This window comes from Pseudomonas asturiensis, assembly GCF_900143095.1.
Taxonomy (GTDB): domain Bacteria; phylum Pseudomonadota; class Gammaproteobacteria; order Pseudomonadales; family Pseudomonadaceae; genus Aquipseudomonas; species Aquipseudomonas asturiensis.
Genome location: NZ_FRDA01000009.1, coordinates 55,118 through 112,788 on the forward strand (window position 1 = coordinate 55,118; position 57,671 = coordinate 112,788).

Genomic DNA, 57,671 nt, shown 5'->3' on the forward strand with positions numbered 1-57,671 from the left:
GCTGCGTATTGAGGGTGCAGCGACCCACCGCCGGGATCAACAACGAGTTGCTGCCGGCATTAGCCAGCAGGGGATAGACAAGCAACAGGCAGCCCAATGCAAGGGTGCGGCCGGTGCGGTTCATGGAAATCGACTTACCTCTGAAAAAGGTGCGGGCGTACCCGACCAGCTAAACGTGCTGGCTGCGCATTATGAAATAAGCAGAGCCAACCTTACAAAGTCTTTACGGATTTTCTGCTGCACGGCCTGTAAAAAAGTCCGTTCACAAGGTAAAGACCCTTGAGCAAGACAATCGCTTCCCATGTTCACATCAATTGATCATGTCAATGGCATTGCAGTGTAGAAGCTAATTGGAGCAACAACGTTCCGTTTATTTCAAGAAGTTGACGCGTGCAGGCCAGACGTTACCTGTACGCGTCGACATTCTCGACTTATTTGAGTGCCGCGAAGGCTTTCTCGGCAGCGTCCAGCGTCAGTTGCAACTCGGCGTCGCCATGAGCGATGGAGGTGAAGCCAGCCTCGAACGCACTGGGCGCCAGGTACACGCCGCCTTCGAGCATCAAATGGAAGAACCGCTTGAAACGGTCGGCGTCGCTGGTCATCACGTCCTGGAACGTGACGATTTCCTTGGCGTCGCTGAAGTACAGACCGAACATGCCGCCCGCCTGGGTCGTCACGAATGCAATGCCTGCGGCATCGGCACGTTGTTGCAGACCTTCGAGCAGGCGACGGGTGTAGTCGCTCAGTTCATCGTGGAAGCCCGGTCGGCTGATCAGGCGCAAGGTGGTTAGGCCTGCGGCCATCGCCAGCGGGTTTCCTGACAACGTGCCTGCCTGGTAGACCGGGCCAAGCGGGGCGATGTGCGACATGATTTCGCGCTTGCCACCGAAGCAGCCGACCGGCATGCCGCCGCCGATGATCTTGCCGAAGGTGCTCAGGTCCGGCGTTACACCGTAGTAAGCCTGAGCGCCGCCGAGGGCCACGCGGAAACCGGTCATGACTTCGTCGAAAATCAGCACCACGCCATGTTCGTCACACAGGTCGCGCAGGCCTTGCAGGTAACCCGGCGCTGGCGGAACGCAGTTCATGTTGCCGGCCACCGGCTCGACGATGATGCACGCCACTTCCTGGCCGACTTGCGCAAGCATTTCACGCACCGCTTCCAGGTCGTTGAACGGCACAGTCAAGGTGTGTTTGGCGAACGCTGCCGGTACGCCAGGCGAACTCGGCACGCCCAGGGTCAGCGCGCCGGAACCGGCCTTGACCAGCAGGCTGTCGGAATGACCGTGGTAGCAGCCTTCGAACTTGATGATGCTGTCGCGGCCGGTGTAGCCACGGGCCAGGCGAATGGCGCTCATGGTGGCTTCGGTACCGGAACTGACCATGCGCACCATTTCCATGGACGGGACCAGCGAGCAGACCAGATCGGCCATCTCGGTTTCCATCGCCGTCGGTGCGCCGTAGGACAGACCGTGCTCCAACTGGTTGCGCACGGCATCAAGCACTTCCGGATGGCTGTGGCCGAGAATCATCGGGCCCCAGGAGCCGACATAGTCAACGTAACGTTTGTCGTCTTCATCAGTCACGTAAGCGCCAGCAGCGTGCTTGAAGAATAGCGGCGTACCGCCCACGCTCTTGAAAGCGCGAACCGGCGAATTCACGCCACCGGGAATGTGTTTTTGGGCATTGGCGAACAGTGTTTCGGAACGGGACATGATCGGGTCTCTGCTTTGAAACGGGGAAGTCGTGTCTACGCCGGGGTCAGCCGAGGTGAGCAGTGAATGCTTTATTGGAGTGGCTTGAGCCAGAGAAAGCGCAGGAGGCAGCACTATACCAAATGCCGGGCGACTGCCGGATGCACATGTCCGAATTCAGCCAGACTTTTGTAGGAGGCTGGCATAAAGTCTGCCCATGAACACTCTCGACCCCGACATTTGCTACGCCGCGTTTATCGCCAGGGACCGCCGGTTTGACGGCTGGTTTTTCATGGGTGTGTCGTCGACCGGTATCTACTGTCGGCCGATGTGCCCGGTGCGAGCGCCGCAAGCCAGAAACTGCAGCTTCTATAGAACCGCTGCGGCGGCCGAACAGGCAGGATTTCGTCCGTGCTTGCGCTGCCGCCCGGAACTGGCGCCCGGACAGGGTCTGCTGGACATGTCGAGCCGGTTGGCGCAAGCCGCAGCACGGCTGATCGAAGAAGGCTTTCTGAGCGGTAAAACACTGGACGCGCTGGCCGAGCGCGTGGGCGTTACATCGCGGCATCTGCGGCGGATCTTCGAGGCCGAATTCGGCGTGTCGATGATCGACTTCGCCCAGACGCAACGCCTGCTGGTCGCCAAGCGCCTGTTGACCGATACCGGGCTGTCCATGACGCAAGTCGCTCTGGCGGCAGGCTTTGGCAGCGTACGGCGCTTCAATGATGTCTTTCAGGCACGCTATGGACTGAATCCCACTCGGTTGAGGAAAACAGCGAAGAGAGCCGACGATGCCGGTCTGCGCTTCGAGCTGTCGTACCGGCCACCGTTTTCGTGGAAAGGCGTGTTGGCCTTTCTCGCGCATCGTTGCATCGCCGGCGTCGAGCATGTGGCCGATGACGTTTATGCGCGTGTCATCGAGGTTGAGCATGCCGGGCAGACGCTTTCCGGCTGGATCAGCGTGACCGATGCCCCGCAGCGGCATGCGCTGGTGGTGACGATGTCGGCATCGTTGCAGTCGGCAGTGGCGGTGGTGCTGGGGCGTGTGCGGCGGGTCTTCGATACGGGCTGTCGGCCGGATCTGGTGGACGCGCATCTTGGCCCGCTGATTGGCGATCTGCAGGGCATGCGTGTTCCCGGCGCGTTCGATGGCTTCGAAATCGCAGTACGGGCGGTGGTCGGGCAGCAGATATCGGTGCTCAATGCCCGAGCGATCCTGAGTCGGATTGCCGAGCGATTCGGCACGCCGGTGAGCGATGCTCCTTTCGGACTGCACGCTGCGTTCCCGACGGCGCAGGCCATCGCAGCGCTACATTATGAAGACCTGATCGCCATGGGGCTGATCCGTATTCGGGCCGAGGCGATCCTGGCGGTCGCTCAGGAAGTGGCGTCAGGGCGCATCCTGCTTGAGCCGCTGGTGCCGCTCGATGAAACGCTGGCTGCGCTGCGTCATATTCGCGGCATCGGCGAGTGGACCGTGCAATACATTGCCATGCGCGCTCTGGGCTGGCCCAATGCGTTTCCCGAGGGCGATGCCGTGCTCAAAAAACGCCTGGGTTGCACGACGGCTGCGCAACTCAATGAGCATGCGAGCCAGTGGGCACCGTGGCGGGCTTACGCGACCGTGCATGTCTGGCATCAACGTGAGGAGACACCATCATGATTCCCGGCTACCTGCTTTCCAGCCCCTTGGGCGACATTGCCCTGCGCACCGAGGACGATGCGCTGACCGGCGTTTACTTCATCGGCCAGAAACATTACCCCGGTCTGGTGATGATGCCCGATGACCCGCACGTGCCCAGGGTGGTGCGGCGGGCGCAGGAGCAACTGACGGAATTCTTTCGCGGCGAGCGTCGGGTGTTCGATGTGCCGCTGCGCATGCGCGGCACACCGTTTCAGGAGCAGGTCTGGGCTGAACTGGCGCGCATTCCTTATGGCGAGATGATTTCCTACGGGGCGATGGCAAGAAAGATGGGCCTGAGCCCCGGTCATTCGCGGGCCGTGGGAACGGCCAATGGCAAGAACCCGATCTCCATCATCGTGCCGTGCCATCGGGTCATCGGCGCGGGCGGCGACCTGACGGGCTATGCAGGCGGCGTCGACCGCAAGCGCGCACTGCTGGCGCTGGAGAACGCCACTGGCATGCCGGATTTCGAGTTCAAACTGGTGGGGCAGGCTTGAACGTCGGCCTCATAAAACGACGGATGACTTACTGAAGAAAAGTTGTTTGTGGGAGGCGGCTTGCCGGCGAGATGTTTTAACAGGCGCCAGGTCAGTGACTGAAATGACGCCATCGCCGGCAAGTTGCCTTCCACATTAAGGTGAACAGCGAGACAGTGCTTCGCTCAGCGCTCGCTGGCCAGCAGCGTTGTAAACGCCTTGGCCCGGCGGGTGACTTCCTGAGTGGTTTCGGCGCCGAACAGGCCGTGTACGACGGCCAGCAGGTCGGCACCGTGCTCGACCAGTTGCGGGGCGTTTTCCAGGGTGATGCCGCCGATGACCGCGATAGGCAGGTGCACCTTTGCGCGGACCTGAGCGATCAGGTCCAGCGGCACGGCAGGTGCGTTCGGCTTGGTCTGCGAATTGAAGAACCGGCCGAATGCCACATACGTCGCACCGTCTGCCTTGGCGCGCTCGGCCAGTTCCAGTTTGCCGTGGCAGGTCGCGCCGACAATCGCCTTGTGCCCCAGCAAGGCACGCGCGTCCGGCAGCGAGCCGTCGGTCTGCCCCAGGTGCACGCCGACGCCCAGGCGCGCCGCCAGTTCGGCATCGTCATTGATGATCAGCCGGGTCTTGTAGCGTTCACACAGTTTGAGCAGTTCGGTGGCCTCGCGCAGGCGGCGCGATTCGTCTTCGGTCTTGTCCCGGTATTGCAACAGGGTGACGCCGCCGTCGAGCGCGGCTTCGACGTAAGACAGGAATCTGCCGGTCAACAGTTGGCTGTCGGTAATGGCATACAGGCCACGTAGTTTCATGAATCGAGCCTCATGGCAGAGCGTTACGAGCAAAAATCCAGCGGCAGACGACGCGGGACGAACTGCCCCTTGCCCAACTGCTCGGCGTCGCGCAACGTGCGCCAGGTGTAATCCAGCGCTGAGCGAACGGCGCTGACCGTTTCTTCGCCTTGTGCCAGACGTCCCGCCAATGCGCTGGCCAGCGTGCAGCCGGAGCCATGGTAGCTGCCCGGCAGTCGCTCGCAGATAAAGGTATGGGTCTGGCCGCCGCGAACGTACAAGCGATTATGGATCTGCTGTTCATCGCCGTGGCCACCGGTGATCAGCAGGTGCTTGCAGTAGGGCAACAGCTTTTCAGCGCACTCGTCCGCTGTGCCTTCCGGCAGTTCAGCGAGGATGCGGGCTTCCGGCAGGTTGGGCGTGGCGATCGTCGACAAGGGCAACAATTGTTCGCGCATGGCATAGCCGACTTCATCCTTGCCCAGCCGTCCGCCGCCGCCCGCCCGCAACACTGGGTCGCAGACCATCGGCAGATGCGGGTTGGCCTGTAGCAGTTCGACAACGGTGGCGACCATTTCAAGCGAACCGAGCATGCCCAGCTTCACAGCTGCTACGCTCGAATCATTCAGAACGGCATGGGCCTGGGCCAGCACCCAGTCACGGTCCAGTACACGAAAATCACTGACATTGACGGTGTCTTGCACTGTCAGGGCCGTGATGACCGGAGCGGCATGGCAGCCCTGGGCAAGCAGAGCTTCTATATCGGCCTGCATGCCAGCGCCGCCACTAGGGTCGTGGCCGGAGAGGCAGAGGACAACGGGACGGGAGCTATAGATATTCATGGTGCGCGAGCTTATCACTAAACCTTTCCCGGGCCGCTCGTCGGTGACGGTTTTTCTTGCATGCCCAATACAACTGCCGGTCATGGGGTGCAGGCTCTGTACGAAAAGTCGCTGCACTCGGTGATGCTGCATTAAAAGCAGGCTGACCTTCGATTGCCGACTTTTCGCACCGAGCCTCACATTTAATGAGGAAAATATTCATGTTTGCTCTGCAAAGGCCGAGATAGAGCTATCGCTCTGATTTTTAAAGCCATAGAGCCTTAGCGCTATAAGCGGCTATGCTTCAATGTTCTGACAGAGTGCCGTCAATAGGGTGGCCGCTGTCGGAAAACGGTCATACGTAATTGCCTGTCTGGATTCATCAGCCTGTTTCAAGGATAGATATTGCAGGACGTCGCCATCAACGGATGGAGTGACCGCGACGACCACCTTGGGGCTTCAATGCGCTATTTGCTGATAATGCTGGCTGTCTGGCTACCGTTGCTGGCTCATGCTGTCGAGTTCGACGAGAATACCCGGTTCCTGCCGCTGGGCCGGATGATCCAGGTGTTCGAGGACCCGACCGGCAAAGCGACCATCGAGGACGTGCGCTCCGAGGCGGGCGCTCAGGCGTTTCGTGCCGTTGATACGGGCACGTTCAATGCGGGTTACTCGTCCTCGGTTTTCTGGTTGAAAGTTGACCTGCTGTATCGCCCGCTTGACGCTGGCCAGCACACCGACTGGCTGCTGGAACTGGCCTATCCGCCGATGGATTACATTGATTTTTACGGCCCGGATGCCGCTGGCACCCTGAGGCTGCTGGCACAGACCGGTGACATGCTGCCGTTCGCCAGTCGTCCCTTCAAACAGAACACCTATATCTTTCAGCTGGATCTGGCTCCCGGGCAGACCCATACCGTGTACCTGCGTATCCATAGCGCCGGGTCGGTACAGGCACCGCTCAACCTGTGGTCAACCCACGCTTATCTGGAAGCCCAGCCCGCCCGGATCTACGCGTTCGGTCTGATTTATGGCGTGCTGTTGGGAATGCTGGTCTACAACCTGTTCATTTTCATCAGCGTTCGCGAACCGGACTATCTGTATTACATCCTCTATGTGGCGTCGTTTGGCTTGTACCAGATGTCGATCAATGGGGTTGCCATCGAGTACTTGTGGCCCGACAGCCCTTGGTGGGCCAACGCCTCGACGCCTTTCCTGATGGCGATGGCAACGCTGTTCGCCTGTCAGTTCTCCCGCAGTTTTCTGGTCACCCGCCGCCTTGCACGCTGGGTCGACCGGCTCTTGCTGGGCGTGATCGGCATCGCCGCCGTGGTCATGTGCATGGCGCTGTTCGTGGGCTACGGGCCTGCGTTGCGTGCGGCGACCTACCTGGTGTTGGCGGGCTCCTTGACGATTTATCTGGCGGGTATCGTTGCCGTCGTAAGCGGCGAGCGCGTCGGTCGTTATTTCGTGATCGCCTGGTCGGTCTTTCTGGTGGGCGGGCTGATTTTCAGCCTGATGCTGCTGGGTCAGTTGCCCAATACGTTCCTGACCATGTATGCCTGTCACATCGGCACCGTGCTGGAGATGGCGCTGCTGTCGATGGCCCTGGCCGACCGTATCAATCACACCCGGCGAGAACAGGAAAAAACCTTGCTGGCGGCCGGCAGGGATCTGGAATACCTGAACCTGCAACTGGCCACCAGCAACCGGCTCAAGGACGAGTTTCTGGCTACGCTTACCCATGAACTCCGTACGCCTATGAACGGTGTGATCGGTTCGCTTGAGCTGATGCAGACCATGAATCTGGGCGAGGAGCTGGAGATGTACCAGCAGACCGCCGCCAGTTCTGCCCAGGACATGATGAGCATGATCAATGGCATCCTGACCCTGACCGAGCTGCAGGCAGGTGTGCTGTATGCCCAATGCGAAAGCTTCGATGTGCCCGACCTATTGGAGCAATTGCGTGAGCGTTTCAGTGGCCCTGCCTACGCCAAGGGGCTGCGGCTGAACCTTGAGCTTGATGAAAAGCTGCCTGTCACGGTGCGTGGTGATGTCCACAAGCTTTACCAGTGCGTCGAGTGCCTGGTGGACAACGCACTCAAATTCACCCGGGAGGGTACGATCAAGGTGCGGATCAGCGGCCAGTTGCAAGACGCCGATCGCTTGCGTTTGCGGATCGAGGTGATGGACACCGGCATCGGTTTCAGCCACCTGGACGAAGCCAACCTTTATAAGCATTTCTTTCAGGTCGATGGTTCGATGACCCGACAGTACGGCGGATTGGGCATTGGTCTGGCCATCTGTCGCAAACTGGTCGAGTTGCAGGGCGGCGAGCTGAGCCACCATTCCGAACCAGGCAAGGGCAGTTGCTTCACCTTGAGCCTGCCCATGCTGACGGACATTGCGGGAGCGGTGCGCAAGACCCCAGAGCTTAAAGCCCACTGGGGCATCTGAGCCTGTCAATACAAGGCAAAAGCGCCGGTCATTCGGCGCGTACGGCACTTTTGAAAGACGAAGGCTTGAGCGCATGATTCACCACTGCCTATGAAACGCGCAGGGAGAACATGACTCATGAACCTGAATCAATTCGCCGAAACCCACGAAGTCACCAATCAGCCGCCGCCACTCGACGGGGCCAATCTGTATCGCATCGATCTGCCTTTACAGGAGTGGAGCAAGCGCTATGGGGCTGGCTGGGCCGAGTCGCGTATCGACGCCTACGGTGCGCTGGCCGGCGGGCCGCTGATGGAGGCCGGTTTTCTGGCCAACCAGAACAAGCCGGTGTTCGCCAGCCATGACCGCTACGGGAATCGCATCGACCTGATCGAATTTCACCCGGCCTGGCATCAACTGATGGCCACCGCCATTGAGCATGGCATCCCGTCGCTGCCCTGGACCGATCCGCAGCCCGGCGCGCACGTTGCACGAGCAGCCATGAGCTACCTGCACACCCAGGCCGAGCCCGGCAGCGGCTGCCCGTTGACCATGACCTTCGCCAGCGTTCCGGCCTTGCGCCTGCAGCCGGACCTGGCCGAGGTGTGGCTGCCCAAGGTGCTTTCCACCCGCTACGACTCGCGCAACATCGGCATTGCGCACAAGACCGGCGCCACCCTCGGCATGGCCATGACCGAGAAGCAGGGCGGTACCGATGTGCGCAGCAATACCACGCGCGCCTGGCCGGTCGGCGCAGGCGGACCGGGGCAGGCGTACGAACTGGTCGGGCATAAATGGTTCTGCTCAGCGCCGATGTGCGATGCGTTCCTCACGCTGGCGCAGACCGACAAGGGGCTGAGCTGCTTTCTGCTGCCGCGCCATCGGCCCGACAACACACGCAACGAGTTCTATATCCAGCGCCTGAAAAACAAATTGGGCAACTGGTCCAACGCCTCCAGCGAAGTCGAGTTTCGTGGCGCGCTGGCCTGGATGATCGGTGAAGAAGGGCGCGGTGTGGCGACTATCATCGAAATGGTCGGCATGACCCGCTTCGACTGCATGATCGGTTCCAGCGCGTTGATGCGTCAGGCGCTGACCCAGGCCACGCATCATTGTGCTCACCGCCAGGTCGGTGGCCGAGTGCTGGTCGATCAGCCGTTGATGCAGAACGTGTTGGCCGATCTGGCACTGGAAAGCGAAGCCGCGCTGGCGCTGACGCTGCGCATGGGTCGCGCCCTGGACCATCTGGAGGACGCCCATGAAGCACGCTTCGTCAGGCTGGTGACGGCGGTAGGCAAATACTGGATCTGCAAACGCGCCCCGGCAATGATCAACGAAGCCGCTGAGTGCCTGGGGGGGGCGGGTTATGTCGAGGACAGCATCTTGCCGCGCCTTTACCGCGAAGCGCCGGTCAACTCGACGTGGGAAGGCTCGGGTAACGTGCAATGCCTCGACGTATTGCGAGCGTTGTCCAAAGAGCCGGGCGTGCTCGATGCGCTATTCGATGAACTGGGTGACGGCCATGGCGACCGGCGTCTGGCCGCACACATCGCTACGCTGAAAGACGCCTTCACGGACTTGAGCGACATCCAGTACCGCGCGCGGCAACTGACTGAGGACATCGCCATCGCCCTTCAGGCCAAGCTGTTGCTGGAAGCCGGCAATGCAGTCGTCAGCGACGGCTTCATCGCCGGTCGAATAGCCACTGGCGGGCGGGTATATGGCGCATTGCCGCGAGGTATTGATGTCGAAACATTGGTGGCCAGAGCATCGCCGCAGGTGGCATGAGCACGCGAACCCGTTAGGATGCAGGTCTGCAAGTTCAGACAGGACATGAAACGTGACCCAAGCCTTTGTTGTTGTAGACACTGCCGAGCAAGCGGTTGAGCGGCTCGCTGAACTGCACGATCGTGCAACCAGCGCTCTGAGCCAGGCGCTCAAGCGTTACCTGAAAGACCGCGTCGAACCCAGCGCCGAAGAACGAGCGCAGTTCCGCTACCCCGAATTGCGCTTGAACTATGAGTGCCACGGCGAAGTGCCGCTGACCACTCGTGCCTATGCCAAGGTTCAGCTGCCGGGCGCTTATAGCGTAACCGTCACGCAGCCCAAGGCATTTCGCAAATACCTGCTGGAACAGCTCGGCCCGCTGATGAGCGATTTTACCGTGACGGTCGAAGTCGGCATGAGCGAGCAGAACATCCCTTATCCGTACGTGGTTGAGCAGGGTGACGAACTGGCCGGCTCCGGCGTGACCGCCGCTGCGCTGGCGCGGGTTTTCCCCAGCACCGACCTGTCGGCGGCAACCGATGGCATTGCCGACGGCCTGTACGACTGGGCCAACGTCGACCCGCTGCCACTGGCGCTGTTCGACGCGGCACGTGTGGATTTCTCGCTGCGCCGTCTGGTGCATTACACCGGCAGCGACTGGCGTCATGTGCAGCCCTGGATCCTGCTGACCAACTACCACCGCTATGTCGACCAGTTCATTCTGCATGGCCTGGAAAAACTGCGTGAAGACCCACGCTTCGTGCGCATGGTCCTGCCGGGCAACGTGGTGGTCGACAAGAGCATGAGCCAGGATGAAGCGCAGGCCATCGTCGCCAGCGTGGTCTGGCACCGCTACCAGATGCCGGCCTATCACCTGATCGCCGAAGACGGCCATGGTGTGACCCTGGTCAACATCGGCGTCGGCCCGTCCAACGCCAAGAACATCACGGATCACCTGGCCGTACTGCGCCCGCATTGCTGGCTGATGATCGGTCACTGTGGTGGCCTGCGTCAGTCGCAGACCATCGGCGACTACGTGCTGGCCCACGCCTACATGCGCCGCGACGGGATTCTGGACCGTGTGCTGCCGCCGCACATCCCGATTCCGGCCCTGGCCGAAGTGCAATTGGCCCTGCAGGAATCGGCGGCGCAGATCACCGGCGAGCGTGGCGAAGAACTCAAAAAACGCCTTCGCACCGGCACCGTGCTGACCTACGACGACCGTAACTGGGAATTGCGCTGGGCACAGGAGCGTCCGTTGATCAACCTGTCCCGCGCGGTGGCCGTGGATATGGAAAGCGGCACGATCGCTGCCCAGGGTTATCGCCTGCGCGTGCCTTACGGTACGTTGCTGTGCGTCTCCGACAAGCCGTTGCACAGTGAAATCAAGCTGCCAGGCTCGGCCAACGCGTTCTACGAGCGTGCCGTCAGCCAGCACTTGAAGATCGGCATCGCAGCGCTGGATCTGCTGCGCACCGAACTGAATTCGCTGCACTCGCGCAAGCTGCGCAGCTTCGATGAACCGCCGTTCCGTTGATTGCGTTTGGTATTTGCAGAAAGGGCCACTAAAGTGGCCCTTTCTGTTTTCCGATTACCGAATTCCAATGTCCCGCATCCAGCGTCCCGCCTCCCGCCGTCCTCAAATCAGCCCGACAGGTGCTCCCAGGCGCGTGGCCAAAGCACCGCCCGCCGAGCCGAAGCTGATCCTGTTCAACAAGCCGTTCGACGTGCTGACGCAGTTCAACGATGAGCAGGGGCGGGCGACGCTCAAGGATTTCATCAAGATCCCCGGCATCTACCCCGCAGGTCGACTGGACCGTGACAGCGAAGGCCTGTTGCTGCTGACCAACGACGGGCAGTTGCAGGCGCGTATTGCCGATCCCAAACACAAGCTGGCCAAGACGTATTGGGTACAGGTCGAGGGCGAACCGACGCAAGATCAGTTGCAGCAATTGCGCGATGGCGTGCAGCTCAACGATGGCCCGACCTTGCCTGCTCAGGCGCGGCAAATCGAAGAGCCAGCCCTCTGGCCACGCAACCCGCCGGTGCGCTTTCGCAAAAGCGTGCCAACCCACTGGCTGGAACTGGTCATCAAGGAAGGTCGCAATCGGCAGGTACGGCGCATGACCGCCGCCGTGGGCCTGCCGACACTGAGGCTGGTACGTGTCAGGATCGGCGACTGGACCCTCGACGGGCTCGATCAGGGTGAGTATCGCGAAGTGCCCGCCAGGCTGTAACCGTACCGGACACATCCATTGATCAACTGCGCAGATGAACCAGTGGCATCTCGGTACTGGCCAGCACTTGATTGAGCACAAAGCTCGACCGTACGCTGGTCACGCCTTCAATACGCGTCAAATGCCCCAACAGCAGCTTTTGATAATGGTCCATGTCAGGCACGACGACTTTCAGTTGATAATCGGCCTCCATCCCGGTCACCAGGCTGCATTCCAGCACTTGCGGCAGATTGCGGATCTGCTGCTCGAAGTTCTCGAAACGCTCCGGTGTGTGACGGTCCATGCCGATCAGCACGTAGGCGGTCAGGTTCAGGCCCAGCTTCTTGCGATCCAGCAACGCCACCTGGCGAACGATATAGCCATCGTCTTCCAGTTGCTTGACGCGGCGTGAGCAGGGTGACGGCGACAGACCAATGCGTTCCGCCAGTTCCTGGTTGGAGATGCGCGCGTCCTTTTGCAATTCGGCCAAAATGCTCAAGTCATATCTGTCGAGCTTGCTCACGATCTACCCCTTTATGATTTGGATTGCGCAGGATTATTGATATGAAGTCAAAAATTGCGCAAGTTATGTTTTATTGAGCAACATTAGCAATCGCCTGCCAACGCCACAGGCCTATTCTTTTAAACAGAATCACTGCCCGGACACAGCGTCCAGCGCGACCCGCCGAATCAGGCCAGTCGCGGCCTCCCACCCAACCGGGTGCGCTAGGCCCCCGGGCTACATACTGTCCACAAGACGGCATGAAGTGAGCCGACGTCATAAGCGTCGCGCCAGGACGAAGTATCCCAAGGGGGCCATCTGGCCCCCTTTTCTTTGCGTCCTGATAAAGTGCGCAGAACGGCGCATCGCTATTACAGTCTTAATAACGTCTATCTGCGTTCTAGTGAGGAAAGCATGAAATCTGGCATCTGGCAGGTCGCGGGCTTGAGTCTGTTGTGCCTGAGCATAAGTACCCATGCCCTCGCCGACGAGCGTGACGATTCCCGTGGCAACGCCATGGACGGCGGGTCGCCGCGACAGCAACAACAGAACCAGCAGCGTCAGCAGCAGCAACAGCGCTTCCAGCAGCAGGAAAATCAGCAGCGTCAGATGCAGCAGCAACAGAATCAGCAGCGCAACGTTGAGCGCCAGCAACAGCAGCAGATCTATCAGCAACAGAACAATCAGCAACGTCAGATCCAGGAGCAGCAGAATCAGCAGCGCCAGGTGGAGCGTCAGCAGCAACAGCAGATTCAGCAGCAGGAACAGCAGCAGCGCAATGTCGAGCGCCAGCAGCAACAGCAAATCAACCAGCAGCAGCGTGAGCAACAGCGCCAGATTCAGGAACAGCAGAATCAGCAGCGCCAGCAGCAACAGCAGTTGAGACAGAATCAGGACAACCTGCCGATTCAGAGCGGCCCTCGTGAAGCCTGGCAGACCCAGCAACCGCGCCAGGGTTATTACCAGGACATTCCGCGCGGCAACACGCGCAACTGGTCCGCTGGCAATGGCAGGCCTGATGATCGCTGGAATGGCCGTCCCGACGGGCACGGCAATGGCTGGGGGCCGGGCCCGCGTTATCGCCCTGGCTATGCCATTGATCGCGTACCGGGCGGTTATTCACGGATTCCCTATCGCGGGCAGGATTATTTCTATTCCGAAGGGTACTGGTATCGGCCGCAAGGCCCTCGCTACGTGGTCGTGAACCCGCCCTATGGCGTGCGCGTGCGCAGCCTGCCGTCGTACTCGCAGGAAGTCTGGATTGGCAGCAGCCTGTTGTTTCTGGCAGCGGGCACGTATTACGCGTATCAGCCTGACAGCCAGGAGTATGTGGTGGTCAACCCGCCGCAGAACGAGACGGTGTATTCAGAGCCTGCCCAGCAACAGAGCAACGGCTACGACCCTGTCGCCTATCCGCTGAAAGGCCAGAGCCAGCAGCAAGTCGAGCTGGATCATTACCAATGCTACCGCTGGGGCGTCGACCAGAGCGGGTTTGACCCGGCCAACATCACCTCCCAGCCTCAGCCTGCCGTTGTCGACCTCTATCGGCGTTCGATGGGCGCCTGTCTGGCGGATCGTGGCTACCGAGTCAATTAAAGCCGATCAGGCGTAGGTCTGCTTCACCACTTCCTGCGGGTCGGCGTGCACCAGCACTTCGGCCTTCGGGTATTTGGCGTGGATGGCATCGACAGCCTGATCGCACAGCGCATGAGCGACTGACAACGTCAGCGTGCCCGGCAACTCCAGATGCAGTTGCACGAACCAGTGGTTGCCGGAAATGCGCGTGCGCAGATCATGCGCGCCCAACACCCCCGGTACGCCGCACGCCAGCTCCAGCATGTCTGTGCTGACGTCGCTGGGTAACTCGGCGTCCATCAGCACGGAAACGGTTTCCCGTGCGATCTGGAACGCGCTCCACAGAATGTAAAGCGCAATGCCCAGCCCGAAATACGCATCCAGCTGCTGCCAGCCAAAGTACGCCAGTGTCAGCGCGACCAGAATGCTGCCATTGAGCAGCAGGTCAGACCGGTAGTGCAGCGAGTCGGCCCTGATTGCGGCAGAACCGGTCGCCTTGATCACTCGGTATTGCAAGGTCAGCAGCGCCAGCGTCAGCACAATAGACACCACCATCACCACCATGCCGAGCAGCGGCGCGCCCAACGGCTCGGGATGTTGAATACGCTGAACGGCCTGAAAGGCAATCAATACACCGCTGACGCCGATGAACAGCGCCTGCGCCATCCCCGACAGGGCTTCCGCCTTGCCGTGGCCGTAACGATGGTCGTCATCAGCCGGACGCAAGGCGTAATGCACCGCCAACAGGTTGAGGAAAGACGCCGCCCCATCGAGCAGCGAATCGGTCAGCCCGGCCAGCAGACTGACCGACCCGCTGATCCACCACGCCACGCCCTTGGCCAGAATCAGAGTAACGGCAACTCCAAGCGAAGCCCGCGTTGCGAGACGCAACAGTCTGCTGTGTTCGGCACTGGTGCTCATGAGGCGTCCTTCAACCCTGAAATAATATTACGCTGCCGGAATCAGACCCAGCGACGCCAGTTGCTCGACACTGCCCTTGTGCTGAATCAGGCGCGGGTCGTTCAACGGCAGCGAACGGCCCAACTCGGTTTCGAGAATGGCTTGCAGCTTGATGTTATCGACACTGCCATCGGCCTTGATCGCCGGTTGCAGCTTCTGCGGATCAATCTGCGCATGCTCGCCCGGCCCGTAGTAAATCGCACCGGTCGCGAAGTCCACCGCAAAAGCGATCACCCCGGGGATGATGTAGAACAACAGACCAAAGGCATCCAGCGCCGCAATGGCCGGATCGACCTTGCCATCAATCTGACCACGACGGTCAGGGTAGAAAATACTGCCGCAGGCAGTCAGTTGGGTCAGCAATGTGGCGACCACAACGCCACCGATCAAACGGGAAGGAATGCGCATGGAAAGCTCCTGAGATGAAGAGGGCAACTATACAAGGCAAAGGCTGCAAGGCTAAGACTATTGAGCGGTGGGGTGGTTCTGGTGGGTGATTTATCAGGTGCTCGCCTCAACGCTGATCGTTCCTAAGCCTCAATCGGGCTTACACGCCTCTTTGTTCTTGATACCGCACTGTCTGGCAGCAAACACAGGACTGATCAGACTGTGGGAGCGGACTTGTCCGCGAAAAGGCAGGTCTATCCGCCCCAGATGCAGTGGCTGAAATCCTGCATTCGCGGACAAGCGGAGCGCCGCCCTGTCGGCTCCCACGCCCTCCGGGCAGAAGCAGCGTTCAGCGCTGTCCCGGACGTTGGGTGATGTTTGAAGGATTCGCCTTTTTTCAGTGACACTTGCGAATAAAGATGTGTGCGCTGCGTTGGTACGATCAGCTCCCGATGAGCTTTAGGTTTGCACACACCACACCCGTATAATCAGCCGCCTGTTCTGGAGCTGCCATGATTTCCCTGCCCATCGATGCCGTTCTACCCGCATTGCGCCAAGCGTTGTCCGCCCGCCACGAGGCTGTACTCGAAGCCCCTCCCGGTGCGGGCAAGACCACGCGCGTGCCGCTTGCACTGCTGGAGGAGACCTGGCTGGCCGGGCAGACCATTCTCATGCTGGAGCCACTTCGTCTGGCAGCGCGTGCTGCCGCCGAGCGGCTGGCCAGCGAGTTGGGTGAAAAGGTCGGCGAAACCGTGGGTTATCGCATTCGACTGGAAAGCAAGGTCGGCCCCAAGACCCGCATCGAAGTGGTCACCGAAGGTATTTTGACCCGGCGTCTTCAGGACGATCCGGCGCTGGAAGGCGTCGGGTTGTTGATCTTCGATGAGTTTCACGAGCGCAGTCTGGATGCCGACCTGGCACTGGCCCTGAGTCTGAATGGACGTGAGCTGTTCCGTGAGGATCAGCCGCTGAAAATTCTGCTGATGTCGGCGACGCTGGAAGGCGAGCGCCTGGCGGCGTTGCTGGATGACGCGCCGGTGGTGCGCAGCGACGGGCGCATGTTCCCGGTAACGATGCAGTGGGGACGCCCGTTTCAGCCCGGTGAATTCGTCGAGCCGCGTGTGGTGCAGACGGTGCTCGACGCGCTGGGCAGCGAGTCCGGGAGTCTGCTGGTGTTTCTACCGGGGCAGGCCGAGATTCGTCGGGTCAATCAGCAACTGGCCGATGCGCTGGGCGAGCGAGCTGACATTCTGCTGTGTCCCTTGCACGGCGAGCTTGACCTGAGCGCTCAGCGTGCAGCCATCGAGCCTGCGCCCAAGGGCACGCGCAAGGTGGTGCTGGCGACCAACATTGCCGAGACCAGCCTGACCATCGACGGCGTGCGGGTGGTGATCGATGCCGGGCTGGCGCGGGTGCCGCGATTCGATCCGGGTAGCGGCATGACGCGTCTTGAAACCCAGCGCATCTCCCGCGCCAGTGCTACTCAGCGCGCTGGACGGGCAGGGCGTCTTGAGCCGGGCGTGTGCTATCGCCTGTGGTCCGAGGCGCAGCACGATCTGTTGGCGGCCTACGGTACGGCGGAAATCCTGCAAGCTGACCTTGCCGGGCTCACGCTGCAACTGGCGCGTTGGGGCGTGACGCCGACTCAACTGGTCTGGCTGGATGTGCCGCCTGCTGCCGCTTATGCACAGGCGCAGGACTTGCTGGTGCGACTGGAAGCACTGAGCAATCAGCCAGGCCAGATGCGCAGCCTTACGCCCCACGGCCAGGCCATGGCCGAGTTGCCCGCGCACCCGCGCATTGCGCATTTGCTGTTGCGCGGCCATGCGTTGGGGCTGGGTGATCTGGCCTGTGACGTCGCCGCGCTGTTAGGCGAGCGGGACATTCTGCGGGGCGCAGGGGCCGATCTGCACAGTCGTCTGACCTTGCTGGCCGGCACCGAGCGTGCAGCGCGCGGCGCACAGGGTGGCGTGCAGCGGGCCAAACAAATGGCGCGTCAGTACCGTGGCTATTTGCGTGGCAAGGCTGACAGCCCGGTCAGTGAACCCGATCATCCACGCTGGCTGGGTGCCTTGCTGGCGCTGGCCTACCCGGATCGCGTCGCGCAGCAGCGTCGAGCAGGCGGTGCTGAGTATCGGCTGGCCAACGGCCGCGCTGCTTTGTTTGCCGAGGCCGATGCGCTGATGAAACAGCCCTGGATCGTCGTGGCAGATCTGGGCAGCCGCCAGGGGCAGCGCGAAGAGCGTATCTATCTGGCTGCCGAGTTCGATCCCGCGCTGTTCGATTCCGTGCTGGCCGAGCAGGTCACCTTGCTCGATCAGATCGATTGGGACGAACGCGAAGGCGTGTTCCGTGCTGAACGGCAACGCAAAGTGGGCGAGCTGGTCCTCAGTCGTGAACCCCTCACCGGGCTCGACGAAGCCACACGCAGCCACGCCTTGCTCGCATTGGTCAGGCGCAAGGGGCTGGAGTTGTTGCCATGGACGCAGGAACTGCGCCAATGGCAGGCGCGGGTGGCCTTGTTGCGTCAACTGGATCTGGAAAAACAGCCCTCCAGCGAATGGCCGGATGTGAGCGATGCCAGCCTGCTCGCCACGCTGGAAACCTGGCTGCAGCCGTATCTGGGCAAAGTCACGCGGCTCAGCCATTTCGGCAACCTGGACCTGTCCTCGATCTTGCGCAACCTGTTGCCCTGGCCGCTGCCGCAACGCCTCGACGAACTTGCGCCCCATCACCTAAGCGTGCCATCGGGATCATCGGTGCGCCTGGACTACAGCGAACACCCGCCCATCCTCGCCGTGCGCCTGCAGGAACTGTTCGGCCTGGCCGACACCCCGCGCATCGCCAACGGCAGGCAGGTCGTCAAACTGCACCTGCTCTCACCCGCCCGCCGCCCGGTGCAGGTCACGCAGGACCTGGCCAACTTCTGGCGCAGTACGTATGCAGAGGTGAAGAAGGACCTGAAGGGCCGGTATCCGAAGCATCACTGGCCGGACGATCCGCTGGTGGCCGAGGCGACGGCGCGGGTCAAGCCGAGGGGCACCTGAGGGTTCAGGAAGAGGGGGCTTTTAGTGTTCAATTGATATCGGACACAAAAGTGATTCCGCAGACGGCTGACCGGAGACCAAAAGCTTTTATCACCTGGCAATTACCTGCTACCGAACTGCCGAGATCGTTGGCAGATCTTTTCAGCGCCCTGTATTTGAACCGCGTCGATGTCTTGGGCTTCGTCAAACGTCAAAAGGCCAAGGCGAATCGGGACTGCGAGAGCATCTGGATCAATGACGCTCCGAGGGGTGTGAGCCTGATGGTCATTGATGCACAAGATCATGAGGTCGATGTCCGAGGGGGACGGGGAACATCTAGCAACAGACCTGAACAAATACCACTCACTCTCATTGCAAACCCAGCCAGGTTTTTCAGCGATTTCACACATAGCAGTGACAGCTGCCTCCCGCTTCATTTGCCTGGCCAACGCAAGAAGTCTCGGGACATGAGTGCTTCAATCAGCCTATCAAAAATTGCAAGTCTCGACGCCCTTCGCGTTGGATAGAGGGATCTTGGGATGGACCGCTACCGCTTTCGGCGCAGAAGCGGACCTTCGACTGATCGGATTCAGGTGGTTAAGCTGGCGTCTTTTCCAGCGACAGGGACGAACGTATGACAGAGTTTTACCAGGGAAGCTGCCTTTGCACAGCAATCCGTTACGAGCTTCTGACGACGCCAAAAGCAGTGAGTCATTGTCACTGCGCACAATGCCGTAAAGGTCACGGGGCAGCATTCGCTTCGTATGGAAGCGTGCCCCTTAGCGCACTACGGATACTCAACGGCGCCGGACACATCACCGGGTATTCTTCTTCAGAATCGGTGCTTCGCGAGTTCTGCGCGCGGTGTGGTTCCACTTTGTTCTGGTCACGTTCCCAAGGCGAATTTACCAATTGGGTTTCGATTGCACTGGGCACACTCGACAGCCCCTTCACGCCTCAGAAGCAAAAACACGTTCATATCGGCTCCAGAGTTCACTGGTATACGCCATCCAGCTCATCGCCTCAGATGGAATGACCGCAATGGGTCCAGAGTGTGTAAAAACAGATGTTCAGCCGGCGTCAGGGGAGAGAGGCATCCCGCTGAAGGATTTGGAAAGTACCTCCGCGCGACGCTTGTGTTTCTAGGTGGAACTGGCGAAATGTCAGCTTGGGATCGTTTAGCCGAAATCTACATCTGATGCGAACGCTGGGTACTCAACCTTCATTTCGGTAAGGCATTCATGCATGAGCCTCGCATCCTCAGGTAAGCGCTTGGATAGCATGTTCCACCCTGAAATTTTCAGGTGCTCGGGCATTTCCACTAGACCCGTTATCGCGTCCCAGAAAGCATCCCAATTACAGCCATACCACCCAGGAAAACCGAGCGCATCCTTCAAGACACAATGGAGTTCCTCAGAGCTTGACACCCCACTCAGGTCAATATTTACCATGTGCAATCGGCTCATCGTCATTACCTCAAAAAACTGTTAACCGGCGAACGCATGCCAGCGGCTGAATCAGAATGCTTTTGCTATCATTTTTGGCGTGATCAATTCGGGGATCGGCAATGAAGCGCTTTATTCAAGGTGAGCATCGCGGACAAAGCACTTTGCTTCCCGAAAGCCTTGACGACTACGTCAGCAACACAAATCCGGTGCGAGTAGTCGACGTTTTCGTCGACGAACTCGACCTAGTCAATCTAAGTTTTGAAGGTGTCATTCCAGCCGATACCGGCCGACCTGCTTACCACCCCGCAATCTTGCTGAAAATCTACATCTACGGCTATCTCAACCGCATTCAATCGAGCCGGCGTCTTGAACGAGAAGCTCAACGCAATGTGGAGTTGATGTGGCTGACAGGGCGTTTGATGCCCGATTTCAAGACCATCGCGAATTTTCGAAAAGACAACAGCAAGGCTATCCGAGGCGTCTGTCGCCAGTTCGTAGTGCTATGTCAGCAGTTGGGATTATTCGGTGAAAATCTGGTTGCCATTGATGGCAGCAAGTTTAAAGCCGTCAACAACCGCGACCGAAATTTCACCAGCGCCAAACTGAAGCGGCGCATGGAAGAAATCGAATCGAGCATCAACCGTTACCTAACGGCACTTGATACTGCGGATCGGCAAGAGCCCACATCCTCTGAAGCCAAGAAGGTGCGGCTGGAAGAGAAAATCGCCAAGCTCAAAGTGCAAATGAAGGAGCTTCAGGCGATTGAAATACGGCTCAACGACTCACCGGATAAACAGGTCTCACTGACCGATCCAGATGCGCGCTCAATGATGACGCGTGGTACAGGAATCGTTGGCTACAACGTGCAAACAGCAGTCGATGCTCAGCACCATTTGATCATTGCTCATGAGGTGACCAATGTCGGTTCCGATCGTGATCAGCTCAGCTCAATGGCCAAGCAGGCGCGCGAGGCCATGGCATCAGATTCGCTTTCGGTGGTGGCCGACCGAGGCTATTTCAAAGGTGAGGAAATCCTGGCTTGTCACAACGCTGATATCACCGCGTATGTGCCCAAGCCAATGACCTCTGGAGCCAAAGCTGATGGGCGTTTTAACAACGATGCCTTTATCTATGACGCGGCGAACAATCACTATGTATGTCCAGCTGGAGAAACGCTGATATGGCGTTTCTCCAGCGTCGAGAAAGGCATGAAGCTGCATCGTTATTGGAGTTCAAAGTGTCAAGGCTGCGCCTTGAAAACACAGTGCACACCGAGCAAGCAACGCCGTATTCGGCGCTGGGAGCATGAGGCGATATTGGAAGAGATGCAGGTCCGGCTGAGCAACGCGCCGGACATAATGCGAGTCCGAAAGCGCACAGTTGAGCATCCCTTCGGGACGCTCAAACAGTGGATGGGCGCCACGCATTTTTTGACGCGAAGGCTGGAAGGCGTCAGTGCAGAAATGAGCTTGAACGTGCTCGCCTACAACATGAAGCGCGTTATGAAAATCCTTGGCACCAGCAGCTTAATGAAGGCGTTTTCAGCCTGAAATGGTTGGCTTTGTTGCCCACCTGGCATCGTAGGGGCTTTATTGAAGCCTCCAAGACCCGAGTGACGACCCGTAGGGCTTACCGTGAGCGACTACATAGCAAAAACCGTCGGTGCTACGTGCCAACATTGCACTGGCCCGTTTTTACACACTCTGGGTCGAAAGCTGACACTTGCGTGCCCATAGTCCGCACATCAAGATCCCTTGGCAGTTCAGAAGTGTTTCGTACCCAATCAGGGAGGATTGACCGCAGATGGAGATTCACCAGGTCACGCACCTGCCACCACAAATTCCCGCCCTTGAAAAAGAGGCAGTAGCAGAAGGTTTTAAGTTCATCACCCGGCTGACGTCGGAGTGGCATTCAGGTAGCAATCGCGTCGATGCGCCAGGCGAATGCCTGATGGCCGCGTATCTAAACCGCCAACTGGTGGGCATTGGCGGTCTGTCTGTTGAGCCGTTCACTCTGCCTCGTGCAGGAAGGCTGCGGCGTATTTATGTGACTCCAGCGTCACGTGGGCAACAGGTTGGTTAACGCCTTGCTTGCCTACGCCGCTTTGCATTTTGAAACTGTGCGTCTTACCACCGACACTGCGCAGGGAAGCGCTTTTTACCTGCCCTGCGGCTTCACACTGACTGAAGAAGCTCAGGCGACGCACATCGTGCAGCTCAGAAGCCTCTGACCTTGTCAGTAATCGGCCAATAGCTGCCTCTCACGGGGGACCGCTACAGGGCACAGTCAGCTACGCTGCTGACCATCGCAAGCACTGAACGGAATCATAGTCGCGGCTAGCTGCTTTTGGCAAAATCATTAGCTGAGCACTGTCCAAACTTGCCTAAATAGAATAGGGTTTAATCATGGTCGGAAATAAAAATTCAACTTTCTCTGGTTCGGAGCCTACATGGGCAAATGCCTGCGTAGGAGACAACGGCAGCCCAGGCTATTTTGAGTACTCCAAAGGTTTTTCCACCGCTGCTAACTTACTGATTGATCAAGTTATTTCCAAGAAAATGAATATGGAAATTGATGATCTAGTATATCCCGTTTGTTTTAATATGCGCCATTCGGTGGAGTTAAGGCTGAAAGGAGCAATTCAGGAACTGTCGTTCGTAGCCAAAGCGAAAAAATACGAATTTTCGTTCGATTTATCCGGGTCGCATGATATAGGAAACATTTGGGGCTTTTTCAAGCTTAACTCTGAGATTCTGGATGGCCGTTATGAAGATATTAACAACCTAATTGCCGAAACCATCTCGGATATTGCAGAGGTAGACGCTACCGGGCAGACGTTTCGTTACCCTTTAAGCAATGAAAGCAAAAAACACCTGACTGACGTCGCATCTATTAATTTTTTTCGTTTAAAAGAAAAATTTGGGCAGCTAGAAAGAAACTTGGATAAGCTACATAATTTGAATCTGTGGCTTAAGTATGAATATGCTCAAGGAACTTTTACATCAAGGCTTTCACGCCCAATGATTTATAGATTGGCCAGAGATCTACCTCCGAAATCTGAATGGGCAACACCAGGATTTAAAGATATCAAACAACAGATTATGTGTAAATATGCTATTGGTAGCAGAGATCTGTCGAAAGCTGTTGAAAAAATAAAATCACATTATTTTCTTTCTTCTATGATAGGCGACCCGTTACCACTTAAAGGCATAATCCCAGATCAGCTATTTTTCTTTTTTGATCAGTGGGCACCTCAGAATGCCAAGAGCTTAATCCCAGAAGCACCAAGCCTTGGTCTAGATTACTGGGATCGAAAGGAGTCAATGCTTGACAGTATAAAGGAAAGAGCCAGCACTAGGAGTTTAGTTTGGAGTGAATTTGAAACGAGGCTGACGCCCGAATATCTCGCAGGATTACATGCTTTGTTTTATTTTGCGCGCGATAGGTTATACATAGAGTTTTACGAAGAGCTATATGAAAGTACGCTCCCGGAAATTAATGGAGATTTTAGGCTTGGCATTCAAAGTGTAAAAGAAAGCTTTATGCATATTTTTGATAAAACAAATGCAATGTCTAACGTGGTAACTTCGCTTTTTGCGTTAGGTCATAATGTTTTGGCTGAGGCTATTGTTGATAGATATCAAGTTGATTCATCACTCAAATGGCTTGAAAGATCTAGGAGTGGCGAACTTTTCTCCTATCCAGATTTTGCCAGATACTAAATTTATAGATCAACAGGCGGCAAGGGCAGGAGACTACTATGGTTAAAAGCTGCCAGTCGCTTGTGACCGCTATAAACCCATAGCTGACGGTCGCGATAGGCAAATATCCGCTAACTGCTGCCCGATTGTGACAGGCACCGGGCATAGCAAAGCTGTCGCTCACCATGGACTAAAAGCGGCCAGAAGCGGACGTTCGGCAACCCCAAAGCGCAGTCACTATGAGCAACTACTATCTAAAAACTTTCAAATTCTTAATTTTTTAATAAGCTAAGGTCACAACTATAGAGTCTTAGCGAACCTTTACCTCGGAGAAAACAGTGGGCAGTTTAGATAGTATATCAGCGAAAAGCCCTTGATTTACTTTAAGTATCTTAAAATCAAAAGTATTGTTTGCGCTCATAACTTTTTCCAAATTTTCTGCAATATGCTTCGATACTTCTCTGTCCGAGTATCCTTGGCCATACAGCCACATATGAAATTCGTCTGATAAACCGAACTTCAGCTGATTTTGAAGCGATCTGGCATTGGTTAAAATTACGTCGCTTATAGATTTTCCTTCGACTATATCGGCTAATCCACCAACTAAGAGCATCCCATCATAGGAGAGGGCAGAGCAAAAATCCACAATATGCTCTTGAGTGATGTTGCGAATTTGTGTTTTGGCCTGCACCTTTATGGCTCTTTTTCTTGCGTAGGTCAATATACTGTGGTAGCTATCGCCATTGCACCAACGCTTCGCAATTTCTACAGCATGGTTTTCTGGGCGTATATTGGAAATAACTTTGCTGATGGAAAATTTTGCTATTAGTGGCCAGTAAACATTGAGTAACTCTTGTGGTGATTCACTGAGCTCAAGATCCCATAAGTTTTCATCAATCCAGTCCTCAATAAACCTAAGTTGGTCGAGGCCTAGTAAAGTTTTTCCGTAGTATGGAAATTTTTCAGGCGGCACGGATTGTAGGCGTGTATGAATTATTGCGAAAATTGCTAGTAATCGCGCCTTCTCATCGTCCTCAGCAAGATAGTAGGCTAGAGTTTCTTTGGCGAGATCTAAGAATACTTCTAGTTTAAGTAGAGAGTCGTCATCCTTAAGCATTGATAGGAAATAACTTTCTATTGCATTGAGTGTTTGTTCTTTTGTATCCATTTCTTTCATGAGTTCCGTTACATCATTCTTACTCGCGAGTCCCCATTGCAACCATTCAGTCCGCCGAGCCGCAGGCCTTTTAACAAACTCTAGGAGGTCATCTTTGGCTTGTTCAAATATGAAAGGCTTTATAATGTCAATTAGGCTGCTTAGGCAAGCTTCCGAATTGTTGAAGTCTAACAATTTGAGAGTTTCCTTCCACTTAAACCTTCCTTTCCAATTGTGGCGACCATCGTAGACTTTGGGATCGGTGAAAATTATACCCCCCTCTGTGTGATATCCTGATCGTCCAGCGCGCCCGATCAAATTTTGAAACTCTCTCGTGGAGATCCGCCGTCCTGCCTGCATCACGCTTGATACAAGCAAATACTTAATTGGAAGATTTACACCTTGTGCTAGGGTTGAGGTACATATTACGAGATGGGCAGCTTTTCTATCCATTGCCCATTCGATAGCTATTCTCAAACCATTTGGCACGGCTGAGCTGTGCGGCAGAACTCCTAGAGGGATCGCTTCCGAAAAAATGTGTTTGTCTGAAAAGTGAAGCTTTGACAGAAATGCGATTTTCGCCAGTTCCTTCTCATCGGATATTTCGCTGGGTTTTGGAGTCGGCAGACCACGGTCGTAAACTTTGACCACTGTTTTGCATAGAGTGACAACAGACCTTTTGTCCCCACAAAAAATAGCTACAGGGCCTTGATGGCAGAGTTTTAAGCCGAGATAACATGAAATTGTTTGGGTCTTCTCTCTGATTGGAAATATAAAATCATTTTTCTCGAGTCCGCGACGACCAAGATTTACCTGTTGAATAATTTTAGGGACATAGAGTCCGCTGTCGTATTTGTTATCTCGTCCGAGATAGCTCAGTTGACCCATGTCTGTAATCCAGCTGAGGAACGCCACGCTCTTTATGGATGGGAGCCAGTTGCTACCTTGAATGTTTACGCTGGACTCGCCGTTAAGCCACTCACCAATAGTTTCCGCGTTAGACATTACAGCAGAAATCAGCACTTTCTGAGTATTGGATGGAATAGTCTCTTTTAGGGAGGCGATAAGAAGTTCGTAAGTTACCCCGCGTTTCCCGCTGTCAAACTGGTGTCCTTCATCGAATATAAGAAGATCGATTTTTTCAGCAAGCGATGGCTCATGGCGTAGTAAATAGACTAGCTTCTCAGGTGTGGAGACGATTATGGTATGGTCGTACTTTCCTTTATAAGCTTCGCCCAAGAGGAATTTTAGAAATTCCTGCTCGTCATCATCAACATTGGTAATATCTCTAAGCTCATTGACGTTAACCGAGTCATATTCAAAAGTATGCATGAATCCCTGAGTGATTTCACGGCACAACGCTCGAAATGGGGCTACTATAATTGCGAGTTTTGCTCGCCCTGAAAGGAAGGCGCTCCGAATAATCAATTCCGCTGATTTAGTCTTTCCAGCGCTAGTGGGCATCTGCATTACTGCTGAAGCACCTCTCAACACTCCTAGTTTCCCAATGAGACGCTGCCCAGGCCAAAACTCTTTAATAAAACGATCATTAGCAAGTGTTTGTTTCCAATGATCTACCGAAAGGCCGGAGTATTTCGGGAGGCATACAAGCGAAGAGTTATCAATCTTCCTCTTTATCAATGCCGCGATGGTGTCTACGAGCAACAATTCGCGATCTGTTCCACCGGAGTAGACCAACCTACGAATGTTTGAAAGCTCATCTTCTACATCGAAAAGGTCAGCATCCAAGTTTGTAAAAGCTCGATAGGCTAAGGCGGTACTCCGTATCTGATGATTATATGCACCAGTCGGGGACAGGCTAAAGTTTCTGCTAAGGTCCGACTTTAACAACCAAGTCAGAAGCCGCTCTAACTTGCTATTGGTTAAGTCGTTAGGAGTGTCTGATATCGAGCGAGCCAATACTAATGAGCTGCCTGGCATGTCCGCCAGATAATAAGAGGCGGAGCTTAAAATTCTTAGATATTCGTCTGTTTCAGGAGTCAGTCTGGCTGTACTCATCGACTCAAAATACTGCCCCGCTAGTACCAACTGCTCTTTGAGTATTAGCCTGTATTCGTGTCGCTTATCGTCCTTTCTGGACTCAAGGGCGGCTAACTCACCAAGGATACCTACGGTAAATACAAGTAGCCGCTTAGGGTCTTGGGGGAGTTCAATATGGTGCTTTTCATCGATCCCGAACTCGTACTGCTTTGCTTTGGCGCGAGTAACGTCAAGAATGACGCGTGCTTTAACTTCAAGCTTCATCTGCTGCTCTCCGGTAAAGCTCGTGAATAAGTGTCATCAATTGGCTTCCGCTTATTATCAGCAATTCCAATTTTTCTGAATTGGGGTGGTTGTTAGTAGTCGACGTAGCCACTACGGTTTCGTGCATTGATGACTCTGTATAGACTGCTGCGGCTCCGTACCTACGCTTGCAGGGATGATCGGGCTCTCTTTGGAAACGATCGACCATTTGCAATCCGTCGAAATCTTTTCTGTCGAATAATTTTTGTCGCATCGCGTTCAAAGATTCTGCTAAGCGCATTTCATCTTTGACTGAATGATCAATTGCATCCTGAAGGACATTAAGCTTAGTGTTTTCACTTGCCTTGGCTTTAACTTCGAAAATCAGCAACTCATCATTGTCACTAATAACATCTGGTGTTTTTTTGAAAGCAATAATATCAGAGCCCTTGGTTGATTCATTGGCTATACCTTTGCGATCATATCGCGTCCGGGGAACCTGATAGCTTTGGATATATTGGAGGTAATCGGCTACCAATATCTCGGCGAAATCACCTGCTCGTGTGCTCGGGCCGGGAGCAATTGACTGATGTGGGAATTTTTCAGTCAATAAGTATTCGGAGTTTGTTTTTAACGGGTTTTTAAGAAGCTGGAGTTCTTCATCTTGGCAGTAATGGTTTCTGAAGTGCTTCGCCCATGCTGACATGATTTCGCTATCCAAAGCATCATGTTCAAGCTTATAAACTGGGATAGGCCGCCCACAAGCTGATCTATAAGTATTGATTTGCTTGAGCCAAGTAAGATGGGCTACCACTAATGTCATTTCACATCCTATGTGTATTTAGACAAATTTGGCTAATCAGAGGGCAAGCATTTAAGCCTTTGATGAGGCCATCTCGTCCGAGCGATGATGCCTTACGAGGTCCTTTTTAGCTAGGCGCTCAGAGGCACCCGCTTGCTGCCGGCCGACAGGCAGTTTTTGGCCGATTTCTGCCTCCCGCGATGGTCAGTAATCGGCCAGAAGCAGTCAGTCAAACATCTCTGAGAATGCATTCCCTCTGCATTTATGCTTAAGCCAATAAAATATGGCTCTTCATAGTGTCAATCCATCAGGCCAAAATTGATGGTGGTCATTACTGGCCAGACGATCCACTGGTGGCCGAGGCGACGGCGCGGGTCAAGCCGAGGGGAACCTGAAGGTTCAGTAAGAGGGGGCGGCCTGAAAACGCACCGATAGCCGCAAGCCGTGGTGCATGCGCCGAGCCTGAGAACGACGGGGAAGTACGAGAAGGATTAACGAAAAAGGGAATGCCTCGTCAGGCATCCCCTTCTTGCTGGATCAGCGACGCAGGATACGGCTGATGAACAGCGCCGCGACTGCACCGATTGCGAGGGCGGCGACAGGTTTCTCTCTCACGAACGTAGACACGTTGTCCAGCGCTTCGCCGTAGGTTTTGGTCAGTTGACCGGAAGCCTGACGTCCAGCGCCTTCAGCTTCCAGCTTCGAATCACCCAACAGTCTCCCGACCGCGCCTTGCGCTTTGCCGACGAGCTTTTCTGCAACACCTTCTACCTGTTCACTCTTCATGATCATCAAACCTTCGCGTGTAAGTGGGGCGCTCAGCATCAACCTGAGCGGGTGGCCAGAAGCTATCTGCATAATGTTAGGTGGGCGAGGCTGATGATTAGTTCAACGGTTTTGAGGGCCGGTAAAGCCCACCCGTAGTTATGGGTTTGGCAGTGCTCTGGACGAGCGTTTTCAGAGGGGCCGAATGCCGTCAGGCAGTGGCGTCGAGCGATCGCAATGCCAGAGTCTTCGAACAACCTCGAACTGGTATCATCCACAGCATCCAGACCGAGCACAGCACCATGAATCGTCGCAAAAAGATAAACCAGCTGTTGAAAGCCAACGCCAAGAAGGCCAGTGCCAAACTGGCCCCGCGCAAGAAGTCTACCTACGTCAGCAAGGCTGATCGCGCGAAGCTTGAGGCGCAGGCTGCTCAGGACGCCGTCGTTCCTTCCGAGGGCTGATTATTCGGCGTCTTCGATGCCGGAAAATCGCTACACTTTGCGCCTCTCAAGCATCCAGGGATTCGTGATGCCTCTTTCTTCGTGGCCGCCTCGGCGACTCTTAGTCAACTGGTTATACGCCGCCGCACTGACGCACGTGCTGGGCAGTGTTGTGTTCACCTGGGCAGGTTTTGCCGGGCTGCTCGACGGCTATCTGCTCACGCTTGAGCAGGCATTCTGGACTGAGGCGGCACCCGCTGCGGCCCGGGCGCAGCAGACCTGGTGGGCAGCCTTGTTTGGCGCGACGTTGCAGACCTATTCGCTGTACATGCTGGCGCTGGTGCATTTGGGCAATCGCTTGAAAAGCCCGCTGCCGTGGGGCTGGCTGATGGCCGGGCTGTTGCTTTGGGCGCCTCAGGACATCGTGATTTCATTAAGCGCCGATGTCTGGTCGCATGTGTGGCTGGATGCGGCTGCGTTGCTGGCCCTTCTACCGCCGCTGTTCTGGCTGTACCGCCATGATCGTGCCCATGCTGTAAAGGAGCTTTGCGATGGCTGAGCGTACGCTGCTGTATCTGCTGGCAGGCAATGGCAGCAGTGCCGAGTGGTGGGACGATGCGGTGCCGCATTTTCAGCGCTATGAGGTCGTTCCTCTTGAGCTGCCCGGCTTTGGCAGTAATCCTCAGCCGCCCTGCGAAGACCTTGCTGCATACGCCGACGCCTTGCTGGGCATGACGATCAGGGGCAGCGCCATTGTGGCTGTCGGCGTCAATGCGCTGCTGGTTCTGCATGCGTTGCAGCGTCAGCCGGGGCACTTTTGCAGAAGTGTGTTGCTGTCGCCGGTCGGTGCCTTTCTCTGGCAGCGGCGTCTGCCTGCGCTGATGTCGCCCATGCCGATTCGCAAGACCATCCATTGGCTGCTGTCGAACCGGCCCGCGCTGTTTGCTCACAAATTTTCCAGACACACCTGGCCGGATGCGCACTATCAGCGCATGGGTGCAGGGTATGCGCGGTGCCGGGCGTTTGTGCCGTACTGGGATGTGCTGCGGGCGGACACGGCGCTGGCGCTGCTGGAGTGGGTCGAAGACCCGGTCGAGTTGGTCTGGGGTGATCAGGATAAGTTGCTGGGCATCGAACAGGCAGCCGCCTGGTCAGCCATTCTGGCTCGCGCCGACCTCACCATCAGCCTGAAGCCGGGTTGGGGTCACTATCCCTGGATCGATTCGCCCGCCGAGTTCGCGTATTGGCTGGAGTCGGGTGAGCGCGGGTTCATTGCTCACACCAAGGGTGGTCGTCTGCGTCTGGCGGCGAGCGCCGGACAGCCGGTGCCTGCGGCGTTATCGGTCGTTCAAAACGACGGTACGGATGTTTCTGCATTTCTTGCCGCTCAGCCAGAGTCGAGCTGGGCGGTGCGTTCATCGAGTTTCGGCGAGGATCAGGCCGATGCGGCGAATGCCGGTCTGAGTACCACCTTTCTGCGTGAACCTGCGCACAACGTGGCGGCCCGCGTTGCGCAGTTGCACCGTGAAGGCGTTGAAGAGGTTGTGGTTCAGCGTTTCATCACGCCGGTGCTGTCCGGCATCGCGTTTGTGCGTCATCTGTCGGTCGAGCTGGAATGGGTCGAAGGCCATCTCGAATCGCTGGCCGACGGGCAGGCGACGCCGCAACGTGCCATCCTTTCCCGGCTTGGTGCGTCCTGGAGCGACCATGCATTTGCCACCGCACAAGGGCTGACGCAGCACATGCTCTGGGATTTTCTGCAGGGCGTGCTCAAGGTTTTTCACTATGTGCCCGGCGATGTTGAATGGGCGTGGGACGGCAGGCAGTTATGGCTTTTGCAATATCGACCGATCAGTGACTACGGCTGGCGTCGTCACCTGACCGCTGCCAATATCGCCGAGATCCTGCCGCCTCAGCCCAGCCGGTTCGTGGAATATGCGCAGCGGCGGGCGGCGGGCAGTATCCCGGCGATCATGGGCCGCTGGGATTCACGGATCTTTCAGGACAACGAACCTTTTACTGCACTGTTTGGTGCTGCGTCCTACATCAACAATGACCTGTTCCTGGCCCGGTTGGCAGATTGGGGCGTCGCATCCAGCAGCTACGCGGGCGAAGTGGGCGGTGCCACGCCGCATCTGCCTTGGCGGCCGCTGCGTCTGTTGCGTTCACTGCCCTTGTTCCTGCGCATGCAACGCATTGCGCGCGGGCATGTGCTGACCCTGGAAGGACGCTTGATTCGCTTTGATCAGGAACTCGATTCGCTGATCAGGCAAGGTGCGAGCGGCCAGCAACTCGCTGACTGGTTCACGCGGTTTTACGTCTTCGTCGTGCAGGGCAATCTGTGCATCGCCACGTCGCTGGCCAGCAGCGGCGGCGACCTGCTGGGACGTCCGCCCACTGCTTACGAAGACCTGGAACATTGCCCGCATCGACTGCCGTGGGAGACCGATCCTGGCACGCCGCGCCCGGCACCGACCGATCTGCCGTTGCAGGCGTTTGCGGTCTGGCCGAGGGCAATTCGTCTGGCACATGCGGCCGGTCTGCCGGGCATGCGCGGTTATTATCTGCAGGTGCGCGAGTGGTATCGCGACAACCTGATGCGCGTGTTCTTTCGCTTGCATCACGCCATGCCACAGGCCGAGCGCGCGCACTGGTTCGCGCCGCATCCTGACATCCGCGCCCGTACCGGCAGTTTCTGGCAGGACGGCCGCGAGGGCACTGAACAGGCGGCGGGTTTCATGATTTATCCGGGGCAGGTGCAAGGCATTCTGGGTGACGACATTCTGCTTGAGGACACGCTGGACCCAGGCCGCCACGCGCATTACCAGCGTGCGCGTGCGGTGATTGCGCGAATGGGCGGGCGTCTGTCCCATGGCTCCACATTATTGCGTGAGCTGCGCAAGCCTTCGGCCGTGTTGCCACAGGTCGATCCGGCGTGGCTGGGTCGCGAGGTGCGGTATGCCGATGGTCAGTTGACGCTGGTCGAGTAAGCTCTCGATGATTCACTCGGCATGAAAAAGCCCGCACATTCGCTGAATGTGCGGGCTTTTTCAGTCAAGGCAGGCGATCAGATGAAGCGCAGACCCTTGAACGGGTTCCAGCCTTGCTCACCTTTGATTTCCTTCAAATAGTACGAATAGTTGGTGGTGAGCGAGTACATCATCGAGCCCGCGACATTCAGGCCCGTTCCGACCGCTCTGGGCATTTCCATTCCGAGAATGGCGAACACCAGGCTCAGCACGAGGTTGATGGCCAGAAAGATGCCCAGCATGGCCAGGTTCTTCTTCCACAGCCCGAGTACGAAAAGGTAAATAGGGCCGAAGAAAAACGCGATCCAGTTCATCTGGATCCGTAGCTTCTTGCCAAGTCCGGGCAATGCCTTCAGGGCTGCCACGAAGCCTGGTTCTTTTGGCGAGCCGTGAGCGTTGAAGAAATCGAAGCGCTCCTGCCACTTGGCGCTGTATTTACTGTTGGTTTGCAGTTGATCTGTGGTGCTCATACGTGAGGTCCCTTGTTCCTTGAAGGTATCTGCCCGAAGCCCGGCATAGTATTGCCAAGCGCACCTATGCGCTCAACGCGTGTGTGGCTTGATCATCGATTCGTGACGGCCGTCGCAGAAATGCCGCTCAGCATGCGCGTTACGCGCTCAGGGCACCATCGGTAATAGAAAGCGCCCGATTACAGGCAAGTGATCCGAGATCAGTAACGCATCGTCACGGCGTACCCGGGCGCTGACCCGTTTCAGGCTGGGACTGTAGAACAGGTAGTCGACGGTTCGATCCGGCCCGTTCACGCGCGGGTCATTGGGGAAATACGTCAGCCACTTGTTGCGATCAATGCCACTGGCTTCGGCATTGGTCGGGATCATCGGGTACTTGTCCCACAGCTCATGCAGTTCGCTGTCAGGCGAGTAACCCGTGCGCAAGGGCGCTGGCAGACGCTCGTATTGGCCCAGAGGCAACAGATTGAAGTCACCGCCGATCAACCACGGCGTGCCACTGCCTTGCAGTTTGTCCAGCAGCGCGCCGGTTGCGGCAATCTGCTTGTGCGCGGTGTCGCTGTGGGTTCGGGTGGCGGTCAGGTGCGTGTTGACGACCGCCAGTTGCCCACCGTCGCGCAGCGGCAGGTAGCTGATCAGCAGTGCATTTTTGGGTCGGAATTGACGGCTGATGATGTTCGCATCGGGAATGGGCAGTTGCACGCGTTCGGCGTGGTCGATCCGGAAGCGGCTCAGGGTGGCCAGTTTGGTGCCGACACTGCCCCAGATATGCGGGTTCGGGACGAACTCGGCGCGCCAGTAAAAGGCTTGCGAGCTGCACGGGTAAAGGTCCGCCACCCGTTCCTGAAGCAACGCCAGTTGGTCGTGGTAATCGGAGTTCTTGGCGTTGTCGTTCACTTCCTGAAGCAGGACGATATCCGGCTGTTCGTCACGGATCACGCGTGCCACTTCGTCAAGGTTATAGGCCAGGTCTTCAGGTGTCGGGCGCTCGTCCGGGCCACTGCCGTCGGCCATGTCGTACCAGAACACGTAGCGTTTGCCAGCCAGGTACTGGATGTTCCAGGTCATGACTTTCAGCGCCTGCCCAGGCACCAGCGGCTTTGCCGCAAGCTCGGGACTGCAGTGGGTCACGGCCACCTCGCGTTCGGCCGGACGCCAGCTCAACTGCAGGACAAGAGCCAGCAGCAGGGCGGCCAGCAACAGGCCATACAGGGTCAGGCGTAGCAGAATACGTTTCATCGGCTCCACATGGAGCGCCTGGCGCTCAGTGAAAGATTCGCGTTCGAGCTCAGGCGTTCTGCGCAGGCTCGCTGATCAGCATGAACAGCCGGAACATCACGATGCTGGTGAACAGTTGCAAGAAGCTGCTGATGCTGTCGATTACCAGTGTGATCGGCGCGCTCTGTGGCTCCGGCAGCAGGTAAAGGCTTACGCCTTCGAGCAGCGACAATGGGATGTAGACACACAGAACGCACATCAGGATGCGTGTGAAATGCCCGGTGGTCATCAGCATGCTTTCGCGCATGGCCATGAAGGGCGTCAGTCTGCGCAGCACCAGAAGATACTCGCAGAAGGCCAGTTTGATCATCACCCAGATGCCAGGCGCGATGAACAGTGAGAGACCGAACATGATCAGCAGCGTGCTCATGGCCGAAAGCACCGCGAAGGTCGGCCACAGTCGCAGGGCCATGGCGAGCAGGTCGCGGGTCTGGGGCTCTTCGCCACGGCTGCGCGCATCGAGGAACAGAATCAGCGCGGCGGTATAGAGCGGATAGAAGAACAGCCCGACGACCAGGTTGTAGGCGGGGGACGCGTCGGCGCTCATGGCGCTGCCCAGGGCTTGCTTGGCCAGCGCTTCGAGCACCACCAGCGGCAGGCAAAGCACCAGAATGCGGCCAAGGTTACTGCGGAAGAAATAAAGCGAATCCTGAATAACGGTCAACGGGTTCATGGCTCGGTCGCAGACAAAAAGCAGGCCGCCACTTTAGCCCATGGCCTGTGTCGATCCAAGCGAACCGGTCTGCGCTGTAACGCTTCCTTATCTTTTTTTTCATGTCATTGAAGCGTTCTGATCCAGCCCCATTACTCAATCACGCCCCGGCATTCGGCCGGGCGAAGACTGACTGCGGCAATCCACGAGGTCGCCATGAACAACGAAGAACACACCCTGATCGATGGTCTTTTCTCGAAACTGAAAGCGGCTGAAACCGCCTCTGCTCCGCGAGATACCGCGGCCGAGGCACTGATCAAGGATCACCTCACGCGTCAGCCCGCTGCGCCGTATTACATGACGCAGGCGATTCTGGTGCAGGAGGCGGCCGTCAATCAGCTCAATCAGCAGATCCAGCAACTGCAGGCCGAACTTCAGCAGGCCAAGGGGCAGGCCGCTTCGGCACCTGCCAGTGGTGGCTTTTTGTCGAGCATCTTCGGCAGCAGCGCACCGCGAGCGCCGCAGCCTCAGGCGCAACCGGCTCCCTCAGGTGGCGGGTGGCGCGATGGCGCGGGCTACAACCCGCCGGCGCAACAGGGCGGATACGCACCACCGCCAGCCGCAGCTGCGCCAATGGGCAGCGGGTTTCTCGGTGGCGCGTTGAAAACGGCGGCGGGCGTGGCGGGTGGCGTGATGCTGGCAGAAGGCATCAGCAGCCTGTTCAGCCATCACAGTCAGCCGCAGGAGATCGTCGAGGTCATCCACGATTCGCCTGCTCAGGATCAGTTCTCCAACACTGATCAAAGCAACTGGGGTCAGCAGCAGGATTCGCAATACACGGCTGACGACAGCTACAACGACGATGGCGGTATGTTCTCTGATGATGACTCGTTTGTTTGAGGAGCACAGAGCCCTGTCCGGTTAGCTGGCAAGCTTGCTCTTCTCACGCCAATCTAACGCGCTGAACGCGCGCGATTGCCTGTGGCAGGCGCTTGTCGCCGATCGGGACGTCCTCGTCGCCGACAAGCCGTCTGCCATCGTTCCGGTTTTGATGAGCGTGCTCATGCGCTGCGTGGGCATGCCGTCCGCGACGCTGCGCGTCTGATCCCTAAACGGCCACCACACCAATCCATCCCTCAATTCCTGCCCCAAGCTGGCATACTGGACGCCGATCCATGTTCCGGATCGCTGTAATCGCAGGGGCCAGCCTGCGTCATGAGGAAGTGCGGTGAAGAAGATCGCGGTGTTCGCCGATGTGCAAAACCTCTATTACACCGTGCGCCAGGCGCATGGCTGTCATTTCAATTACGCCGCATTGTGGGCGGATATCAGCAAGCGTGGCGAGATCGTCCATGCGTTTGCGTATGCCATCGATCGGGGCGACAGCAAGCAGCAGCAGTTCCAGCAGATCCTTCGCAACCTGGGCTTTACCGTGCGGCTCAAGCCCTACATCCAGCGCAGCGACGGTTCCGCCAAAGGGGACTGGGATGTGGGCATCACCATCGATATCATGGACTTCGCGCCGCAGGTGGATGAAGTCGTGCTGGCGTCCGGCGATGGCGACTTCGACATGTTGCTCGAACGCATCATCAGCAAACATGGCGTTGAAGCGGTGGCCTATGGCGTACCGGGGCTGACTGCCAATTCGCTGATCCGCGCCGCCAGTCGTTACGTGCCTATTGAAGGCACGTTGTTGTTGAAATGAATTCAAGGGTTGGACCAACGTGTTGGAACGTATTGCAGTCATCGACTTTGAAACCACCGGAATTTCGCCTGGCCACGGTTGCCGTGCGACCGAGATTGCCGTGGTCATCATGGAGCAGGGGCGCATTGTCGACCGCTACCAGAGCCTGATGAATGCCGGTGTACGCATCCCTGCGTTCATCGAAGGCCTGACCGGCATCAGCAACAACATGATTCGCACCGCGCCCAGTGCCGAGCGCGTGATGGGCGATGTGTGTGATTTCGTCGGCACCACGCCGCTGGTGGCGCACAACGCCTCGTTTGACCAGAAGTTCTGGGATTACGAACTGTCACGCATCGAGCGCACACGTGAGCAGAGTTTTGCCTGTTCGATGCTGCTGGCCCGACGCCTGATGCCGGGCGCGCCCAATCACAAGCTCGGCACACTGACGCAGTACGCGCGCCTGCCCAATACCGGCAAGGCTCACCGGGCCATGGCCGATGCCGAGATGGCTGCCAACCTGACGGCTTACCTGACCAACGAACTGCGTCAGAAACACGGCCTGGCAGGGGTTTCTCATCAGTTGCTGTGCTCGCTGCAGAAAGTCCCGGCCGCGAAGATCAGTGAAGCCATCAAGCGTCAGCGCGGTTTTTGACCGGCGTTCTCTCCTGCTTGCCTTGAGGCTGCAGATGACCTGAGGGCAGGCTGCGCTCGACCCCTGTTGAAAGCACGATGGACGTCTTGCTGAAGCCGAACTGCGCGATGCGGTTGATCAGGTCTTCCAGGTGCGGCATCGAATCCACGGCTGCGCGCATGATCACACAGGGGTCGCCGGTTACCCGATAGCACTGAATCAGTTCCGGTATTTTCCACAGGTCGTCATAGGCCTGCTGATTGCCATGGCTGGCCATGCGCAGTTCGATCATGCATTGAATCGGCAGCCCCACCTTCGACAGATCGACCTTCGCTTCATACCCCGTAATCACGCCACTGGCTTCGAGCTTGGCCACGCGCTCGGCCACTGCAGGCGCTGACAGGTTGACCAGTTTCGCCAGTTGAGCAAACGAAGCACGGCCGTTGTGCAGCAGCGCGTCGAGCAGCATGCGATCGTATTTATCCAGATTCATGGCGCGCCTCGCGGGAAATGGGTGTTTTCATAAAGAAAGGTATTGCTGCCAAACAACCATTGAATCAAAGGTTATGAGGGCATGTAAAAAGGCTTACATGCTTAATATTCGCCCTGCGCCTTCATACAATAAGCCAACCATAACAATGATTCCTGAGCCTGACCATGCCCCATTCCGTTCGTTTTCCTGCGCTGTTGATCGGTGCGTTTCTGGCCTTGTACCTGATCTGGGGGTCTACCTATCTGGTCATTCGTATCGGCGTAGAGTCCTGGCCGCCACTGATGATGGCCGGTATCCGGTTCATGATTGCCGGTTGCCTGATGTATGGGTTCCTGCGCTATCGCGGCGCACCGGCGCCGACCTGGGCCGAGTGGAAGGGCGCGGCGGTGATCGGTTTTCTGTTGCTGACCTGCGGCAATGGTGGCGTGACACTGGCCGAGCATGCGGGCGTGGCGTCGGGGATTGCCGCGCTGTCGGTCGCGACCATGCCGCTGTTCACCCTGCTGTTCGGCCTGTTCTGGGGCAACCGCACCACCACGCTTGAGTGGGCCGGGATCATCCTGGGCTTGATCGGCATTGGGCTGTTAAACATGGGCTCGAACCTGCAGGCCAGTCCTTATGGTGCTGCGCTGGTGATTTTCGCGGCGGCGTCCTGGGCGTTCGGCTCGGTACTGAGCAAACACCTGACCTTGCCGAAAGGGCCGATGGCCAGCGGTGCAGAGATGATCGTGGCGGGCGTTACGCTGCTGATCGGCAGCGCTCTGACCGGCGAGCGGCTGGAGCAGATGCCGACGGCTGCGGGCTGGGGCGCGCTGCTGTATCTGGTGGTGTTCGGTTCGATCGTCGCGTTCAGCGCCTACATGTACCTGCTCAAGAACGTGCGCCCGGCGGCGGCGACCAGCTATGCCTATGTCAACCCGGCGGTGGCCGTACTGCTAGGGGTGGTGTTTGCGGGTGAAACCATTGGTCTGGCCGAGTGCATGGCGATGGTGGTGATCATCAGTGGCGTGGTGCTGATTGGCCTGCCGCAATGGCGCAAGCCGCAACCCCGGGACGCGGTATCGGCGCGCACAAGCTAACTCAGGCGGGCCGGACAGGGTAAACTGCGCGCCTTGCGCTGAATTTTTCCTACGGTATCCCCATGACATTCGCCTCTCTCGGCCTGATCGAACCCTTGCTGCGCGCCCTTGATGCGCTTGGCTACCAGACTCCGACCCCTGTGCAGGCACAGGCGATTCCCCCGGTTCTGGCAGGCCGTGACCTGATGGCTGCAGCCCAGACCGGCACCGGCAAGACCGCAGGTTTCGCCCTGCCACTGTTGCAACGCCTGACCATGGAAGGGCCGAAAGTGGCTCCCAATTCGATTCGTGCGTTGGTGCTGGCACCGACTCGCGAATTGGCAGAGCAGGTCCACGAAAGCATTCGTCAGTACGCAGAACACCTGCCTCTGAGCACCTACGCGGTGTACGGCGGCGTGAGCATCAATCCACAGATGATGAAGCTGCGCAAAGGCGTTGACGTGCTGGTCGCAACGCCCGGTCGCCTGCTGGATCTGCATCGTCAGAACGCCGTCAAGTTCTCGCAACTGCAGACGCTGATTCTCGACGAAGCCGACCGCATGCTGGACCTGGGCTTTGCCGAAGAGCTGCGCGGGATTTACGCTGCGCTGCCGAAACGTCGTCAGACGTTGCTGTTTTCCGCGACGTTCTCCGACCCGATCCGCTTGCTGGCCTCGCAAATGCTGGACGACCCGCTGACCATCGAAGTCAGCCCGCGCAACGTGGCGGCGGCGTCGGTCAAGCAGTGGGTCGTGACGGTCGATAAAAAGCGCAAGGCCGACCTGTTTATTCATCTAATGAAAAAGCATCGCTGGGGCCAGGTGCTGGTGTTCGCCAAGACCCGTGTGGGGGTCGATCAACTGGTGGATCGCTTGCAGGCTTTGGGCTTGAACGCCGACGGCATTCATGGCGACAAACCTCAGGCAACCCGCCAGCGTGCACTGGATCGCTTCAAGAGCAATGAAGTGAAGATTCTGGTGGCGACTGATGTTGCGGCCCGGGGGCTGGACATTGACGACCTGCCGACGGTGGTCAACCTGGACCTGCCCATCGTGGCCGAGGACTACATCCATCGCATCGGCCGCACCGGCCGTGCAGGCCTGACCGGCGAAGCGATCTCGCTGGTGTGTGCCGATGAAGTCGAGCTGTTGTCTGCCATCGAAGTGCTGACCCGTCAGACGCTGGAGCGTCGTGAAGAGCAGGATTTCGAGCCGGAACACCGCGTGCCGACCACCGACGCCACCGGCCAGATCCTGAAAAAACCCAAGAAGCCGAAAAAGCCCAAGGTTTCAGGCAGCAAGCGCAACCTGGGCAAGTGGGTCGACAGCGGCGATTCCGAGCCGGCACCGGTGGTCAAGCCCGTGCGCAAGGTCCCGGTCTTCAACACCGGACCACGCAAAAAGAAGCCTTGAGCTGACAGGATCGTTCAGACGCTCCCCGTTTGAATGCACCTCTGGACGTTGCGCGGCAGCACTCAATCCTGCCCGCGCAACCAATCCAGCATCCCCAACCCTGCAGCCCGCCCGCTGGCGAAGCAGGCGGTCAGCAGGTAGCCGCCGGTCGGGGCTTCCCAGTCGATCATCTCGCCTGCGCAAAACACGCCGGGCAACTGCCTGAGCATCAAACGCTCGTCCATCGCCTCGAACGTCACGCCGCCCGCCGTGCTGATGGCTTCGTCGACAGGCCGCGCTTTGATCAGGCTCAGCGGCAGGGCTTTGATCGCCTGACTCAACAGCGTCGGGTCGTCGAAGGCTTCACGCGGTGCCAGTTCCCGCAGCAGGGCAGCTTTTACGCCATCCAGCCCGAGCTGGCTGTGCAGGTGTTTGGACATCGAGCGCGAGCCGCGGGGTTTGCTCAGGGCTTTGTGCACGTCGGCCTGCGTCTTGCCGGGCAGCAGATCGATGTGCACGGTTGTCGAACCGCTGAGGTTGATCTGCTCCCGGATCTGCGCCGACAGCGCATACACCAGGCTGCCTTCAACGCCGGTGTCGGTCAGCACGCATTCGCCCAGGCGCGAGGTCTGCCCGCTCAGCCCCATGGCGATGTTTTTCAAGGGCGTCCCGGCGAACTTGCTGCGCAGCACCTCGCTCCAGGCCGTGACCTCGAAACCACAGTTGGCTGCCTGCAGACGCGCCACATCCACCTGCTGCGCTTCAAGCCAGGGCACCCACGCACCGTCTGAACCCAGCCGCGCCCAGCTCGCGCCGCCCAGCGCCAGCAGCGTGGCAGCAGGCTTGAGCGCCAACTCTCCTTCGGGATGGGCGATGCGCAGGCTGCCATCGGCGTTCCAGCCCAGCCAGCGGTGCCGGGTATGAATGACGACGCCCGCCTCGCGCAGGCGTTTGAGCCACGCACGCAGCAATGGCGCGGCTTTCATGTCAGTCGGAAACACACGGCCCGAGCTGCCGATAAATGTCTCGATGCCCAGGTCGTGAATCCACGTGCATAACGCATCTGCATCGAATGGTCGCAGTAGCGCCGCGATCATCGGTGAACGTTCGGCATAGCGGGATACAAAAGCAGGGTAGGGCTCGGAGTGAGTGATGTTCATCCCGCCGACGCCGGCGAGCAGAAACTTGCGACCCACCGAGGGCATGCCGTCGTACAGATCGACCTGAACCCCGGCCTCGCTCAACACTTCGGCCGCCATCAGGCCCGCAGGCCCACCTCCGATGATGGCGACGGATTGAGGTTTTGCGGCAGGCAGGTCGGTCATGGTCAACTGAAGTTCAATAGCGGGAAAGTGCGGCATTCTAACCGAGATTTGCCGCCCGGCCTGTCACAGGCCCAGATCCTGCCAGACCCGTTGCGCACTGTGATGCAGGATGCCGTGACGACGGGCCAGCGCTTCGCGGTCCTTGCTGTAGCCGCCACCGATCACGCCCATCACCGGAATGTCACGGCCCAGGCAGTGGCGCAGTACCGCCTCGTCCCGATCAGCCAGGCCTTGATCGGTCAACTGCAGATAACCCAGCGCGTCATCCTTGTGGACGTCCACGCCTGCGTCGTACAGCACCAGGTCCGGCTTGTAGATCGGCAGCAAGTAGTTGAGCAGGTCATCGACGACTTTCAGGTAATCGCCGTCGCCCATGCCCATCGGCAGTGGTATGTCCCAGTCGCTCTGGGCTTTGCGCGCCGGGAAGTTCTTTTCGCAGTGCAGCGAGACTGTGATCGCGTCCTCGGTGTCCGCCAGAATACGCGCAGTGCCGTCACCCTGATGCACGTCGCAGTCGAAAATAAGCACCTTGTCCACACGGCCGCTTTGCAGCAGGTAATGGCTGATCACCGCCAGGTCGTTGAAGATGCAGAAACCTGCCGGGTAGTCGTAGTGCGCATGGTGCGTACCGCCCGCCAGATGACACGCCAGACCGTGTTCGAGTGCCTGCCCGGCGGTCAGCAGGGACCCGCCCACCGCGCGGATGGTGCGACGCGCCAGGGCCTCGCTCCACGGCAGGCCGAGGCGACGCTGGTCTTCGCGTGACAGGTCACCGCTCAGGTAACGGTTTATGTAGGCAGGATCATGCGCCAGGGCGAGAATATCGGCCGGACACAGTTCAGGGCGTAATAATTGAACGTCACTGGTCAGCCCGCTGTCGATCAAGTGATCGCGCAACAGACGAAACTTGTCCATGGGAAACCGGTGATCAGCCGGAAACTCGGGGCTGTAGTCATCGTGATAGATAAGCGGCAGGGACATTTTGCATTCATTCAAAGGTCGAAGCCCGATAGTGCCAGTTATGCGCCTGATCGCACAGTTGGCAGAAACCCCGACACACTACACTTGCGCCCGAATATGTACGGTTACAGGGGAGATCGATGGAACCGATACTCAAGCTGGACAGCCCTCGCTTGCTGATGCGGCAGTGGCGCGACGAAGATTTGCCGGTGTTCGCCGCCATGTGCGCGGACCCACAGGTGATGCGCTATTTTCCCGATACCCTGAGCCGCCTTGAAAGCGCGGCCATGATCGGGCGCATGCGCGGGCATTTTGCCGAGCTGGGTTTCGGGTTGTGGGCGCTTGAGCGCAAGGACAACGGCGCGTTCATCGGCTTTACCGGGTTGGGTGTGGTCGGGTTCGACGCGCATTTCACCCCGGCGGTCGAAATCGGCTGGCGGCTGGCCCGCGAGCACTGGGGGCTGGGCTTTGCCAGCGAGGCGGCGTGGACGGTGCTGGGCTGCGGTTTCGAGCGTTTGAAACTGGATGAAATCGTGGCATTTACCGCCGTCAGCAACGAGCCTTCGCAAAAGGTGATGCAGGTCATCGGTATGCAGCAAGACCCGGCTGACGATTTCGAGCACCCCAACCTGCCAGACGGACATCCGCTCAAACCGCACGTGCTTTATCGCATCAGCCGCGAACAGTGGCTCAGTACCCTGCAATCCGAGTAAGCCCTTCGCCAAATTCTGTATCATTTCATTTATGGGCGCGGGCCTGCGGGGCCTGCCGCAAATTACACCGACTGCCGCCACCGGCGCGCGGTCACGCTTTGTGCGAGGGATGAACATGAGCCAAGTGCTGGATGATCTGGTCGAGTTGTTGACGCTGGAACCTATTGAAGAAAACCTGTTTCGCGGCCGCAGTCAGGACCTTGGTTTTCGCCAGCTGTTCGGCGGGCAAGTGCTGGGGCAGTCCCTGTCTGCGGCCAGCCAGACCGTCGAAGAGGATCGTCACGTCCACTCCCTGCACGGCTACTTCCTGCGCCCTGGTGATGCCGGGCTGCCAGTGGTCTATCAGGTGGACCGTGTGCGTGACGGCGGCAGCTTCAGCACCCGTCGTGTCACGGCGATTCAGAAGGGCAAGCCGATCTTCACCTGCAGTGCGTCCTTCCAGTACGACGAAGAAGGCTTCGAGCACCAGGCAACGATGCCGCAGATCGTCGGGCCTGAGAACCTGCCTTCGGAGCTTGAGCTGATGAAGCAGCGTGCGCACCTGATTCCTGAGGCGCTGCATGACAAGTTCCTGCGTCCAAAGCCCATCGAATTTCGCCCGGTCACGGCCGAGGATCCCTACAACCCGCAACCCGGCGAGCCGGTGAAGTATGTGTGGTTCCGCGCCGATGGCACCCTTAACGACGCGCCTGCGCTGCACAAGTACATGCTGGCTTACGCCTCGGACTTCAATCTGCTGACGACGTCGCTCAAGCCGCACGCCAAGACCGTCTGGCAGCGTGACATGCAAGTGGCCAGCCTTGATCACTCGCTATGGTTTCATAATGATCTGCGTGCCGATGACTGGCTGTTGTATGCGATGGACAGCCCGTGGGCCGGCAACTCTCGCGGCTTCTCACGTGGCAGCATCTTCAACCGCGCCGGGCAACTGGTCGCTTCGGTCAGTCAGGAAGGGCTGATCCGCCACCGTAAGGATTGGGCATGACACTTCACGACATTCGCCACTGGGTGTTCGACATGGACGGCACGCTGACCGTCCCCGTGCACGATTTTCCGGCCATCAAGCGCGAGCTGGGCATCCCGCAGGATGCCGACATTCTTGGCCATCTGGCTGCGCTGCCTGCCGCCGAGTCTGCGGCCAAACATGCCTGGTTGCTGGAGCACGAGCGCGAGCTGGCGCTGGGCTCGCAGCCTGCCGACGGCGCGGTCGAGCTGGTCCGCGAACTGGCAGCACGCGGCTACCGCCTGGGCATTCTGACCCGCAACGCGCGAGAACTGGCGCACATTACGCTGGAGGCCATCGGACTTGCTGACTGCTTTGCGGTGGACGACGTGCTGGGACGTGACGAGGCCACGCCCAAGCCGCACCCGGCCGGTCTGCTGAAACTGGCCAGCGCGTGGGACGTTGAACCGACAAGCATGGTCATGATTGGCGACTATCGTCACGACCTTGATTGCGGGCGGGCAGCAGGCGCGAAGACCGTTCTGGTGAACCTGCCGGATAACCCTTGGCCAGAGCTTGCAGACTGGCATGCGGTGGACTGTGTGGCGTTACGCGGGATGTTGGGCTGACAGGCATTGCTCTTGAGCTCGACGCTAAACAAGTCGTGCTGAATAAACGCAGAGGCCGTGGGAGGCGGCTTGCCGGCGAAGCGGTTTTTCAAGCGCCGCATCAGTGACTGTACAGGCCTCATCGCCGGCAAGCCGCCTCCCACAAAATGAACGGCGTCCGTTTCTCATGCGCTGCCAATCAGAACGGCTTGAACAGCACCGCTTGGCCTTCAGGTGACGTGAAGATGCCGTCGCCGCTATGGCCGACTTTGGGCACGATCACCAGGTGCTGGTTCAGGCCTTCGGGGTGGCGCTTCTGCAGGTAGTTGAAGTAATTCTGCCCACGAATCAGGCGATAGCCGCCCTGGGCTTCGGCCGCGCAGGTCTTGTCCAGTGCCGGATGGTTGCGATCGGTGTCCAGCTCGCCCAGCAGGTACGTCACGTCACGTTTCACGTAGTTCTTTTCGATGTCGGTCGGCTTTTCCTTGCCCGAATAGAACGGCATCTTGTTCAGGCCGTATTTCCAGTCATTGAAGTTGGGGCAGGTCTGCGCCGTTACCGGCTCGGGCCGCTCGGCGTCGAAGTAGGCGTAGGACGAAGGGTTGGCGATCACGTAGCGCAGCTTCACGCCCTCGCGATTCAGCAGTGCATCTTCCTTGCCGCCGATCATTGCGTAGCGTTGCACCACTTGAGCGCCGCCGGAATGACCGGCAATCACCACTTCCTTCAGGTTGGGAAACAGCTTGCTGTCGCTCAGGCGCTTGAGGATGTGGTCAAGCACCACAAAGGAACTGATGGGCTTGGGATCGGTGGCTGTTGCGCCTTCCATCCAGCTGTTCTGATGCCAGCGCAGCACGTTTTCCGGCAGGTGATGCGCAACGATGTCTTTTTCATCCAGAAACTGCGGTGCGATCAGCAGGGTCTTGCTGCGTTCCTTTGACTGGTTCGCCGCGCGTTCGATGCTGCGCAGGTACGTCGGCGCGTTGCGCAAGCGGCCGTGCAACACGATCACGGCACGCTCGATGCGCGGCTTTGGATGCACCCACTCCTGGCTGAGGCCCAGCGTGGCTTCGGTGCCGTTGATGGCCAGGCGATCCGGGCTGATGGATTTAACCGCTTGATCCTCGGCATGAGCCCCGAGGCTCACGAAGGCAGTGCTTAACAACAGGACCAGAAGCGGTTTAATCATGTGCTAGAGACTCTTGGCGGCGAACGTATCGCATTGGGTGATTTGACCTTGCGCAAAGCCGGTCTTGAACCAGTGTACGCGCTGGGCTGAAGTCCCGTGGGTAAACGAGTCCGGAACGACCCGACCACGGCTTTGCTGCTGCAGGCGGTCATCGCCGATGGCGTTGGCTGCGTTCAGCGCCTCTTCAATATCACCCGGCTCAAGCCAGTTCAAACGATTTTGTGCGTTATAGGCCCAAACGCCAGCGAAACAGTCGGCCTGAAGCTCCTGGCGGACCAGCAAACCGTTGTTGCCTTCCATGCGTTTCCCGGCTTTGCGCGCGGCATCGACCTTGCTCGACACGCCCAGCAGCGTCTGCACATGGTGGCCGACTTCGTGGGCGATCACGTAGGCCTGGGCGAAATCACCCGCAGCGGAAAAGCGTTGCGACATCTCGCGAAAGAAGTCCAGGTCCAGGTAGACCTGTTGGTCGGCCGGGCAATAGAACGGGCCGGTTGCGGACGTCGCATAACCGCAGGCGGAGTTGACCTGACCGCTGAACAGTACCAGCGTCGGGTCCTTGTACTGACGACCGTTCTGGGCGAACACGGCGCGCCAGGTATCTTCGGTATCGCCCAGAATACTGCGCACGAACTCGGCCTGCTGGTCGTTGGCGGGCGGTGCCTGATGCGTCTGCGGGCTGGCCGGGGCGCTTTGCTGAGTGCTCTGACCGGTCAACTGGCCAAGGATCTGCATCGGGTCCTGGCCGGTCAGCAAGCCGATGGCAACGATAATCACGATGCCGCCCAGGCTCAGGCCCTTGCCACCAATGCGCATGCCACCGCCACCGCCGCCGCTACTTTCGCCACGTGCATCGACCACGTTGTCGCTGCGTCGGCCTTTTTTCCAGAGCATGTCGGATCCCTCTTCTTGTCGTGCAATGAGTGTCGCTGGTGAAACCGCTACGCGCCAGCCCGTGTGTGCCAAGTGAAACACGGACGGCGCGATGTGCGGTGCGACCTATAGAGGGTGATTGAGACCGATTGGTTCTAGCGCTGTACCTAAAGTGGCCGTACTTGCTGATGCTGCGTTAAAACAGGCTCGTGCGCGAGTCCGATCGGAACGCTCATGTATAACCGGTAGAGTCGAGCGCGACCCCGGCTGTTCCTCGCCTGTTTTTGCCTTGTCTGACCGGCACCGCGGGCGTGATCATTGCGCCTTGAGCGGCTCGCTGCCAGCGACTGGCTTGGGTGAGGCGTCTGCAAAACGGTCCACCTGGCGCAGCGTCTTGAAGCCGGTCATCCACGCGCCCACGACGCCGAGTGTGCAGACGCCGCCCATGATCGCGGCGGGGATCGCGCCGATCAGCGAGGCACTGGTGCCCGCACGGAACTCACCCAGTTCGTTGGAAGAGCCGATGAACAGCATATTCACCGCATTGACCCGACCACGCATGTTGTCCGGCGTGGAGAACTGCACCAGTGCCGAGCGGATGTAGACGCTGACCATGTCGGCGGCCCCGGCGATCAGCAGCGCCAGGCATGACAGCCAGAACAGGGTGGAGAGGGCGAACACCAGATTGGCCACCCCGAACAGCCCGACGGCCATGAACATGGTCATGCCGACATTGCGATCCAGTGGTCGCATGCTCAGGTAGATGCCGACCCCCAGTTCACCCAGACTCATCGACGCGCGGAGCATGCCCAGTCCTTGCGGACCCAGGTTCAGGACTTCGTGAGCATAGATCGGCAACAGCGCGACGACCCCGCCCAGCAGAACGGCGAACAGGTCCAGCGAGATAGTGCCCAGGATGATGGGGCGCGAGCGGATGAACGCGATCCCGGCGGTGAAGCGGCCCCAGGCGCTGTCGCCCAGATCGACCGCCTTGCCTGCGAAAGGCGTGGCAACCGGTGCCAGAAACAGGATCCCGGCAATGAACGCTGCCACGCACACCGAATAGGTCAGCTCTGCGCCACCCAGCCAGTACAGGTAGCCGCCAATCAATGGACCGCCGACGGTCGAGCAACGCATGATCACGCTGTTGGTGGCGATTGCCGAGGCCAGTTGTTCACGCGGAACAATCTGTGGCAGCAGGCTTTGCAGGGCCGGACCTGTGAACGCACGTGCGCAGCCGTAGAGCATCAGCGCGCCGTAGATCAACCGAAGGTCTTGCAGATTCAGGGCCGAGAACACCAGCAGGATGACGCCGCACAGCGCCTGCACGCCCCAGCTGATCATCAGAATGACCTTGCGGTTGTAGCGATCGATCAGATCGCCCGCAGGCATCAGCAGCAACAGCATGGGAATGAACTGAGCCAGGCCCACATAAGCCAGCGCCATCGGCTCACGGGTCATGTCGTACACCTGCCAGGCGACCACCACCGCCTGAATCTGCATGGCGAACACCGCCATCAGGCGCGACAGGATGAAACTGATGAACCCAGGCTGGCTGGACAGTTTGACGGAGGTTGAAGCGGCGGGGGATTCAGAGCTCAAGACAGACTTCCATCAAAGCAGTGTATTCGCGGTAGGCGTTATACCTTAGCTTATAGATAGGAAGCTAATGAAAAAGTTGACAGCTTGTCCGGCCCGGATGTGCCTATCGCGCGTTTCCACGCCTGGCGCTCAGCGTCGCACGCAAGTCCGCAATAGACGCTCGACGGGACTAAAACCAAGGTCGCTAACTGAGCGCATAACCTGTGGGAGGCGGCTTGCCGGCGAGGCGATTTTTCAAGCGCCTCATCAGTGACTGGACGGACCTCATCGCCGGCAAGCCGCCTCCCACAATCCGGTGACTGCTGGGAAACTTATGCACAAGCGCAGCACGGGCGTCAATCACAACGCTTGACCAACGACACGCCCGATGCCACATCAGGCTCCGTGCTTGGTATTGCATGAAAATCTGGAATAGACGCTCGACGGGACTAAAACCCAAGTCGCTAACTGAGCGCATAACCTGTGGGAGGCGGCTTGCCGGCGAGGCGATTTTTCAAGCGCCTCATCAGCGACTGGACGAACCTCATCGCCGGCAAGCCGCCTCCCAGAATCCGGTGACTGCTGGGAAACTTATGCACAAGCGCAGCACGGGCGTCAGTCACAACGCTTGACCAACGACATGCCCGATACCACATCAGGCCCGTGCTTGGTATTACATGAAAATCCGGAATAGACGCTCGACGGGACTAAAACCAAGGTCGCTGACTGAATACATCACCTGTGGGAGGCGGCTTGCCGGCGAGGCGATTTTTCAAGCGCCTCATCAGCGACTGGACGGACCTCATCGCCGGCAAGCCGCCTCCCATAATGCGGTGACTGCTGGGAAACTTATGGGCACCGATCGTCAGTATTAACGCCTGACCAGTAACACACCCGATTCCATATGGTGGGTGTATGGGAACTGGTCAAACAGTGCGCAGCGCTCCACCCGGTGGGTGTCGTGCAACTGGGCAATGTTGGCGGCCAGGGTTTCCGGGTTGCAGGAGATATACAGGATGCGCTCGAACCGACGGGTCAGTTCGCAGGTGTCGACGTCCATGCCCGCACGCGGCGGATCGACGAACACGCTGCCGAACTCATAACCCTTGAGATCCACACCCTGCAGGCGACGGAACGGGCGAACCTCGTTCAGGGCCTGGGTCAGTTCCTCGGCGGACAGGCGCACCAGCGTGACATTGTCGACGGCGTTGTCTTCCAGATTGCTCAGCGCGGCATTGACGGAAGTCTTGCTGATTTCGGTCGCCAGCACTTTGCGCACCCGAGTGGCCAGCGGCAAGGTGAAGTTGCCGTTGCCGCAATACAGCTCCAGCAGATCGTCATTACGCTCGCCCAGTGCGTCGTACGCCCAGTTGAGCATTTTCTGATTGACCGTGCCGTTAGGCTGGGTGAACGCACCTTCCGGCTGGCGATAGCTGAAGGTACGCCCGGCAACGTCGAGCTTCTCGGTCACGTAATCATGGCCGATGACCAGCCGCTGGCCTTTGGAGCGTCCAATCAGGCTCACCTTCAGCTCGGCCGCCAATAGTTCGGCCTCGGCTTGCCAGGCGTCGTCCAGCGGGCGGTGATAACACAGCGTGATCATCGCATCGCCTGCCAGCGTGGTCAGAAAGTCCACCTGGAACAGCTTGTGGTTCAGCGTCGGGCTGGCTTCCCAGCGCTCGCGCAGCACCGGCATCAAGGCATTGATGCGCTCGCTGGCAATCGGCAGGCCGTCGAGCAGGATCGGGGTCTTGTTGTCGCCCGGCGCGAACATCGCGTAATAACGCTTCTGGTCTTCGCGCCACAGCCGGAATTCGGCCCGCAGGCGGTAATGCTCACGCGGCGAGTCGAACACCTGCGGCTCGGGCGCATCGAACGGCGCCAGCAACTCGCGCAGGCGTACGGTCTTTTCTGCGAACTGACGGTCGTAGCTCGCGGGATCGAAGGGAACACTCATGCGTTGAACCAGCCCAGCTTGATCACGAACAGGATCGACAGGATCACCAGCGCGGCATTCAGCTCACGCCCGCGACCCGACAACAGCTTGATCGCCGTCCAGGAAATGAAACCAAAGGCGATGCCGTTGGCGATGGAATACGTGAACGGCATGGCCAGCGCGGTAATCACCACCGGCGCTGCGACCGTGATGTCGTCCCAATCGATCTCGGCCATGCCGGAAGCCATCAGCACGGCGACGAACAGCAGGGCAGGCGCGGTCGCATAAATCGGCACGCTGCTGGCCAGTGGCGCGAAGAACAGCGCCAGCAGAAACAGCACAGCCACGACGATGGCCGTCAGGCCGGTACGTCCGCCGGCGCTTACGCCTGCAGCCGACTCGATGTAGCTGGTGGTCGTCGAGGTGCCCAGCAGGGAGCCGGCCATGGCTGCCGTGCTGTCCGCGATCAGGGCGCGGCCCATTTTCGGCATGTGGCCGTCCTTGCCCATCAGCCCGGCGCGCTTGGCGACGCCGATCAGGGTGCCGGAGTTGTCAAAGATGTCCACGAACAGGAAAGCGAAGATGATGCTGACCAGCCCGACGTCCAGCGCGCCCAGAATGTCCAGTTGCAGGAAGGTCGGTGCCAGCGAGGGCGGCATCGACATGACGCCGCTGAATTGACTGAAGCCCAGCGCAATGGAAACAATCGTCACTGCGAGAATGCCGATCAGCACCGCGCCCTGAACCTTGAGTTTGTCCAGCGCAACGATCAGAAAGAAGCCCAGCGTGGCCAGAATCGGGGCGGGCTGCTTGAGATCGCCCATGGTGAGCATGGTGACCGGATGGCTGGCCACGATACCGGCGTTTTGCAGGGCAATCAGCGCCAGGAACAGGCCGATACCGGCCGCAATTGCCGAGCGCAGGGGCAGGGGAATGCTGTTGATGATCCACTCACGGATGCGAAAGATCGACAGCAGAAAGAACATCACCGCCGACAGGAACACCGCGCCGAGCGCCACCTGCCAGGTATGCCCCATGTGCAGGACCACGGTGTAAGTAAAGAAGGCGTTCAGGCCCATCCCGGGTGCCAGGGCAATCGGGTAGTTGGCGATCAGGCCCATCACGGCCGAGCCGATGGCGGCGGCCAGACAGGTCGCGACGAACAGCGCGCCCTTGTCCATGCCGGTCTGGCCAAGGATGCTCGGGTTGACGAACAGGATGTAAGCCATCGCCAGAAAGGTTGTGACGCCCGCAAGGATTTCGGTCCTTACGTTGGTGTTGTGTGCCTTGAGTTGAAACAGCCTTTCCAGCATGGCGGGCTCTCCGGGACGCGGCCTGCGTCGTGAATGATTCGACTCCAACAGCAAAGCACAGACTGCCTGAGCAGCCCGCAGGATTTGTTGCGGGTCGGAAAAAGCCGCGCATCATACCAGCAGCCCAACACGATAGGTGTTCGTGGATAGCGGCTTTTGGATGATCTGCACGCCTGTCCATCGCTGCCGAGAAACCCTGAACGTTGCAAATCACGCGAAGTCGTACCCCCTAAGACGCATAAAAATGCGCTGAATGAGTACCTACCGTGAGGTTGCCATGAATGTTCCGAACCCGATTCCGAAGGACGTCGCAGGTCACGCGATTTCTCTGACCCTTAATGGGCAACTGCGTCAACTCGATGTACAGCCCTGGACCACCTTGCTTGACCTGCTGCGCGACCGGCTCGATCTGGTCGGCACCAAGAAAGGCTGCGATCACGGCCAGTGCGGTGCTTGCACCGTACTGCGCGACGGCAAGCGTATCAATGCCTGCCTGACACTGGCGATCATGTGCGACGGTGCCGAGTTGACCACCATCGAAGGCCTGGCCGATGGCGATACGCTGCACCCGATGCAACAAGCCTTCATCAAGCATGACGCGTTCCAGTGCGGTTACTGCACGCCAGGGCAGATTTGCTCGGCTGTGGGCCTCGCCAACGAAGGCCGCGCCAGCACCCGCGCCGAGATTCAGGAACTGATGAGCGGTAACCTGTGCCGCTGCGGTGCCTACAGCAACATTCTGGCAGCAGTGGAAGAGGCATTGCCGCAATTCCACGATGCGACAAAAGCGCAGGAGGTGAGCCGATGAATCCGTTCACTTACAGCAAACCGGCTGATATTCGCGCCGCCATTGACCTGAGCGGTCCGGCCACACGGTTTATTGCCGGCGGCACCAACCTGCTCGACCTGATGAAAGAAAATGTCGCGCGCCCCGAGCATCTGATCGACATTAACGACCTGCCCCTCAAAGACGTGACCGAGACGGCCTCGGGCGGGTTGATGATCGGTGCGCTGGTCAGCAATGCCGATCTGGCCTGGCACCCGCTGGTCGAAGCGCGTTATCCGTTGTTGAGCCAGGCGTTGCTGGCTGGCGCATCGCCACAGTTGCGCAATATGGCCAGCACCGGCGGCAACCTGTTGCAGCGCACCCGGTGCTATTACTTCTACGACGCCAGCGTGCCGTGCAACAAACGTGAGCCAGGCAGCGGCTGCCCTGCGAAGGACGGTCTCAATCGTATTCATGCGATCTTCGGGGCCAGCGACGACTGCGTTGCGACGCACCCGTCTGACATGTGTGTAGCCATGGCTGCGCTGGAAGCAGTGGTGCATGTCGAGGGCCGTGCAGGTCGTCGCACCATCGAATTCGCCGATTTTCATCGTCTGCCGGGCGATGCGCCGCAGCGTGACAATCAGCTGGCCGACGATGAGCTGATCACGGCCATTGAGCTGCCTGCGCCGCGTTTTGCCAGTCATAGCGCCTATCTGAAAGTGCGTGACCGCGCGTCTTATGCCTTTGCGCTGGTGTCTGTTGCCGCTGCGCTGGAACTGAACGGCGATGTGGTGAGCGATGCGCGCCTGGCGCTTGGCGGTGTGGCGCACAAACCGTGGCGCGACAAGGAAGTCGAGCGGTTGCTGATCGGCAAGCCCGCCACACGCGAACACTTCGCGGCTGCAGCGGACGCCATGCTGGCTGACGCGCAGCCGCTTGAGCACAACGCTTTCAAGGTCAAGCTGGCGCGCCGGGCGATCATTCGCGCCCTGAGCGACGCGGCACTGGGAGGTACTGCCCAATGAATATTCCCTTCTCCCCGATGGGCAAGCCCGTGGACCGCGTCGACGGCAAACTGAAAGTCACTGGCGGCGCACGCTATGCCGGTGAATACCCGGAAGACGGCCTGCTGTTTGGCAGCGTCGTTTCCAGCACCATCGCCAGCGGTCGCGTGCTGAATATCGACACGTCCGACGCGTTGAAGGTGCCGGGCGTGGTCGCGATTCTGGACCATACCAATCGTCCTTCACTGGCCAGTTACGACGAGAACTACGAGGACGCCGACTCGGCGGACGGTTCGCCGTTTCGCCCGCTGTATAACGATAACGTGCTGTACAGCGGCCAGCCGTTGGCGCTGGTCGTGGCTCAATCCCTGGAAATGGCCCGGCATGCAGGGTCGCTGATTCGTATCGAATACGATCAGCAGGCGCACCAGACCGACTTGCAGGCCGCGCTGGGGCAGGCTCACGACGTGTCGTCCGAGCTGCCCAAGCCACGCGGCAACTTCGAGGCTGAGCTGGCTGGCTCGGCTCTGAGTATCGATGCGACCTACAGCACGCCCAGCGAATACCACAACCCGATGGAGCCGCACGCGTCGACTGTGCTGTATCAAGCCGACGGCAGCCTGCAGATCCACGACAAGACCCAGGGCACGCAGAACTGTCAGGACTACCTGCACAAGGTCTTCGGCCTCGAAAAGGACAGGATCCGTGTGCTGGCTGCCTTTGTCGGTGGCGCCTTCGGTTCTGGCCTGCGTCCGCAGTACCAATTGCCGCTGGCCGTCATGGCCGCCTTGCACCTCAAGCGTTCGGTGCGGGTCACGTTGACGCGTCAGCAGATGTTCACCTTCGGTTATCGCCCGCGTACGGTGCAGCGCCTGCGTCTGGGCGCAGCGGCCAACGGGCGCTTGCTGGCCATCGGGCATGAGGCGATTGGTCAGACCTCGCGCTTCGAAGACTTCACCGAGCACGTCGTGGAATGGAGCGGCATGCTCTATCAGTGCGACAACGTGCAATTAACGTACAAGCTGGTGCCGCTGGACGTGTTCACGCCGCTGGATATGCGTGCACCGGGCGCGGCGTTGGGGATGATCGGGCTTGAATGTGCGATGGATGAGCTGGCGTGTGCGCTGGCCATCGACCCGGTGCGCTTGCGCCTGACCAATTTTGCTGAGCGCAACGGCAACGAAGACAAGCCGTATTCCAGCAAGGAGCTGCGCGAGTGTTATGCACAGGGCGCCGAGCGCTTTGGCTGGGAGCGCCGCAACCCGGAACCGCGCAGCATGCGTGAAGGCCGCCAACTGGTCGGCTGGGGCATGGCCGGTGGTGTCTGGGAAGCCATGCAGATGAAAGCCAGCGCCAAGGCGCGCCTCGGCTCGGACGGCAAGCTGGTGGTCAGCAGTGCGACCACTGACATCGGCACCGGTACTTATACCGTCATGACCCAGATTGCGGCCGAAACCCTGGGGCTGGCGGTCGAGGATGTCACGTTCCTGCTCGGTGACTCGTCGCTGCCGACCGCTCCGCTGCAAGGCGGTTCGTTCACCGTATCGTCCGTCGGCACAGCAGTGCAGCAGGCGTGTCAGGCCTTGCAGCGTCAGTTGCTGGAAGTGGCAAAGGGTCGGTATCCGCAGTACGCCTCGATCACACTGGATGAGGTGCGGTTTGAGTCGGGCAGCCTGCAGCTGGGTGATCAGGTCGTTCCGATGGCCGAACTGGCGGCGGCTCAGGCCAGTGGTGTGATCGAAGTCCAGGTCGATGCCGAACCGGACAAGAAGCGTGAAGCCTATGCGGCGGCTACCCACTCGGCAGTCTTCGTCGAAGTGCTGGTGGACGAGGACCTGGGCACCATCAAGGTCAATCGGGTGGTCAGTGCGGTCGCGGCCGGTCGCGTGGTCAATCCGAAGATGGCCCGCAGCCAGATTCTGGGCGGCGTCGTATGGGGCATGGGCATGGCCTTGCAGGAGGAAGCCATGCTGGATCATGGACTGGGTCGGCCGATGAATCACAGTCTGGCGGAATATCACATTCCGGTTAACGCTGATATCGGCGACATTGATGTGCTGTTCGTCGAAGAAAACGACGAGATCGTCAATGCACTGGGTTCCAAGGGCGTCGGCGAGATCGGTATCGTGGGTGTGCCGGCAGCGATTGCCAACGCCATTTACCACGCTACTGGCAAGCGGGTACGCGAGTTCCCGATTACCCTGGACAAGCTGTTGTAAGCCTGTCGATGCGACATCCTCGTGGGAGCGAGCGTTCTGGCGAAGACGGCCGGACAGACGCCAGACAGTGAGCGGATGTACCGGCCCGTTCGTGAGCAAGCTCACTCCCATGGCCCCTTCAAGTGCTGCGTCGCAGCCCTATGTCGAAGACCTACGTTGAAGTCACCGAGAGGCCTCCCGCTGTCTGGGGTGAGGCATCCCGCCACGCGACAAAAGACCACACGGCTCAAGTGGCTGAATGGGACTACTCTTTACCTGCCGGTTGACCCGTGTCATCGCGCAATGACCGCAGATGTGAGTCAACCCGCCAATCCCTGCGACGGTCATCAGAACAAATAGAAAGATAAACACTCCATAACCGTGGGGGTATTCACTGCCGGTTCGCTGCCAGCAGTCGGTTTCACCTGAGAGAGGAACACTTATGTTCGGTTTGGAGGCTATCGATCTCGCCCGAATTCAGTTCGCATTCACGATTTCGTTCCACATCCTGTTTCCTGCCATCACCATCGGTCTGGCAAGTTACCTGGCTGTGCTCGAAGGCTTGTGGCTGAAGACCCGCGAAGATGTGTATCGCGACCTGTACCACTTCTGGTCCAAGATCTTTGCCGTCAACTTCGGCATGGGCGTGGTGTCCGGACTGGTCATGGCCTATCAATTCGGCACCAACTGGAGCCGCTTCTCCGACTTCGCAGGCGCGGTCACGGGACCGTTGCTGACGTACGAGGTGTTGACAGCGTTCTTCCTTGAGGCCGGTTTCCTCGGTGTGATGCTGTTCGGCTGGAACCGTGTCGGACGCAACCTGCACTTCTTCTCCACGGTCATGGTCGCCATCGGCACGTTGATCTCCACCTTCTGGATTCTGTCGTCCAACAGCTGGATGCAGACCCCGCAAGGCTTTGAAATCATCGACGGCCGTGTGATTCCGACCGACTGGTTTGCCGTGGTCTTCAACCCGTCGTTCCCGTATCGCCTGACGCACATGGCGATTGCTGCCTTTGTCGCGACAGCGTTCTTCGTCGGCTCTTCGGCTGCCTGGCACTTGTTGCGTGGCCGCGACACGCCCGCAGTGCGCAAGATGCTCTCGATGGCGATGTGGATGGCACTGATCGTTGCGCCGATTCAGGCCGTCGTCGGTGACTTCCACGGCTTGAATACGCTCAAGCATCAGCCAGCCAAGATTGCCGCCATTGAAGGTCACTGGGAAAACGTTGGCGATGAGCCGACACCGCTGATTCTGTTCGGCATTCCCGACATGAAGGAAGAGCGCACCAAGTATGCGGTGGAAATTCCTTATCTGGGCAGCCTGATCCTGACGCACAGCCTGGACAAGCAAGTCCCGGCGCTGAAGGAATTCAAACCTGAAGACCGTCCGAATTCGACCATCGTGTTCTGGTCGTTCCGGGTCATGGTTGCGCTGGGCATGCTGATGATTCTGACCGGCCTCTGGAGCCTGTGGCTGCGCAAGCGTGGCACGCTCTATCAGTCACGTGCGTTCCTGTATCTGGCGTTGTGGATGGGGCCTTCGGGTCTGGTAGCAATCCTTGCAGGCTGGTTCACCACCGAGATCGGCCGCCAGCCGTGGGTCGTCTACGGCCTGATGCGCACCGCCGATGCGTCGTCCAACCACAGCGTGGCGCAGATGAGCATCACCCTGGTGCTGTTCGTGGTCGTGTACTTCGTGCTGTTCGGTGCGGGGCTGGGTTACATGATGCGTCTGGTGCGCAAAGGCCCGAAAGCGTACGTCGAGCATGTGCCACAAGGTGGCCCCGGTCAGAAACGTACACCGGCCCGTCCGCTCTCTGCCGCCGTTGAAGGCGCAGACGATGGCGACAATGTTGACGCGCTCGGCAAGGGGAATTAAGCCATGGGTATCGATCTTCCACTGATCTGGGCCGTCATCATCATCTTCGGCATCATGATGTATGTCGTGATGGACGGCTTTGATCTGGGTATCGGGATTCTTTTCCCGTTCATGAAAGACAGTTCCGACCGGGACGTGATGATGAACACCGTCGCGCCGGTCTGGGACGGCAACGAAACCTGGCTGGTACTAGGGGGCGCGGCGTTGTTCGGCGCGTTTCCGCTGGCCTATTCGGTTGTGCTGTCGGCGCTGTACCTGCCCTTGATGCTGATGCTCATGGGCCTGATCTTCCGTGGCGTGGCGTTCGAGTTTCGCTTCAAGGCAACCGAAGAGAAACGTCACCTGTGGGACAAGGCCTTTATCGGCGGTTCCCTGGCTGCGACCTTCTTTCAGGGCGTGGCGCTGGGCGCGTTCATCGAGGGTATTCCGGTGGTGAACCGCCAGTTCGCAGGCGGCTCGCTCGACTGGCTGGCGCCGTTTCCGATGTTCTGCGGTCTGGCTTTGATCGTGGCTTACGCACTGCTGGGCTGCACCTGGCTGATCATGAAAACCGAAGGCTCGCTGCAGAAGGCGATGCATGACCTGGCACGCCCTCTGGCCGTGGCCGTGCTGGTGGTCATGGGTGTGATCAGTCTGTGGACGCCGCTGGCGCACGCCGACATCGCGCATCGCTGGTTCAGCATGCCGAATCTGTTCTGGTTCATGCCGGTACCGATTCTGGTGTTGGTGACCATGTACGGGCTGTTCAAGGCCGTGGCGCGCAACGCGCACTACACGCCGTTCCTGTTGAC

General features: G+C 58.6%; 50 protein-coding genes and 2 pseudogenes (2 of these 52 running past the window's edge). 29 read left to right on the plus strand and 23 right to left on the minus strand.

From position 1 onward, the window contains the following. Positions 1-124 carry the start of a tetratricopeptide repeat protein gene (locus tag BUB69_RS16695; protein ID WP_073168698.1) on the minus strand. It extends 425 nt beyond the left edge of the window, so 124 of the gene's 549 nt are visible here — the first part of the coding sequence; it begins with the start codon at positions 122-124; its stop codon lies beyond the left edge, outside the window. 307 nt (positions 125-431) lie between these two features. Continuing rightward, positions 432-1,715 carry a glutamate-1-semialdehyde 2,1-aminomutase gene (hemL, locus tag BUB69_RS16700; RefSeq protein ID WP_073168700.1) on the minus strand — a complete coding sequence of 428 codons (1,284 nt, stop codon included), beginning with the start codon at positions 1,713-1,715 and terminating at the stop codon, positions 432-434. A 196-nt stretch (positions 1,716-1,911) separates the two neighbouring features. Here hemL and BUB69_RS16705 point away from each other — a divergent pair, with 196 nt between their 5' ends. Both BUB69_RS16705 and BUB69_RS16710 read left to right on the plus strand, forming a co-directional pair. Then, on the plus strand, positions 1,912-3,357 hold the full coding sequence (locus tag BUB69_RS16705) for a DNA-3-methyladenine glycosylase 2 family protein (protein WP_073168702.1): 1,446 nt from the start codon (positions 1,912-1,914) through the stop codon (positions 3,355-3,357). After that, positions 3,354-3,875, plus strand: a complete 522-nt coding sequence (locus BUB69_RS16710; protein WP_073168704.1) for a methylated-DNA--[protein]-cysteine S-methyltransferase — start codon at positions 3,354-3,356, stop codon at positions 3,873-3,875. The genes BUB69_RS16705 and BUB69_RS16710 overlap by 4 nt, the downstream gene beginning before the upstream one ends. A 164-nt stretch (positions 3,876-4,039) precedes the next feature. On the opposite strand, the gene thiE is transcribed toward BUB69_RS16710, so the two are convergent. Both thiE and BUB69_RS16720 read right to left on the minus strand, forming a co-directional pair. Then, a complete protein-coding gene (thiE, locus tag BUB69_RS16715) occupies positions 4,040-4,669 on the minus strand; it encodes a thiamine phosphate synthase (RefSeq protein ID WP_073168706.1) in 630 nt (209 codons plus the stop codon). Positions 4,670-4,692: 23 nt separating this feature from the next. Continuing rightward, positions 4,693-5,490, minus strand: coding sequence for a hydroxymethylpyrimidine/phosphomethylpyrimidine kinase (locus BUB69_RS16720; RefSeq protein WP_073168708.1), 798 nt, complete (start codon positions 5,488-5,490; stop codon positions 4,693-4,695). A 441-nt stretch (positions 5,491-5,931) separates the two neighbouring features. Here BUB69_RS16720 and BUB69_RS16725 point away from each other — a divergent pair, with 441 nt between their 5' ends. The 4 genes from BUB69_RS16725 (at position 5,932) to BUB69_RS16740 (ending at position 11,909) form a co-directional block, all read left to right on the plus strand. Then, on the plus strand, positions 5,932-7,926 hold the full coding sequence (locus tag BUB69_RS16725; protein WP_073168710.1) for a sensor histidine kinase: 1,995 nt from the start codon (positions 5,932-5,934) through the stop codon (positions 7,924-7,926). Positions 7,927-8,043: 117 nt separating this feature from the next. Beyond that, entirely contained in the window at positions 8,044-9,693 is a 1,650-nt protein-coding gene (locus tag BUB69_RS16730; RefSeq protein ID WP_073168711.1) for an acyl-CoA dehydrogenase family protein, read from the plus strand. A gap of 52 nt (positions 9,694-9,745) precedes the next feature. Next, on the plus strand, positions 9,746-11,209 hold the full coding sequence (gene amn / locus BUB69_RS16735; protein WP_073168712.1) for an AMP nucleosidase: 1,464 nt from the start codon (positions 9,746-9,748) through the stop codon (positions 11,207-11,209). A gap of 133 nt (positions 11,210-11,342) precedes the next feature. Continuing rightward, positions 11,343-11,909, plus strand: a complete 567-nt coding sequence (locus BUB69_RS16740) for a pseudouridine synthase (RefSeq protein WP_163032055.1) — start codon at positions 11,343-11,345, stop codon at positions 11,907-11,909. Positions 11,910-11,931: 22 nt separating this feature from the next. Here the strand turns inward: BUB69_RS16740 and BUB69_RS16745 are convergent, their stop codons facing one another. Both BUB69_RS16745 and BUB69_RS29670 read right to left on the minus strand, forming a co-directional pair. Then, positions 11,932-12,411: an Lrp/AsnC family transcriptional regulator gene (locus BUB69_RS16745; protein WP_024685294.1), complete on the minus strand. Its 480-nt coding sequence runs from the start codon at positions 12,409-12,411 to the stop codon at positions 11,932-11,934. 354 nt (positions 12,412-12,765) lie between these two features. Continuing rightward, a pseudogene (locus BUB69_RS29670) lies at positions 12,766-13,269 on the minus strand (hypothetical protein); the annotation flags it as partial. Here BUB69_RS29670 and BUB69_RS29675 point away from each other — a divergent pair. Beyond that, entirely contained in the window at positions 13,270-13,986 is a 717-nt protein-coding gene (locus BUB69_RS29675; protein ID WP_175561759.1) for a DUF6515 family protein, read from the plus strand. Positions 13,987-13,992: 6 nt separating this feature from the next. Here BUB69_RS29675 and BUB69_RS16755 read toward each other — a convergent pair whose 3' ends face one another. Both BUB69_RS16755 and BUB69_RS16760 read right to left on the minus strand, forming a co-directional pair. After that, positions 13,993-14,886: a cation diffusion facilitator family transporter gene (locus tag BUB69_RS16755; protein ID WP_073168715.1), complete on the minus strand. Its 894-nt coding sequence runs from the start codon at positions 14,884-14,886 to the stop codon at positions 13,993-13,995. 27 nt (positions 14,887-14,913) lie between these two features. Then, a complete protein-coding gene (locus tag BUB69_RS16760) occupies positions 14,914-15,333 on the minus strand; it encodes a hypothetical protein (RefSeq protein WP_004885029.1) in 420 nt (139 codons plus the stop codon). A 491-nt stretch (positions 15,334-15,824) separates the two neighbouring features. On the opposite strand from BUB69_RS16760, the gene hrpB reads away from it, so the two are divergent. Continuing rightward, positions 15,825-18,359, plus strand: coding sequence for an ATP-dependent helicase HrpB (hrpB, locus tag BUB69_RS16765; RefSeq protein WP_073168716.1), 2,535 nt, complete (start codon positions 15,825-15,827; stop codon positions 18,357-18,359). A gap of 613 nt (positions 18,360-18,972) precedes the next feature. After that, positions 18,973-19,374 (plus strand): GFA family protein, encoded by a 402-nt coding sequence (locus tag BUB69_RS16775; protein WP_073168718.1) that lies wholly within the window; start codon positions 18,973-18,975, stop codon positions 19,372-19,374. Between the two features lie 142 nt (positions 19,375-19,516). Here BUB69_RS16775 and BUB69_RS16780 read toward each other — a convergent pair whose 3' ends face one another. Then, on the minus strand, positions 19,517-19,804 hold the full coding sequence (locus BUB69_RS16780) for a barstar family protein (RefSeq protein WP_073168930.1): 288 nt from the start codon (positions 19,802-19,804) through the stop codon (positions 19,517-19,519). Between the two features lie 101 nt (positions 19,805-19,905). Between BUB69_RS16780 and BUB69_RS16785 the strand changes: the two genes are divergently transcribed. From BUB69_RS16785 to BUB69_RS16795, 3 genes and pseudogenes are all read left to right on the plus strand, one after another. Continuing rightward, entirely contained in the window at positions 19,906-21,336 is a 1,431-nt protein-coding gene (locus tag BUB69_RS16785; RefSeq protein ID WP_073168719.1) for an IS1182 family transposase, read from the plus strand. A gap of 253 nt (positions 21,337-21,589) precedes the next feature. Continuing rightward, a pseudogene (locus BUB69_RS16790) lies at positions 21,590-22,016 on the plus strand (GNAT family N-acetyltransferase). 175 nt (positions 22,017-22,191) lie between these two features. Then, positions 22,192-23,508, plus strand: coding sequence for a hypothetical protein (locus BUB69_RS16795; RefSeq protein WP_073168720.1), 1,317 nt, complete (start codon positions 22,192-22,194; stop codon positions 23,506-23,508). 289 nt (positions 23,509-23,797) lie between these two features. On the opposite strand, the gene BUB69_RS16800 is transcribed toward BUB69_RS16795, so the two are convergent. From BUB69_RS16800 to BUB69_RS16810, 3 genes are all read right to left on the minus strand, one after another. Continuing rightward, positions 23,798-26,908 carry a DEAD/DEAH box helicase gene (locus BUB69_RS16800; protein ID WP_073168721.1) on the minus strand — a complete coding sequence of 1,037 codons (3,111 nt, stop codon included), beginning with the start codon at positions 26,906-26,908 and terminating at the stop codon, positions 23,798-23,800. After that, on the minus strand, positions 26,898-27,710 hold the full coding sequence (locus tag BUB69_RS16805; protein ID WP_073168722.1) for a Hachiman antiphage defense system protein HamA: 813 nt from the start codon (positions 27,708-27,710) through the stop codon (positions 26,898-26,900). Before BUB69_RS16805 ends, BUB69_RS16800 begins: the two co-directional genes overlap by 11 nt. 516 nt (positions 27,711-28,226) lie before the next feature. Next, positions 28,227-28,475, minus strand: a complete 249-nt coding sequence (locus BUB69_RS16810; RefSeq protein WP_073168932.1) for a CsbD family protein — start codon at positions 28,473-28,475, stop codon at positions 28,227-28,229. A gap of 281 nt (positions 28,476-28,756) precedes the next feature. Here BUB69_RS16810 and BUB69_RS16815 point away from each other — a divergent pair, with 281 nt between their 5' ends. The 3 genes from BUB69_RS16815 to BUB69_RS16825 all read left to right on the plus strand — a co-directional run bounded on the left by BUB69_RS16815 (position 28,757) and on the right by BUB69_RS16825 (position 31,887). Beyond that, positions 28,757-28,918 (plus strand): DUF2986 domain-containing protein, encoded by a 162-nt coding sequence (locus BUB69_RS16815; protein WP_073168936.1) that lies wholly within the window; start codon positions 28,757-28,759, stop codon positions 28,916-28,918. Positions 28,919-28,985: 67 nt separating this feature from the next. Continuing rightward, entirely contained in the window at positions 28,986-29,456 is a 471-nt protein-coding gene (locus BUB69_RS16820; protein ID WP_073168723.1) for a cell division protein, read from the plus strand. Next, entirely contained in the window at positions 29,449-31,887 is a 2,439-nt protein-coding gene (locus tag BUB69_RS16825) for a PEP-utilizing enzyme (protein ID WP_073168724.1), read from the plus strand. The genes BUB69_RS16820 and BUB69_RS16825 overlap by 8 nt, the downstream gene beginning before the upstream one ends. Positions 31,888-31,964: 77 nt before the next feature. Here the strand turns inward: BUB69_RS16825 and BUB69_RS16830 are convergent, their stop codons facing one another. From BUB69_RS16830 to BUB69_RS16840, 3 genes are all read right to left on the minus strand, one after another. After that, positions 31,965-32,396, minus strand: coding sequence for a DUF2628 domain-containing protein (locus BUB69_RS16830; protein ID WP_073168725.1), 432 nt, complete (start codon positions 32,394-32,396; stop codon positions 31,965-31,967). A gap of 147 nt (positions 32,397-32,543) precedes the next feature. Further along, on the minus strand, positions 32,544-33,635 hold the full coding sequence (locus BUB69_RS16835) for an endonuclease/exonuclease/phosphatase family protein (RefSeq protein WP_073168726.1): 1,092 nt from the start codon (positions 33,633-33,635) through the stop codon (positions 32,544-32,546). Positions 33,636-33,684: 49 nt separating this feature from the next. Beyond that, a complete protein-coding gene (locus BUB69_RS16840) occupies positions 33,685-34,347 on the minus strand; it encodes a YciC family protein (protein WP_073168727.1) in 663 nt (220 codons plus the stop codon). A 195-nt stretch (positions 34,348-34,542) separates the two neighbouring features. On the opposite strand from BUB69_RS16840, the gene BUB69_RS16845 reads away from it, so the two are divergent. The 4 genes from BUB69_RS16845 to BUB69_RS16855 all read left to right on the plus strand — a co-directional run bounded on the left by BUB69_RS16845 (position 34,543) and on the right by BUB69_RS16855 (position 36,665). Further along, entirely contained in the window at positions 34,543-35,226 is a 684-nt protein-coding gene (locus tag BUB69_RS16845) for a DUF2076 domain-containing protein (protein WP_073168728.1), read from the plus strand. A gap of 34 nt (positions 35,227-35,260) precedes the next feature. Then, positions 35,261-35,431 (plus strand): hypothetical protein, encoded by a 171-nt coding sequence (locus tag BUB69_RS28905; protein WP_175561760.1) that lies wholly within the window; start codon positions 35,261-35,263, stop codon positions 35,429-35,431. Between the two features lie 123 nt (positions 35,432-35,554). Beyond that, positions 35,555-36,031: an NYN domain-containing protein gene (locus BUB69_RS16850; RefSeq protein ID WP_073168729.1), complete on the plus strand. Its 477-nt coding sequence runs from the start codon at positions 35,555-35,557 to the stop codon at positions 36,029-36,031. Between the two features lie 22 nt (positions 36,032-36,053). Beyond that, positions 36,054-36,665 (plus strand): 3'-5' exonuclease, encoded by a 612-nt coding sequence (locus tag BUB69_RS16855; protein WP_163032150.1) that lies wholly within the window; start codon positions 36,054-36,056, stop codon positions 36,663-36,665. On the opposite strand, the gene BUB69_RS16860 is transcribed toward BUB69_RS16855, so the two are convergent. Next, positions 36,643-37,137 carry an Lrp/AsnC family transcriptional regulator gene (locus BUB69_RS16860; RefSeq protein WP_073168731.1) on the minus strand — a complete coding sequence of 165 codons (495 nt, stop codon included), beginning with the start codon at positions 37,135-37,137 and terminating at the stop codon, positions 36,643-36,645. The two genes, BUB69_RS16855 and BUB69_RS16860, sit on opposite strands and share 23 nt — an antisense overlap. A gap of 164 nt (positions 37,138-37,301) precedes the next feature. Here BUB69_RS16860 and yedA point away from each other — a divergent pair, with 164 nt between their 5' ends. Both yedA and rhlE1 read left to right on the plus strand, forming a co-directional pair. After that, positions 37,302-38,216: a drug/metabolite exporter YedA gene (gene yedA / locus BUB69_RS16865; RefSeq protein WP_073168732.1), complete on the plus strand. Its 915-nt coding sequence runs from the start codon at positions 37,302-37,304 to the stop codon at positions 38,214-38,216. Positions 38,217-38,278: 62 nt separating this feature from the next. After that, complete coding sequence (rhlE1, locus tag BUB69_RS16870) at positions 38,279-39,607, plus strand: RNA helicase RhlE1 (RefSeq protein ID WP_073168733.1); 1,329 nt, start codon at positions 38,279-38,281, stop codon at positions 39,605-39,607. Positions 39,608-39,669: 62 nt separating this feature from the next. On the opposite strand, the gene BUB69_RS16875 is transcribed toward rhlE1, so the two are convergent. Continuing rightward, entirely contained in the window at positions 39,670-40,911 is a 1,242-nt protein-coding gene (locus BUB69_RS16875; RefSeq protein WP_084537117.1) for a TIGR03862 family flavoprotein, read from the minus strand. 63 nt (positions 40,912-40,974) lie between these two features. Further along, positions 40,975-41,892, minus strand: a complete 918-nt coding sequence (locus BUB69_RS16880) for a histone deacetylase family protein (RefSeq protein WP_073168735.1) — start codon at positions 41,890-41,892, stop codon at positions 40,975-40,977. Positions 41,893-42,011: 119 nt separating this feature from the next. Between BUB69_RS16880 and BUB69_RS16885 the strand changes: the two genes are divergently transcribed. The 3 genes from BUB69_RS16885 to BUB69_RS16895 all read left to right on the plus strand — a co-directional run bounded on the left by BUB69_RS16885 (position 42,012) and on the right by BUB69_RS16895 (position 44,156). Then, positions 42,012-42,584 (plus strand): GNAT family N-acetyltransferase, encoded by a 573-nt coding sequence (locus BUB69_RS16885; protein WP_073168736.1) that lies wholly within the window; start codon positions 42,012-42,014, stop codon positions 42,582-42,584. 115 nt (positions 42,585-42,699) lie between these two features. Further along, positions 42,700-43,569: an acyl-CoA thioesterase II gene (gene tesB / locus BUB69_RS16890; protein ID WP_073168737.1), complete on the plus strand. Its 870-nt coding sequence runs from the start codon at positions 42,700-42,702 to the stop codon at positions 43,567-43,569. Continuing rightward, positions 43,566-44,156: an HAD family hydrolase gene (locus BUB69_RS16895; RefSeq protein WP_073168738.1), complete on the plus strand. Its 591-nt coding sequence runs from the start codon at positions 43,566-43,568 to the stop codon at positions 44,154-44,156. Before tesB ends, BUB69_RS16895 begins: the two co-directional genes overlap by 4 nt. 178 nt (positions 44,157-44,334) lie before the next feature. Here BUB69_RS16895 and BUB69_RS16900 read toward each other — a convergent pair whose 3' ends face one another. The 5 genes from BUB69_RS16900 to BUB69_RS16920 form a co-directional block, all read right to left on the minus strand. Next, positions 44,335-45,324 (minus strand): hypothetical protein, encoded by a 990-nt coding sequence (locus tag BUB69_RS16900; RefSeq protein ID WP_073168739.1) that lies wholly within the window; start codon positions 45,322-45,324, stop codon positions 44,335-44,337. 3 nt (positions 45,325-45,327) lie between these two features. Beyond that, positions 45,328-46,218, minus strand: a complete 891-nt coding sequence (gene ypfJ, locus BUB69_RS16905) for a KPN_02809 family neutral zinc metallopeptidase (RefSeq protein ID WP_073168740.1) — start codon at positions 46,216-46,218, stop codon at positions 45,328-45,330. Between the two features lie 294 nt (positions 46,219-46,512). After that, on the minus strand, positions 46,513-47,799 hold the full coding sequence (locus tag BUB69_RS16910; RefSeq protein WP_073168741.1) for an MFS transporter: 1,287 nt from the start codon (positions 47,797-47,799) through the stop codon (positions 46,513-46,515). Positions 47,800-48,649: 850 nt separating this feature from the next. Beyond that, positions 48,650-49,735, minus strand: a complete 1,086-nt coding sequence (trmA, locus tag BUB69_RS16915) for a tRNA (uridine(54)-C5)-methyltransferase TrmA (protein WP_073168742.1) — start codon at positions 49,733-49,735, stop codon at positions 48,650-48,652. After that, on the minus strand, positions 49,732-51,027 hold the full coding sequence (locus tag BUB69_RS16920) for an NCS2 family permease (RefSeq protein WP_073168743.1): 1,296 nt from the start codon (positions 51,025-51,027) through the stop codon (positions 49,732-49,734). The genes trmA and BUB69_RS16920 overlap by 4 nt, the downstream gene beginning before the upstream one ends. A gap of 277 nt (positions 51,028-51,304) precedes the next feature. Between BUB69_RS16920 and BUB69_RS16925 the strand changes: the two genes are divergently transcribed. The 5 genes from BUB69_RS16925 to cydB all read left to right on the plus strand — a co-directional run. Continuing rightward, positions 51,305-51,835 (plus strand): (2Fe-2S)-binding protein, encoded by a 531-nt coding sequence (locus BUB69_RS16925; RefSeq protein ID WP_073168938.1) that lies wholly within the window; start codon positions 51,305-51,307, stop codon positions 51,833-51,835. Continuing rightward, positions 51,832-52,821 carry an FAD binding domain-containing protein gene (locus tag BUB69_RS16930; RefSeq protein WP_073168744.1) on the plus strand — a complete coding sequence of 330 codons (990 nt, stop codon included), beginning with the start codon at positions 51,832-51,834 and terminating at the stop codon, positions 52,819-52,821. Before BUB69_RS16925 ends, BUB69_RS16930 begins: the two co-directional genes overlap by 4 nt. Next, positions 52,818-55,019, plus strand: coding sequence for a xanthine dehydrogenase family protein molybdopterin-binding subunit (locus BUB69_RS16935; RefSeq protein WP_073168745.1), 2,202 nt, complete (start codon positions 52,818-52,820; stop codon positions 55,017-55,019). Before BUB69_RS16930 ends, BUB69_RS16935 begins: the two co-directional genes overlap by 4 nt. Before the next feature lie 421 nt (positions 55,020-55,440). Next, positions 55,441-56,880 carry a cytochrome ubiquinol oxidase subunit I gene (locus tag BUB69_RS16940; RefSeq protein WP_073168746.1) on the plus strand — a complete coding sequence of 480 codons (1,440 nt, stop codon included), beginning with the start codon at positions 55,441-55,443 and terminating at the stop codon, positions 56,878-56,880. A gap of 3 nt (positions 56,881-56,883) precedes the next feature. Continuing rightward, positions 56,884-57,671 carry the 5' portion of a cytochrome d ubiquinol oxidase subunit II gene (cydB, locus tag BUB69_RS16945; RefSeq protein WP_073168747.1) on the plus strand. Its footprint extends 220 nt past the window's final position, so the window shows 788 of its 1,008 coding nt (coding positions 1-788); its start codon is at positions 56,884-56,886; the stop codon falls past the right edge of the window.

Bases quoted from the DNA above. Each gene is read 5' to 3' on its own strand.
- hrpB (WP_073168716.1), top strand. From the start codon at position 15,825: ATGATTTCCCTGCCCATCGATGCCGTTCTACCCGCATTGCGCCAAGCG.
- BUB69_RS16730 (WP_073168711.1), top strand. From the start codon at position 8,044: ATGAACCTGAATCAATTCGCCGAAACCCACGAAGTCACCAATCAGCCG.
- BUB69_RS16885 (WP_073168736.1), top strand. From the start codon at position 42,012: ATGGAACCGATACTCAAGCTGGACAGCCCTCGCTTGCTGATGCGGCAG.
- BUB69_RS16860 (WP_073168731.1), bottom strand. From the start codon at position 37,137: ATGAATCTGGATAAATACGATCGCATGCTGCTCGACGCGCTGCTGCAC.
- BUB69_RS16760 (WP_004885029.1), bottom strand. From the start codon at position 15,333: ATGCGCATTCCTTCCCGTTTGATCGGTGGCGTTGTGGTCGCCACATTG.
- tesB (WP_073168737.1), top strand. From the start codon at position 42,700: ATGAGCCAAGTGCTGGATGATCTGGTCGAGTTGTTGACGCTGGAACCT.
- BUB69_RS16810 (WP_073168932.1), bottom strand. From the start codon at position 28,475: ATGAAGAGTGAACAGGTAGAAGGTGTTGCAGAAAAGCTCGTCGGCAAA.
- rhlE1 (WP_073168733.1), top strand. From the start codon at position 38,279: ATGACATTCGCCTCTCTCGGCCTGATCGAACCCTTGCTGCGCGCCCTT.
- BUB69_RS16895 (WP_073168738.1), top strand. From the start codon at position 43,566: ATGACACTTCACGACATTCGCCACTGGGTGTTCGACATGGACGGCACG.
- BUB69_RS16920 (WP_073168743.1), bottom strand. From the start codon at position 51,027: ATGCTGGAAAGGCTGTTTCAACTCAAGGCACACAACACCAACGTAAGG.
- BUB69_RS16805 (WP_073168722.1), bottom strand. From the start codon at position 27,710: ATGACATTAGTGGTAGCCCATCTTACTTGGCTCAAGCAAATCAATACT.
- trmA (WP_073168742.1), bottom strand. From the start codon at position 49,735: ATGAGTGTTCCCTTCGATCCCGCGAGCTACGACCGTCAGTTCGCAGAA.
- BUB69_RS16820 (WP_073168723.1), top strand. From the start codon at position 28,986: ATGCCTCTTTCTTCGTGGCCGCCTCGGCGACTCTTAGTCAACTGGTTA.
- BUB69_RS16940 (WP_073168746.1), top strand. From the start codon at position 55,441: ATGTTCGGTTTGGAGGCTATCGATCTCGCCCGAATTCAGTTCGCATTC.
- BUB69_RS16795 (WP_073168720.1), top strand. From the start codon at position 22,192: ATGGTCGGAAATAAAAATTCAACTTTCTCTGGTTCGGAGCCTACATGG.
- BUB69_RS16785 (WP_073168719.1), top strand. From the start codon at position 19,906: ATGAAGCGCTTTATTCAAGGTGAGCATCGCGGACAAAGCACTTTGCTT.
- BUB69_RS16725 (WP_073168710.1), top strand. From the start codon at position 5,932: ATGCGCTATTTGCTGATAATGCTGGCTGTCTGGCTACCGTTGCTGGCT.
- ypfJ (WP_073168740.1), bottom strand. From the start codon at position 46,218: ATGCTCTGGAAAAAAGGCCGACGCAGCGACAACGTGGTCGATGCACGT.
- BUB69_RS16835 (WP_073168726.1), bottom strand. From the start codon at position 33,635: ATGAAACGTATTCTGCTACGCCTGACCCTGTATGGCCTGTTGCTGGCC.
- BUB69_RS16705 (WP_073168702.1), top strand. From the start codon at position 1,912: ATGAACACTCTCGACCCCGACATTTGCTACGCCGCGTTTATCGCCAGG.
- BUB69_RS16775 (WP_073168718.1), top strand. From the start codon at position 18,973: ATGACAGAGTTTTACCAGGGAAGCTGCCTTTGCACAGCAATCCGTTAC.
- hemL (WP_073168700.1), bottom strand. From the start codon at position 1,715: ATGTCCCGTTCCGAAACACTGTTCGCCAATGCCCAAAAACACATTCCC.
- BUB69_RS16935 (WP_073168745.1), top strand. From the start codon at position 52,818: ATGAATATTCCCTTCTCCCCGATGGGCAAGCCCGTGGACCGCGTCGAC.
- BUB69_RS16755 (WP_073168715.1), bottom strand. From the start codon at position 14,886: ATGAGCACCAGTGCCGAACACAGCAGACTGTTGCGTCTCGCAACGCGG.
- BUB69_RS16780 (WP_073168930.1), bottom strand. From the start codon at position 19,804: ATGAGCCGATTGCACATGGTAAATATTGACCTGAGTGGGGTGTCAAGC.
- BUB69_RS16720 (WP_073168708.1), bottom strand. From the start codon at position 5,490: ATGAATATCTATAGCTCCCGTCCCGTTGTCCTCTGCCTCTCCGGCCAC.
- BUB69_RS16815 (WP_073168936.1), top strand. From the start codon at position 28,757: ATGAATCGTCGCAAAAAGATAAACCAGCTGTTGAAAGCCAACGCCAAG.
- BUB69_RS16925 (WP_073168938.1), top strand. From the start codon at position 51,305: ATGAATGTTCCGAACCCGATTCCGAAGGACGTCGCAGGTCACGCGATT.
- BUB69_RS16880 (WP_073168735.1), bottom strand. From the start codon at position 41,892: ATGTCCCTGCCGCTTATCTATCACGATGACTACAGCCCCGAGTTTCCG.
- thiE (WP_073168706.1), bottom strand. From the start codon at position 4,669: ATGAAACTACGTGGCCTGTATGCCATTACCGACAGCCAACTGTTGACC.
- BUB69_RS16840 (WP_073168727.1), bottom strand. From the start codon at position 34,347: ATGAACCCGTTGACCGTTATTCAGGATTCGCTTTATTTCTTCCGCAGT.
- BUB69_RS16830 (WP_073168725.1), bottom strand. From the start codon at position 32,396: ATGAGCACCACAGATCAACTGCAAACCAACAGTAAATACAGCGCCAAG.
- BUB69_RS16825 (WP_073168724.1), top strand. From the start codon at position 29,449: ATGGCTGAGCGTACGCTGCTGTATCTGCTGGCAGGCAATGGCAGCAGT.
- yedA (WP_073168732.1), top strand. From the start codon at position 37,302: ATGCCCCATTCCGTTCGTTTTCCTGCGCTGTTGATCGGTGCGTTTCTG.
- BUB69_RS16845 (WP_073168728.1), top strand. From the start codon at position 34,543: ATGAACAACGAAGAACACACCCTGATCGATGGTCTTTTCTCGAAACTG.
- BUB69_RS16900 (WP_073168739.1), bottom strand. From the start codon at position 45,324: ATGATTAAACCGCTTCTGGTCCTGTTGTTAAGCACTGCCTTCGTGAGC.
- BUB69_RS16800 (WP_073168721.1), bottom strand. From the start codon at position 26,908: ATGAAGCTTGAAGTTAAAGCACGCGTCATTCTTGACGTTACTCGCGCC.
- BUB69_RS16875 (WP_084537117.1), bottom strand. From the start codon at position 40,911: ATGACCGACCTGCCTGCCGCAAAACCTCAATCCGTCGCCATCATCGGA.
- BUB69_RS16710 (WP_073168704.1), top strand. From the start codon at position 3,354: ATGATTCCCGGCTACCTGCTTTCCAGCCCCTTGGGCGACATTGCCCTG.
- BUB69_RS16930 (WP_073168744.1), top strand. From the start codon at position 51,832: ATGAATCCGTTCACTTACAGCAAACCGGCTGATATTCGCGCCGCCATT.